The sequence below is a fragment of the Haliea sp. E1-2-M8 genome (genome assembly GCF_030649675.1).
GTDB lineage: Bacteria > Pseudomonadota > Gammaproteobacteria > Pseudomonadales > Halieaceae > Haliea.
Genome location: NZ_JAUTDR010000003.1, coordinates 57,672 through 114,475, shown reverse-complemented (window position 1 = coordinate 114,475; position 56,804 = coordinate 57,672). Strand labels below are relative to the sequence as shown.

Here is a 56,804-nt window from a genome sequence, read left to right as displayed (position 1 = left end):
GCATTGGTAGCCGCTTTTTTGCCACGTTCGTCCGCCTTTGCCCGAGCAGCTTTCAACCGCGCCCGAGCGTCGGCCAATGCTTTTTTCTCGGATTCGACTGTCGCCTGCAACTTGGCAAGTGTTTCGCGCGACTTTTTCTCCGCCGATGACACTACCGGAACCTTCCTGGCTGCGCTGGACGCAGGCTGCTTGCGCGGCGCCTTTTTTGCTGGCGACTTGCGCGCAGCTGTTTTTGTTTTCGCCTTGCTCTTGGCTGTTGCCATAATTTCACTCTCCAAATGTTATTTTCTAAAACCACCGGGAGGAAAATAGCAATATTCTCAAAGGCTTACAACAGCGTTTTCACAACGTTGACGAAAGTCGCGCGCGGCGGAAAAAATTGCGCTGCGGAAAAGTTGGAAATATGCGGGGACAGCGGGCGAGTCCATTCGCCCCGGGGGGATAAAAACCCCTTGATTTACAGTCTATACACCGAGTGCGGCGAATACTTTTCTACGAATGTCTTCAACAGTGCCAACACCCTCAATGCGATGACAGGCAGGCGCACGGGGCCCAGACATGGAGCGATAAAAATTTACCAGAGGGCGTGTTTGCTGTTGATAAACATCAAGACGCTTGCGAACAGTATCTTCCTGGTCATCATCGCGCTGCACCAACGCCTCGCCTGTTTCGTCATCAAGGCCCTCCCGCTGGGGTGGATTGTGCAGCACGTGGTAAACACGTCCGGAGGCAGGGTGAATGCGACGACCACTCAGGCGTTCGACAATTTCTTCATCGTCCACGGCAATTTCCACCACGTGATCAATATCGACGCCAGCGGCAACCATGGATTCAGCCTGCGGAATGGTGCGCGGAAAACCGTCAAACAAAAATCCGCCAGCGCAATCGGGCTGCTTGATGCGCTCCTTGACCAGACCAATGATGATGTCGTCGGAAACGAGGCCACCGGCATCCATGACTTCCTTTGCGGCGAGGCCCATTTCAGTTTTCGCCTTCACCGCCGCACGCAACATATCGCCGGTAGAGATCTGCGGAATACCGAATTTCTCGATGATGAACTGGGCCTGTGTGCCTTTGCCTGCGCCGGGAGCGCCAAGGAGTATCAATCGCATTCAGGTGGATCCTCAATGTCTGTAGAGCGGCTATCGCAAGCGTATTTGCAGGTAGTTTGCGCTGCCGGATTGTCGGGGGGAGCTAACCATACACAGGGGCAGGACATTGCACAAGCCCCGCCCGGAGCTACGACGAGCAGGTATCAGCGCGCCACTTTCGCGGCCCGCCACAGGGCATCAAGTTCCGTATCGGTGAGCGCACGCAGATCCGCTGAGCCCGCGGCGGCGGATTTTTCCATGGCTCGAAACCGTTGCTCGAACTTGGCGGACGCCTGTCTCAGCACGGCTTCCGCATCCAGCCCCAACTGGCGCGCGAGATTGACGCAGGTAAACAGCAGGTCGCCCATCTCATCGGCGATGGCAGCCTCCGAACCGGCTGCCATCGCCTCCTGCAGTTCACGTTGCTCTTCATCCAGCTTGTCGAGCACCGCCGCGGCGTCTGGCCAGTCAAAACCAACCAGAGCCGCGCGCTTTTGCAGTTTCTGTGCTCGCGGCAATGCCGGCAGCGCCACCGGCACGTCATCCAGCACGCCGCCCTGAGCCCGCGCCGCGCGCTCGTCGCGCTTGATCGCCTCCCAGGACCGCTTCACCTCCGCCACATCCAGCGTGGCGGCCACAACGCCCTCGATCTCACCGTCCGCAAACACATGCGGATGGCGCCGCAGCAGCTTGTCCACCAGGGTGTGAACGATGTCCGGAAAAGAAAACAGGCCCTGCTCTTCGCCGAGGCGAGCATAGAACACCACCTGAAAAAGCACGTCGCCCAGTTCCTCGGCAACATGGGGGTAGTCCCCGTGCTCTATCGCCTCCGCCAGTTCATAGCACTCCTCCAGAGTGGAGGGCACGATACTGCGAAAATCCTGCTTCAGATCCCAGGGACAGCCATCCTCGGGGTTGCGCAAGCGCTGCATCACGCGCAACAGATCGTTTACCGTGTATTGCCCGGTAGTCACGTCATGGCTCCTATTTGGACACCCGGGCAACGGAAATCACGTTGCTCAGGCGATCGATTCGTTCCAGCAGTTTTGACAGGGCGCCCAAATCAGGCACCTCGACTGTAAGGCGCATGGTGGCTGTGTGTCTTTTCTTGTTGGTCTGCGTATTGATGGACAGCACATTGATCCGCGCATTGGCGAACAGTCCGGTGATATCGCGCAGCAGGCCCTGGCGGTCATAGGCTTCAATGGCGACATCCACCTCGTAGTTTTCCCGCGGCGATTCACCCCAGGCGACCTCGATTACTCGCTCCGGCGATGTTTCCTGGAGTTTGAGCAGACGCCCGCAGTCGCTGCGGTGGATGCTGACGCCGCGGATCTGGGTGATGAACCCGACAATCTCATCACCTGGCAACGGCTTGCAGCAGCCGGCCATGTGGGTCAGCAGATTACCCACCCCCTGCACCTTGATCTGGCTGCGGGAAAGCGGGCCGCTGCCGGGTTTGGCTACCTGTAGCTGCGGCTCGGGGCGCTTCTCCACCAGGGACTGGGCCGCGTTGAGTACCGTGGCAGAACTCAGGTCACCCGCACCCACCGCCGCGTACATGTCTTCCACCGTGGCCATATTCACCTTGGCAGCCACCCGCCGATAGTCGACGCTGGTCAGGGCGAGACGGCGGAAGTCCCGTTCCAGCAGGTGTCGGCCGGCATCGATATTGTCTTCGCGGGCCTGGGCCTTGAACCAGTGCTGCACTTTGGCCCGGGCGCGCGAAGTCCGCAGGAAGCCGAGCCCGGACTGCAGCCAGTCGCGCTTCGGGCTGCCCTGCTTGCTGGTCAGGATTTCCACTCGCTCACCGGTCTTGAGGCTGTAGGTGAGGGGAACGATCGCGCCGTTCACCTTGGCGCCGCGACAGCGGTGGCCCACTTCCGTATGGACATGGTAGGCAAAGTCGAGCGGCGTGGCACCCTGGGCAAGATTCACCACATCCCCGTTGGGAGTGAACACGTAGACCCGGTCCTGTGCCAGGTGGAAGCTGAACTGTTCGGCCACATCCCCGGTGTCACCCGTCTCTTCGTGCCAGTCCAGCACCTGCCGCAACCAGGCAATCTTTTCCTCATAACTGCTGGCCATGCCACCGCCAGAATCCGACCCTTTATAGCGCCAGTGTGCGCACACCCCGAGTTCGGCTTCCTCATGCATCTGGCTGGTGCGGATCTGCACCTCGAGAATCTTGCCCTCCGGACCTATCACCGCGGTGTGCAGGGAGCGGTAGCCGTTTTCCTTGGGATTGGCGATATAGTCGTCGAACTCGTTGGGAATGTTGCGCCACAAACCGTGCACCAGACCGAGAGTCGCGTAACAGTCCTTCGCCTCCGGCACCAGAATGCGCACGGCCCGGATATCGTAAACCTGGGAGAAGCCGATACCCTTGCGCTGCATTTTGCGCCAGATACTGTAGATATGTTTCGCCCGGCCGCTGATGTTGAACTGCAGCCCCGCCTGCTCCAGCACCCGGGTCAGCTCCTCGGTTACACGCGCGATGAAACGGTCCCGCTCCAGACGCTTGCCGTCCAGCAAGCGCGCAATCTTGCGATACGCGTCGCTATAAATATACCGAAACGAGAGATCCTCCAGCTCCCATTTCAGGTGGCCGATGCCGAGCCGGTGGGCAAGCGGGGCGTAGACATCAAACACCTCGCGCGCAATGGGCCAGCGCCGCTCCTCATCATTTTTGGCCGCGCGAATCGCGCAGGTACGCTCCGCCAGCTTGATCAGCGCTACCCGCACGTCGTCCACCAGAGCGACCAGCATTTTGCGGATGTTGTCCGTCTGGCCGTGCGCCTGCCCCAGCACCGGGGAGTCTATCTGGGTTTTGAGATCGCTGATCGCCGCCATACGCAGCACGCCGCCGACAAGGCTGCGCACGCCCGGCCCGAAGTGGTCTCCCACCGTGTCCAGCGTCAGGCGCTCCTCGCGCACCGCACGATAGAGAATGCCGGCAACCAGACAGTCCGTGCCCACGTGCAGCTCAGACAGGATCTGGGCTATATCCAGCCCGGTAGCAAAACAGTCGGATTCACGGGCCCAGTCCTGCAGATCGCGGCCCGGCATGGAGCGCGCCTCCCGGGCCAGCGTGCAGGCACTGAGCAACACCTCCCGATCGTCCGGCCGCTGCAGGATCGGCAGCTGTTGCAGCCAGCGTTCGAAGTCTATCTCGCCGGAAGCGGTGAGATGCGATTGTTCCCGTACTCGGACCATTATCCGGCTCCGCTCAGGGGTTGGCGAATACGCCCGTGGATAAATAGCGATCGCCACGGTCACAGACTATGGCGACGATCACCGCGTTGCTGACTTCCGCCGACAGCTGCAGCGAGGCTGCAATCGCTCCGCCCGAGGACACCCCGCAGAAGATTCCCTCCTCCCGGGCCATGAGGCGCATGTGGTGCTCTGATTCGGCCTGGGAAATATCGATGACCCGATCCACGCGGGCGGCATCAAAAATCGCCGGCAGATAGGCGGGAGGCCAGCGTCGGATACCCGGGATACTGGAACCCTCCACCGGTTGCAAACCGACAATCTGGATAGCCGGATTTTGCTGCTTGAGGTACGCCGATACCCCCATGATGGTTCCGGTGGTACCCATGGAAGCTACAAAATGCGTGATATTGCCTTTGGTTTGGTCCCAGATTTCAGGACCTGTACCGCGAAAGTGCGCCAATGGATTGTCCGGGTTGCCAAACTGGTCCAGCACCCGGCCCTTGCCCTCGCTTTGCATCTGTAGCGCCAGATCCCGGGCGCCCTCCATCCCCTCGGCCTGAGTCACCGCGACCAGTTCTGCACCATAGGCGGACATCGCCTGCTTGCGCTCGGCACTCATATGCGCGGGCATGATCAGGATCAGGCGGTAGCCGCGAATGGCGGCCACCATGGCCAGGGCGATGCCGGTGTTGCCGCTGGTGGCCTCGATCAGGGTATCGCCCGGGCGGATGTCGCCGCGTAGCTCGGCCTCGGCAATCATGCTCAGCGCTGGCCGGTCCTTCACCGAGCCGGCGGGGTTATTGCCCTCCAGCTTGGCAAGCAGCGTGTTGGAGGTATCGCCTGGCAGACGCTGCAGGCGCACCAGGGGGGTATTGCCAATGCAGGCTTCGATCGTTGGATATTCGGACATAGTTCACCGTTACCCGCCGGGCGGGGCAGTATATCGACTTTCACCGGCGCAGGCATGCACCGGTCACTTCAGGGCCGCAAAAGCGACCACATAGGCTTGCTCGTCAGCCAGGGACAACAGGATCGCGGTGCCGCCGCGACGTTTCACGACCTCTGCCGCACCGCCGGACAGATGCACCACGGGAGCCCCGTCGGCATCGTGGCGAACCTCAATATCCTGCCAGCTGACACCGCGCCCGATTCCCGTGCCCAGAGCCTTGGCGATCGCCTCCTTGGCGGCGAAGCGCTTGGCGAGTAGCCGCACTGGCTGCTGGCTGGCGGCATACTCGCCCTGCTCCGCCTGGGTCAGGATACGCCGCACGAACTTGTCTCCCAACCGGACCACCACGGCTTCGACCCGGGCAACTTCCAGAATATCCGTACCCAGGGCGATCACTGTTGCTGGGGCCGGTCGCGAAATTGGCGAAACAGTTCCCGGCTGGCCAGCGGCCGCTCACCGAGGTGCCCGGCCAGAGCCTGGCGCAACAGACGTTTGGCCGCGCTGGCCTGCTCGCCGTCGTAGTGGCCGGCGGCAATCGCCAGCAGATCGCGCCCGGAAAACAGAACCGCGGGGGACCCCGCATGCCGCGCACAGGCCACCAGCCCGAAGTCGGACTGGTATTGATACCAGCTTTCAGGCACTACCGGTTCACCGCTGTAACCATCCACCGCCGGATCGAAATGGTAGCCCAGCGCTTCCAGCAGGCTGAACTCGAACCGGCGCAAGCAGGCGTCGCCCGCGCCGCCAGCGGCCAGCTGCAGGAGTGTGTCGCCGTACAGGGCAAAGAGCTGCGGCTGGGGATCCTGACGCTGCAGCAGACGCACCAGCAATTCATTGAGGTAAAGACCGGTGAACAGGCGCTCCGCATGTAGCTGGGGGGCGCTGCCCGCCGCTTCCACAGCTGCCAGTTGCTTCATTTCCGCGCGCCCGGCGAAGCTGAGCAACAGGGGCCGGAATGGTTGCAACAGGGCCGCCTGAGTGCCGCCGCGACTGCGCCGGCGGGCGCCCTTGCCCACCAGGCTCAGGCGGCCGTGCTCAGCAGTGAACACTTCCAGCAGCAGGCTGGTATCGCGATAGGGGCGACTGTGCAGCAGGTAGGCGGGCTGGAGATTTACGCGCATGGGCAGCAACTCGCGGGCATTCAGCGATCGTCGTAACCGAGGCTGCGCAGGGCCCGCTCGTCGTCAGACCAGCCCGACTTCACCTTGACCCAGAGTCGCAGCATGACCTTGCTCTCGAACAGCTTTTCCATGTCGCGGCGGGCTTCCGTGCCGATGGAGCGCAGGCGGCTGCCCCCCTCCCCGATCAGGATTCGCTTCTGGCCCTCGCGCTCGACCAGGATCAGGGCGGAAATGTTGAGTATGGCGTCCTCCTGGCTGAACTCCTCGATTTCCACCGTCACCGCATAGGGCAGCTCGTCGCCGAGCTGGCGCATGATCTTTTCGCGCACGATCTCTGCCGCCATAAAGCGCTGGCTGCGGTCGGTGATCTGGTCCTCGGGGAAAAAGTGCCCGGACTCCGGCAGGTGCTGGCGAATTTCCTTTTCCAGTGCGTCCAGGTTCTGGCCGCGCAGGGCCGAGAGCGGAATAATGGTGGCAAAGGGCGCGCGCTCGGCCAGCTGCTGCAGCTGCGGCAGCAGGACGGTCTTGTCTTCCAGCAGGTCGACCTTGTTCACCACCAGCAGAGTGGGCACCCCGGCCTGGGCCACACGCTGCAGGACCATATCGTCTTCATCGGTCCAGGCGGTGCGATCCACCACCATGACAATGACGTCGACGTCGCGTATGGCGCTGCTGGCGGCCCGGTTCATGTAGCGGTTTATCGCCCGCGGCTCGGCGCGATGCAGGCCGGGCGTGTCGACAAAGATAAACTGGCAGTCGGCCTCGGTCTTGATGCCGAGCACCTGATGGCGCGTAGTCTGCGGTTTGCGCGAGGTAATGCTGATCTTCTGGCCCAGCAGATGGTTCAGCAGGGTCGACTTGCCGACGTTGGGTCGGCCGACGATGGCAACATAACCGCAGCGCTGCGCGGGATTGGGCTCATTGGCCATTGGCAAATGCCTCCAGGGCCGCTTCGGCGGAGGCCTGTTCCGCTTTCTGCCGGCTGCCACCGCTACCTTCGAATGTCCGCTCGGGCTGCGCGACACGACACAGGATGCGGAACAGTTGTTGGTGGTCTTCGCCTTCAACGGCGAGCAATTCGTAGGCCGGCAGGGGCCGGCCGCGGCCCTGCAGGTGCTCCTGCAGCCTGGTCTTGGCATCCTTGCCCGCAGCGCCCATCTCAAGCCCCGCGAGCCGGCCGTGAAACCAGCGCAGCAGGCACAGCCGGCAACTGTCGACTCCGCTGTCGAGCAGGATCGCTCCGGCGATTGCCTCCAGGACGTCTGCCAGGATAGAGGCTCGGCGGTGGCCGCCGCTCTTGCGCTCGCCCTGCCCCAGGCGGAGAAACTCGCCAAGGCCCAGTTCGCGCCCGATCTCCGCCAGCGTGTCGCCCTTGACCAGGGTGGCGCGCATGCGGCTGAGGTCGCCCTCACGGGCTTTGGGAAACTGCCGGTACAGGGCCTCGGCTATCACGTGATTGACAATGGAATCGCCGAGAAACTCAAGCCGTTCGTTGTTGTTGCCGGACGCACTGCGGTGCGTCAGGGCCAGCTGCAGCAGGTCGGGATCACTGAACTCATGGCCCAGCAACTGCTGCAGGCGGCGAAGCTTATCCATGCGGCATCAGGGAGCTCGGCGGACGCCAGCTTCCCTCTCCAGGTCGTCAAACCGGATCACCACATCGATTCTGCCGAACAACGGAATTCGCGCCTCGTAGCTGGCATCAATGTAGGTTTTGCCGTCCTTGCGGAACACCTCGACCTCACTGGGCTTGAGCCCGTAGATCTGGTTGGTGTTGAAGAGATTGGCAAGCTTGCGCCGAATATCGGAGATGGTATCAGTGTCGGGATCGTGCTCGGCGGCGACCCGGGTCACGACATCGCGTATGGTGAAGTACTCGAAATAGCTGGGGCCCATCTTGAGGCCACACATTACGAAAAAACCCACCATGATCGCAATGGCGAGCATTCCCGGGAGGGACATGCCAGATTGCTGTTGCCGCAATTTCATACTGCTTACCCCGCGCGCTGTCTGTGGAATCAATTGATGGCGCCCGCGCGACTGAAGCTGGGGATACTGAACAGCGAATCCCAGTGCATCCAGATTGCGAACGCCTTGCCTACTATATCCCTTTCCGGTACCTGGCCCCATACCCTGCTGTCACTGCTGTTATCCCGGTTGTCGCCCATCATGAAATAGTGGCCCGGCTCGACGATCAGGGTAAAGTCCCGGCTCGGGCGCATCAGGTCGTCCTGCACCAGATATGGCTCCTCACCCAGGCTCTCCAGCCTCACCTCCATTTGCGCCTGCCCTTGCGGCACCACGGCCAGCGGCTCGGTGGGCACCGGGTCACCGTTCACGAACAGGCGTTTGTCCCGGAAGCTGACCGAGTCTCCGGGCAATCCAATCACGCGCTTGATGTAATAGGTATCGTTCATATGCGGCGGGAAAAACACCATGACGTCGCCGCGCTTGGGCTCGTTGATGTGCAGGACCTTGGTCCGCACCACCGGCAAGCGAATCCCATAGGTAAACTTGTTAACGAGGATATAGTCGCCGACTTCCAGGGTGGGGACCATGGAGGATGACGGAATCTGAAACGGCTCCACCAGGAAGGAGCGCAACACGAAGACTACGAACAGCACCGGGAAAAACGACCGCGAGTACTCCACCAGTGTGGGCTCGGATGCCGTGGTGCGCGCCCTGGCAGCGTACGCCACCGCATCTTTGCTGCCTTCAAGGGACCACTCGGGGTACTCGTCCTGCAGGGCCTGCCGGGCCCGTTGCCTGCGCGGGGCCATGAACAGGGCATCGAACAGCCAGATACTACCGCTGCCAAACACCAGCACCACCAGAATAAGAGGGAAATCTATCGTCATATCGGGCTATCCATCTACCTTCAGCACCGCGAGGAAGGCCGACTGGGGAATCTCCACATTACCGACCTGTTTCATGCGTCTCTTGCCTGCCTTCTGTTTCTCCAGCAGCTTCTTTTTGCGTGTGGCGTCACCGCCATAGCACTTCGCCGTGACGTTCTTGCGCAATGCCTTCACGGTCTGGCGGGCCACGACCTTGCCTCCTACCGCGGCCTGAATCGCGACATCGAACATCTGCCGCGGGATCAGTTCTTTCATTTTCTCGGTGAGCACCCGACCCCGGTGCATGGTGTGGTCGCGGTGCACGATCACCGCCAGCGCATCCACCCGCTCGCCGTTGATCAACACATCGAGGCGTGCCAGGCTGGCGGGCTCGAAGCGGTCAAAGCTGTAGTCCAGGGATGCGTAACCACGACTGACCGACTTCAGCCGGTCGAAGAAATCCAACACTACTTCCGCCAGAGGGATGTCGTAGACCACGGATACCTGGGTGCCCAGAAACAGCATGTCCTTTTGCAGGCCGCGCTTCTCGACACAGAGCGTAATCACATTGCCCAAGTGCTCCTGGGGCACCAGGATATTGCAGCGTGCGATGGGCTCGCGCATCTCCTCGATTTCGCCTGGATCGGGCAGTTTCGAGGGGCTGTCGACGTGGATAATCTCGCCGTTCTTCTTTACCACCTCGTAGATTACCGTGGGTGCCGTGGTAATCAGGTCCAGATCGTATTCCCGCTCCAGCCGCTCCTGGATAATCTCCATGTGCAGCATGCCGAGGAAGCCGCAACGGAAGCCAAAGCCCAGGGCGTCGGAGGTCTCGGGCTCGTAGAACAGGGAGGCGTCGTTGAGCGTCAGCTTGGACAGGGCGTCGCGGAAATCCTCGTAATCGTCTGTGGAGATGGTAAAAATACCCGCATAAACCTGCGGCTTGACCTGCTTGAACCCGGGCAGGGATGGCACCTCCGGGTGCTGGGCGTTGACCAGGGTATCGCCTACCGGCGCACCGTGAATGTCCTTGATGCCGGCCACCACAAAGCCCACTTCGCCTGCCTTGAGCTCACCCGTCTCAACCCGCTTGGGGGTAAATATGCCGACCGCGTCGATCTGGTGTACCCGGCCGGTGGACTTGGTAATCATTTTCTCACGCTTGCGCAGCACTCCCTGCTTGACCCGCACCAGCGACACCACGCCGAGGTAGTTGTCGAACCAGGAGTCGATAATCAGGGCCTGCAGGGGCGCGTTGATGTCGCCCTCCGGCGGCGGAATATTCTCGACCAGATACTCCAGCGCATCCTCGATGCCCATCCCCGACTTGGCGCTGACCAGGCAGGCTTCGGTGGCATCAATGCCAATGATTTCCTCGATTTCCTGCTTGACCTTGTCCGGGTCTGCCTGCGGCAGATCCATCTTGTTGAGGATGGGCAGGACTTCCAGGCCCTGTTCGATTGCCGTATAGCAGTTGGCGACCGACTGGGCTTCAACACCCTGGCCGGCATCTACCACCAGGAGGGCGCCTTCGCAGGCGGACAGGGACCGGGACACTTCATAGGAAAAGTCGACGTGGCCGGGGGTATCGATAAAGTTGAGCTGGTACACCTTGCCGTCACGGGCAGTGTAGTTGAGGGTGACGCTCTGGGCCTTGATGGTGATGCCACGCTCGCGCTCGATATCCATGGAATCGAGCACCTGCTCGGCCATCTCCCGCTGGCTCAGGCCACCGCAGTGCTGGATAAAGCGGTCCGCGAGGGTCGATTTGCCGTGGTCGATGTGCGCGATAATCGAAAAATTGCGGATGTGGCTTAGATCACTCACTCAACTGGGCTCGGTTGGGGTCACGGGGTGCTGGCGAAAAGACGCGCGATTGTACCCCAATGACCCCGCCGCCGCCATGCCGCTGCGGCAGGGTCAGTCAGTTTGCGAGCGGAGTCAATCCCGCAGTTTGAGGCCGATAAACAGCGGCGCGCCGCGACGAATCAGGCGCAGCGGGATCGAATCGCCGGCAGACAGGCGCGACACCGCGCGTTCGAACGCCGCCACATCCTTGACCGGGCTGGAGCCCAGCATGGTGATGACGTCACCCGGCAGTACGCCGGCCTCGGCGGCCACGGAACCCGGAGCCACCTGCCGCACCAGCACACCGCCGGCGACGCCGAAGCGTTCCAGTGCTTCGGCACCGGCGTCCTCTACCAGTATTCCGAGGCGGCCGCCGCGATCCTGAGCGGTATTTTCGTTGTTCAGGGCATAGCTGTCATCGGCATCGAGGCCGCCGACCTTGACCCGCAGGGTCTTGCGCTTGCGGTCACGCATGATTTCAACCGGCACCGTGGTATCCGGCGCGGTCAAGCCGACCACGTGAGGCAGTTCCGCCGAGGTGGGGATATCCTTGCCGGCGAACCGCAGGATTACGTCCCCTGGCTGCAGGCCCCCTTTGGCAGCTGGGCCGCCCTCGGCCAGTTGCGCTACCAATGCCCCCTGGGGCCGGTCGAGGCCGAAGGATTCCGCCAGGGTCTTGTCGACATCCTGGATCGTCACCCCCAGCCAGCCGCGGGTGACGCGACCGCTATCCTTGAGCTGGGCCACAACGTTGCGTACCACGCTGGCGGGAATCGCAAAAGAGAGGCCAATAGAGCCACCGCTACGGGTAAAGATCTGGGAGTTGACTCCCACCACTTCGCCCTTGAGATTGAACAGCGGGCCGCCTGAATTGCCCGGATTGATGGCGACGTCGGTCTGCACGAAGGGCACATAGTTCTCCCCTTCCTCCGTAGGCAGGCTGCGCCCCATCGCACTGACGATGCCGGCGGTCACCGAATAGTCGAGTCCAAACGGGGAGCCAATGGCCAGCACCCACTCCCCGACCTCCAGCTTGTCACTGCTTTCAATACGCAGGGACGGGAGGCCGCTGGCGTCGACCCGGAGCAGGGCCAGGTCCGAGCGCGGGTCGGTACCCACCACTTCCGCTTCGAACTCGCGGCGGTCGATCATCCTTACCAGTACATTGTCGGCGCCTTCGACGACGTGATTGTTGGTTACGATATAGCCGTCGTCAGAGATGATAAAACCGGAGCCCATGGACATGCGCTGCCGTTGCTGCGGCATCGGCGGCTGTTCGCCGCGAAACTCGAAAAAGCGACGCAGGTACTCGGGAATCTCCTCCATCTCGTGGGGATTGCGGGCGCTGCGACCAGGCGGGTACTGGACGATGATCTTGACCACCGCGGGTGAGCCCGATTTAACAATATCGCGGAATTCCGGCGGCGACTGTGCCGCCAATCCGGGAGCCACCAGAGTCAGGCAAAGGATGAAAAGTGTCGGCAAAGTTCTGCGGGAAATCATGTAATCAATCCATGTCAAAAGTGAAAAATGAAAATGTGGTCAGAGCGGTTGCAGGGTCTGCAATTCCCTCGCCTGCCCACGGGCCACAGCCGCCAGCACCGGCTGCAAACGGGCGTCATCCCGGTGGTGCCAGGCGTGCCAGCGCACCAGCGCGACGCCGCCGGCAAAGCCCGCGACTGCGCCCGCCACCGCGGCCAGATCCGCTGACCAGGGCAGCCAGTGACCGCCGGCAGAAGCCCCGGCGAGCATCGTCACCAGTGGCAGCATATAGACGATCAGGGAACCGCGCAGTATCACCTCGTCGGGCAGGCTGATACTGACTTCGTCATTAACCCGACAGTCCGCCAGGGGAAATGTCCCCGGCAGGACCCGGACCAGGCCGCGCTGGCCGTCGCGGATCCGGTTGAGCAGACCATGGCCGCAACCTTTCTGCGCCGAACAGGTGCCACAGGTACTCTTGCGGATGGTTTCAACCCACAGGCTGTCAGCGTCTATGGCAACGATGCGCCCCGTTTCCGTCGGCATCAGCGCACCAACCTGATCGAATCAGCCACCATGCGGGCGGTGTTCAAGGGCACCTCGCCGACCACCGTGACCAGCATTGGCTGCCCCGCAAGGCTCATGCCACGGGTATACGAGGTGGTGCTGCCCTCACGGACCACGCCCTCGCCGGGACGCAACTCCCGGGACAACTGTTCGAGGAATACGGAGAACACGGCCAGGCCGTCGGTGTAGGTGCGACGGGGACTGACTGCCTCAGCGGAGTCGGTCGGGGTAAAGCCGCGGGGCAGCCAGCTCACCGACCAGGAGGCTGTGAGGGCAGGCCCCTCGTCAGCCACGTCCGGGTGCGGATGGCGAGCGGGATGAACAGTCTCCACAACCCGCTGCGGTGACTCCGGCTCGCCGTAGTGAAGGTCTGCAAACTGGAAGCGCTCAAGCAATTGATCGCCGCGACCGAGAGTGCTGATACCCAACAACAAACCGGTTTCACGGTCCAGTTCCAGCACATAGCCATACCGGTACATATCGCGGGGCTGGATCCCCACCCTCACTGCCTGGCGGCCGGCGATGCGATCGCCCTCACCCACCTGGAACCGGTAGTATTCTGCCATACCACAGCCCGAGGCAGGCAATTGGTCGCCCAGCTGTAACAACTGCTGGCCGGGATGCGTGCAATCGAGAGGATGTGCAGCGCGCACGACCTGGGCTCCCTGTCCGGTCAGCCGGGTGAGAAGCTCTGAGCTCTCGCCTACTTCCACCGAACGCGCGATCTGCATGACCTGGAGGTCACCACCGCGCTGGAACGTGACCACTCCCTGATAGGCCACCTCGCGGTAGCTCCGGGACATTTTGGCGAGCCAGCCCAGCGCCTCTGCATCGGTTTCCGAGCAGGTCGCGGCAGGCGCCGGAGTGGCGATGAAGATGCAGGCAAGCAGGGCGGTATTGACAGCCAGGGCGTGGAACAGCGATCGCGTAGTGATCACCACTGTGGGTTCACTCCTCGATATGGGGTACGCGCGCGAATGGGATCAAGCCCTGAGGGGAATTGAGTGCTGCGTGCTCTGCATGCTCCTGCATATAAAGGTACATGCGCTGCCGCGCGAGTTCGCGGTAGGCGGTACGAGCCGCAGGTTCCAGTTCGGGCATGGCCTGGTTGCCGTAGCTGGCGCGCAGGGGCACGGCACCGAGACTGTTGACGAAGCCGACCGCTGAGACGCCCGTGGCCGCGACCGGGGCCGCGATTCCGGCGTCGGGGTCACCCGCCTGGTACAATTGCTGCCCACCGAGAACGACCACGGCCGTTACCGATGCCGCCACCGCAAGACTCGCTACCGGGCGGGTCAGGCGCTGCCAGACGCCGGCTGAAAGCTTGGCATCAGCGGCAATTGCGGCACTGACCTGCTGGGAGATATCGAGATTGACGCGGCCTACGGGCTGCCCGGAAATAACTGACCGGGCCAGGTTGTAGCGAACCCAGGTCTGGCGCAGCGCCTCGTCTTCACCAAGCTGGCCCAGCAGCCGCTGCACTTCAAGTTCATTGGCCTCATCATCCATGAGGGCAGAGAGTGATTCTCGCAGTTGCTCCGTCATAATGCCGGCCCTCCGCTTTGCTTCACGTATATCGAATGATTGCTGCTGCGAACTATTGCCATGGCCGGTTCCACTCTGCTGATATTGTTGCCGCTGAAGTCGCTGACACTACACACCGTCGATCTGCTCCCGCACTTTCTTGTCGATGGCCTCGCGGGCGCGAAAGATCCGCGACCGGACGGTACCGACAGGACAATCCATGATCTCGGCAATGTCCTCATAAGTGAGACCATCAAACTCGCGCAAAGTTACCGCTGTACGCAAATCATCAGGCAAATCCTTGATCGCCCGCTCTACCACCTGCTTGAGCTCGGCACCAAACAGGGCTGTCTCCGGAGTTTCGATCTCCCGCAGCGCGCCCCCGCCTTCGAAATATTCGGCATCGCCGATCTCCACATCCGAGCCAGGCGGACGCCGGGATCTCGCGACGAGGTGATTCTTGGCGGTGTTGATCGCAATCCGATAAAGCCAGGTATAGAAGGCGCTATCACCTCGAAATCGCGGCAGCGCGCGATAGGCCTTGATAAAGGCCTCCTGGGCGACATCCTGAACCTCGTCGGAATCGTGTACATAGCGGCTGATCAAACCCAGTATCTTGTGCTGGTACTTCAGCACCAGCATGTCGAAAGCACGGGAATCGCCTTTCTGCACCCTGGCGACGAGCTGCTGGTCCGTTGGTGGTGCCGCTGTCATGTCCTGACTCCTTCCCTGATTCATGACAGTTTGGTCCACAGCCCATCCTGGCCGCTAGCTCCGCCGCCGGCCACAGATGCTTCTACACCCATACCGTGCTGCCTGTATGAGGTTCTGACACCACAAAAGTTCCGCAATCCTGCATTTCCTTAATCCGGGGCACCTCGTTTATACTCGCTGTGCCGGTGACCTGCCGTATTTTACGCTACGTAAGTTATTGAGACACATAATATATTTCAGCACCCAGAGGCAGCAAGCACCATTCTCATGTCCAGCAACTCATTCCAGCACGACGTTCTCATCGTTGGCAGCGGTGCCGCAGGCCTCAGTGCCGCCCTGCGCCTGCCCTCCCATCTGCGTATCGCCCTGCTTTCCAAGGGCGATCTCAACCAGGGCTCCACCTACTGGGCCCAGGGCGGAATGGCAGCCGTGCTGGACTCAGAGGACACCGTGGAGTCACACGTCGCCGACACGCTGGTGGCGGGAGCCGGCCTCTGCGACGAGGAGGCGGTGCGCTTTACCGTCAGCAACAGCCGCAGCTGTGTCGAGTGGCTGGTGGACCAGGGGGTGGACTTCGACCACCTGCCGGATGCCGCCAAGGAATTCCACCTCGCCATGGAAGGTGGCCACAGCCACCGCCGCATCATCCACGCTGCGGACCGGACCGGCCGGGCAATTTCCGAGGTGCTCACTGAGCGGGTACTGGCGGCGGACAACATCGAGGTGTTCCCGCACCGGGTCGCGGTGGATCTGGTCCAGCACGAGGGGCGCTGCGAAGGTGCCTATATCTTCGATCGGCGCAGCGACCGGGTGGAACTGTTCCAGGCCAGGGCGGTGGTGCTCGCCACCGGCGGCGCCAGCAAGGCCTATCTTTATACCAGCAACCCCGACGGCGCCAGCGGCGACGGCATCGCCATCGCCTGGCGCGCGGGTTGCCGGGTCGCCAACCTGGAATTCAACCAGTTTCACCCCACCTGCCTGTACCACCCGAAGGCGAAGTCCTTCCTCATCACCGAGGCCATCCGCGGCGAGGGCGGCAAACTGCTGTTGCCCGATGGCAGCCGCTTCATGGACCGGTTTGACTCACGGGGCGAACTGGCGCCGCGGGATATCGTCGCCCGCGCCATCGACCACGAGATGAAGCGCCTGGGTATCGACTGTGTCTACCTGGACATCTCCCACAAGTCGCGAGACTTCCTGGAGGAGCACTTTCCCACCATCAGCGCCCGCTGCCTCGAGCTGGGTATAGACATCGGGCGCGAGCCCATCCCCGTGGTTCCCGCAGCCCACTACACCTGCGGCGGCGTGGTGGTGGATACTGCCGGGCGCAGTGATGTGGAGGGTCTCTATGTCATCGGCGAGGCCTCCAGCACCGGCCTGCACGGGGCCAACCGCATGGCCAGCAACTCTCTGCTGGAGTGCATTGTCTACGCTGAATCCGCCGCCGCCGATATCGCCGCCACCATCGACCGCGCGCCGCAGCCTCATCCCGCTGCAGCCTGGGACGAAAGTCAGGTTACCGACTCCGACGAGGACGTGGTGATCTCGCACAACTGGGACGAGCTGCGCCGCTTCATGTGGGACTACGTCGGGATCGTGCGTACCAACAAGCGCCTGGCCCGGGCAGAGCACCGGATTGCCCTGCTGCAGGCTGAAATAAACGAGTACTACAGTAACTACAAGGTCAGCAACGACCTGCTGGAATTGCGCAACCTGGCCATGGTAGCGGAGCTGATGATCCGCTGCGCCCAGGCCCGCAAGGAGAGCCGTGGCTTGCACTTCACGCTCGACTATCCCGACTTGCTGCCGGAGGCGGCGGATACGGTGCTGGTACCCTAGCACGCCGCTCCTTGTATCCAGCGCGCACCGCGCTATGCTGTTGTGACACCCCTGAACCGGAGCGATAGCCATGAGTGAACAAATCCCAGACTCCCTGCCTGACTGGATCAAAGAGCACATTGAACTCTATCGCCGCGACCCCGAGGCCGGCCATTACTGGGATGCCTCACTGGGCGGTGGCGAAGGCATGCTGACCACCCTGCTGCTCACCACTACCGGGCGCAAATCCGGCAAGGAGCTGACCCTGCCCCTGATCTACCGCCCCACCGGCGACGGTGGCTACTGCGTGATCGCCTCCAAGGGTGGCTCTCCGGCCCATCCCGCCTGGTATTTTAACCTGGAGGCCAATCCAGAGGTGGAGGTCCAGGTCGCCAGCGACAGCTTCAAGGCACGGGCGCGCGACGCGGAGGGTGAGGAGCGCGAGCGGCTGTGGCAGCTGATGGTGGACTACTATGCGCCCTATACCGACTATCAGGCGAAGACCGATCGGCAGATTCCGGTGGTGGTACTGGAGCGAATCTGACCCAGGCACCAATCCCGGGCGGGACAGCCGCCAGCGAGCCTGGTCTGACCCAGCCGGTATCACGGCACCACGGCGGGGGGTTCTCTGATGTCGAAACCGGATCCCGTTCTGTTCAGCCTGCGTAGCGGCGCAGACTTCGCCGGCCGGGTTGCGGACCTACTCGGAATCCCCCTGGGGACGCACGAGGAACGCGATTTCGAAGACGGAGAACACAAGATCCGCCCCCTGGAAAGCGTTCGCCAGCGGGATGTCTATGTGGTGCAGTCCCTCTATGGCGACAAACAGCTCAGCCTCAACGACCGGCTGGTGCGACTGCTGTTCATGCTCGGCTGTTTCCGGGAAAACGGGGCTGCAAGTGTCACTGCGGTGATTCCCTACCTCTGCTATGCGCGCAAGGAGCGGAAAACCAAGCCCCGTGACCCGGTCACCTCCCGCTACCTGGCCCAGCTGCTGGAGGCGATGGGCGTGGATCAGGTGGTGACCATGGACGTGCATAGCCGCGCTGCTTTTGACAATGCCTTTCGCTGCCGCACCGTCCACCTGTCAGCGCACGATGCTTTCATCAAGTACTGCCTTGCCGGGCTGGGTGAAGAGCAGATTACCGTGGCCTCCCCGGATATCGGCGGCGTCAAGCGGGCTGAGCTGTTTCGCCAGGCCCTGGAGCGGCGCCTGGGCAGGCCCGTGGCCAGCGCTTTCATGGAAAAACACCGCAGCAGCGGCAAACTCAGCGGTGCCACAGTAGTGGGCGCAGTGTCCGGGCGCCGGGTACTGATCGTGGACGACCTTGTCGCCAGCGGGAGCACCCTGCAGCGGGCCGCCGAGGCGTTTCGTGCACAGGGGGCGAGTCAGGTCGACGCCATCGCCAGCCACGGTGTATTTGGTCCCGGCGCCGAGAGCGCTCTGGCGACCCCACCCCTGAACCACTTGCTGGTAAGCGACAGCCTGCCAGCCGCACTGCAACCGCAATCACTGCGGCAAAACAAAATAGTCACGGTGACGGTAGCTCCGCTGATAGGCGAAGCCATACGCCGCCTGCACCAGGGGGGCTCGCTGGCGGCTTTGGACCTGGCCGAGGACTAGCCGCGGGTGTACTCCACGGCCAGGCCGAGATACTCCCGCGCCCGCCGCAACCAGTGTTCAGCCTGTACCTCCGGCACATCGCCCAGATGCCCGGCGCAGAGCCTGGCGCGAATACAGGCCCGGTAGCGCCGGTAGAGGTCCAGCAAGGGCGCCTGCGGCCAGTCGCCCGTAATCTCGCCATAGACTCTGAACACTGTCTCCCCCACCTCGGGCGCGCCCAGTTTGTCGCACTCCATGGCCAGGAATACCAGTTCGTCCGCCCGATCCTGCAGGCGCAGGTCGCGACTGAATTCCAGGCAGTCGATGATCACCGGTGGATGACTCAGGCACAGGTGCTCGGGGCGCAGGTCGCCGTGGGCTTCCAGGATCATCCCCTGCCGGGCACGGGCGGCAAAGAGTTCACCGTGGGTCTCCAGCAGGGTGAGCTGACCCTGGCGCAGGGAACGCAGTGCATCCGCCGGCAGGGGAAAGGACTCCAGCTCCGCGAACAGCTGTGTCACATTGTCGACAAGCCGCTGCCGGTACTGCTCGCCAGTCATTGCAACCGGCTCTTCGGCCTGATAAAAGCGCGCCAGTAGCGCCGCCGCCTGCGCCAGGGCCTCACCATCCAGCCGGCCTGCCCGGATCTGGTTGTCCAGCATGGCCTGCTCGGGGAGGCGCCGCATCACCACCAGCCAGTCCACCGGCACACCGCCGCGGCCCAGGTGCAGCCGGCCACCCGGCAACAGGCACAGGGGTTCGATGCCGATATAGGTGTCCCCACCCAGGCGCCGGTTGAGCCGCAGTTCTTCCAGGCAATTACGGTAGCGGGCGTCGATGCCGGTGAAATCAATCAGCGCACGGCGCACGGGCTTTTTCAGCTTGTAAGCCCGTTCCCGGGTCATGAATATCAGGGACAGATGCGTCTCCACCACGGCGACCTCTCCACGGTAACCGGGGTAGCTACTGGCAGCGGCAAGGAAGGCGATCTTGTCCTCGAGCCGGGGCTGGGCCGGGGCCGTCATCGCCAGGGGGGCTGCCCGGGGGTTGCCAGATGACGCAGAAACCAGTCCGCAGCCAGCTGCTGGACCCGATCCAGGGTCCCCGCTTCGGCGAACAGGTGCGTGGCACCGGGAACAATTTCCACTGCGTGTTCGCAGCGCAGGCCGGCAGCGGCCGCCCGGTTGAGTTCTATCACCTCCCTGTCCAGGCCACCCACAATCAGCAGCGTGGGCGCTTGCACCATGGGCAGCAACCCGGCGGCCAGATCGGGCCGCCCGCCCCGGGACACCACCGCCTGCACCTGGCCGGGGTTTTCCGCCGCCGCCACCAGCGCGGCCGCCGCTCCCGTGCTGGCACCGAATAACCCCAGCCGCAAGCTCATTGTCTGCGGCTGCCGCGCAAGCCACTGGACCGCCTCGCTCATGCGCCTGCCGATCAGGGGGATGTCAAAACGGAATTCCCGGGTGACCTCGTCTACCTGGTTTTCCTCCCGGCTCAGCAGGTCGAACAACAGTGTGCCCAGACCGGCCTCGTTCAGATAGCGGGCCACGGCCTGGTTGCGGGAGCTGAACCGGCTGCTGCCGCTGCCATGGGCGAAGGCGACCACCCCCACCGACCCGGCCGGCAGCACCAGCGCCCCCTCCAGAACAGCATCGGACAAGGCCAGACTGACGGTCTCGGAGCTGCCACCATTCTCACTTGTCATGCCAGTACCTCATTGTGTCCAGCAGCGCTGCAGGATGCGGCGCACCTCCGCGTCCGCGACCTGGGTGAAATCGCCGTACCACAGGCCGATCGCGCGGAACGGTTCCGGGGTTTCCAGGCACACGACGGCATCCGCCTGCCCACGCAGTACCCGGATGGTGTCCGGCGGCGCCACCGGTACCGCGACCACGACCTCCCGCGGCTGGAACTCGCGGACTGCGGACACCGCCGCACGCATGCTGGCGCCGGTGGCCAGGCCGTCATCCACAAGAATCACCGTAGCACCGTGCAGTTCTGGCCACGGGCGCTCGCCGCGGAACACCCGCTCGCGCCTGGCGAGCTCCAGTCTTTCCCGCGCGGTTACCGCCTGCAACGCAGCCTCGCTGATCGCCGCCTGTGCAATCAGCTCCTGATTGAGGATGCGAATACCGCCGCTGGCAATGGCGCCCATGGCAAGTTCATCCTGGCCGGGCAAGCCCAGCTTGCGGACTATCATGACATCCAGGCTGCCGCCGATGTGAGCCACAACCTCTGCCGCCACCGGCACCCCGCCACGAGGCAGGGCGAGGACGATGAGAGGGTCTCGCCCGCGATAGGATTCCAGCGCTGCAGCCAGCCTGCGGCCGGCGCTGGCGCGGTCAGGAAACGGCAGGTTCATGGCCCGGATTCTCCCCGTCAGTCGGTACAAACAAACTCGTTTGATGATAGCTCATCCGGGCACTTCTGCGGGACAGCAAGCGAATCGCCCTCCCGCTCCGATGGCGACAGCGTCAACACAAGATTCCTGTCATGTCATCTTCAGATACAAATACCGCAACCGACGCACAAACAGGCTCGGCACATGTTCGGGCGAACGGGCGGCATCCAGCGCGATACGGCGGCTGCGCGCCAGCAGCTCCTCCAGCGCCACGCGCGCTTCGAGGCGAGCCAGCGGCGCGCCGATACAGAAGTGTATGCCGTAGCCGAACCCGAGATGGCGCGCACCCGCGGGCCGTTCCAAAAGCAGTATTTCCGGATCGGGCCACTGCTCCGGGTCCCGGTTGGCAGCGGCCCAGCTCACCACTAACAAATCATCGGGCTTCAGCACAGTTCCACAGAGCCGGGTTTCACGGCGCACCACGCGGTAGTGAAACTTGAAAGGGGTCTCCAACCGAACTACCTCTTCCAGAAATCCGGGGATCAGACCGGGATCGACTCGCAGGCGCTGCTGCAACTCCGCATCTTCGGCGAACAGGCGCACGGCCGAACCCAGGAGACTGGCCGTGGACTCCCCGGCGGCGCCGAACAGAATCACCAGCATGCCCACCGCCTGTTGCTTGGTGATCAGCCCACTCTCGACCGCGCCGGCCAGCACGGCCGTCAGCGAATCATCGTGTGACCCCGCTACCGCATCAAGATGTGCCTCAAGGTAGGCGTGCTGATGCCCGGTCTCGGTCAGCACCGTCGCCAGGCGGTCGGCATCCAGCGTACCTGCAAGAAAGTCTCCGCCCATCATCGCCCAGCGCTGAACCGCCTCCAGCGCATGGTCGCCCAGGCCCAGCAACCTGCTCACAACCCAGGCGGGCAAGGGCTCGGCCAGGGCGGCACAGAAGTCCCCACCGCCCGCCGCCACCAGCGAATCTACGCGCTCCGCGGCGAGTGCACGCATGGCCGGCTCCAGGGCGGCGATAGCAGCGGCCTTCAGGGGCTGCACCAGCATGCGCCGGTGCACCGCGTGTTCGGGTTCATCCGCGGTGGCGAGTACATTGCTGGCATGACCGGCGCCGGCCAGATCGAATACCCGCGGCTTGCCGTCATCGCCACGCACCAGCATCCGCTCCAGGTTGGCAGAAAAGTCCTCGTGTCGCATGACCACTTCTGTCACCGCGGCGTGGGTTCCCACGAAGAAGGCACGGGTGCTGCCAAGTTGGCACACCGGCCCCAGGGAACGCATGGTCGTGTATAGAGGGTAGGGATTTTCCAGCGCTTCCGCGCTGAACAGGGCTCTGGCATTAGTCAGTACGGAAGCCATTAGTTTCGCCTCCCCGCGAATACTATCGCTTAAAGGAGACGCGCGTGCATGCGTCGCCTTGTCTCTTTCTGTTGGATGCGATGTCCTTTTGTCATCAGTCATGAGTCTACACAGCCAGTGCATTCATGGACATCTGGCGCCCTCAGTGAAATCAGCGTCAGCTGCGGCGTCCCTCGACGAGGCATTGAGCTCCCAGCCCCCCAACGCCGGGTTGCCACGCACCTGCACCCCAAGGTCACGCAGCCAGCTCGCGGTGACCTGGTTGGAATTGTGCAGCAAAGTGTAGGCCCGCGGGTGTCTGACGAAGTGCAGGTTGCGAGTGGCATTGAATTGAGGTGGCACTTCTCCGGCGCGATACTGGGCATCCAGCTCCGCAAGTAACCGGTCGACCAGCTCCGCCTCCAGCCGCAAACAGTGGGCGCGATCAATGCCGACGCCGATCACATGCTCAAGCAGTTCTCCATCTTGCCCCGGCGGTAACGACAAGCGCCCCAACGCCGCCCGGCTCGGCCACAGCAGGGCTCGGGCACCACTGTACAAACCTTCCCGTCCCTCGACATACCAGGCCCAGTCGCCGTAGGCGTAGCGCATCCGACTGCTATCGGCGGCGGTCAGCAGCAGCGAGCTGTGGCGGGCATGCTGGAGAAAATAGACGGCGCGTGGCTGTTCCACTGAAGTCGGCGGCAGGATCGTCGCGCCGCAGCCGCTCAGCAGCCCGGCCAGCAGGGGCAGCAGCAAGAGCAACTTCGTCGAGGTAAAGGTGTTCATACACTGCCATCCTCGGGAACAGATGTTTTTATCTGCGGCAGGCTGCGTGGGCTTACCACCACCCCAGGCCGAGGACTGCGGCCGCAAGTGCCAGGTAACGCCCCGCCTTGGCCAGGATTACAAGCAGCAGAAAGCTCCAGAACGGCTCCTTCATCACGCCCGCGACCAGGGTCAGCGGATCGCCGATAATTGGCGCCCAGGACAACAGCAGGGACCAGCGACCGTAACGATGATATCTCACCTGCGCCCGGTCAAGTGTAGACCCGCTGACAGGAAACCAGCGCCTCTCCCGCCAGTGTTCGATATAGCGACCCAGCCACCAGTTGACGATGGCGCCCAGCACATTGCCCGCAGTAGCCACGGCCAGGAGGAGGGAGACCGGATGCTCACCCTGAAGCAGCAAGCCAACGAGAACGGCCTCGGACTGCAGGGGAAGCAGCGTTGCCGCGCCAAAGGCTGTGACAAACAGCGCTGTCAGTGCCGCCAGGCTCAAGAGTCGGCCCTTTTCATCGGCCCTTCTGGCCAAATACCAGCCACCAGCGCCGCAGATCGCGAAAGCTGTCGTCGCCGAGGTCGCGGGCCCACAACCACAGGAAGCGTCGGCCGCGGCCAGCGGCCGGGCGCCAGTGCAGGACCACCACCCACGGCAACAATACTGTACCCGGCAGCAGATCTATCGCCATGGGGCTGGCGTCGGCCGCCTGCCGCAACGCGCAAGCCTGAGGTTCCAGCAGCAAGGATTGGAGGGCCGGCCGGGGTGGCAATCCGAACCATGCGAGCGGGCACCAGAGCACCAGCCCAGCCAATGCCCACAGGCTGTGACCTCGCCAGGCAATCTCGGCAAGCGCGATCAGCAACAGCAGACACGCCGCGCACCAGGCCGGGCGCGGCCGGTGGTCAGTCCAGGTCAGGACGAGTGAAGGTGAGTATGATGCGGACAATGGCGGCCAGCTCCGGGTCCTCGGGGACCTCCCGGCGCAGAAACCAGCCGAACAGTTCCTGATCTTCGGAGAGCATCAGCTGCCGATAGCGGTCCCGGTCCGCCGCGTCCAGCTGCGGGAAGCGCTGATTGACGAAAGGCTCCAGAACCAGGTCCAGCTCCAGCATGCCGCGCCGACTGGCCCAGCGCATGCGATTGTGTTCTTCAGTGCCCAGCATGGCAGCTCCGCCCCCGTACGGGAACATCAAAAGCGGCTATTATAGCGGCTCGGACGGCCATAAAGCGAAATAGCCGCACAGCGCAGAATCAACGGAGGAGTATTCGTCACCGTGTCAGCAAGCAGCGCCCAGAGCCTCAGCCAAACCACTCCCACCCTCTCTCGTTTGCAGGGAGACGCCCTGCTCGAGGTCACTGGCCGCGACGCCATGACCTTTCTGCACAACCAGGCCAGCTGCGATCTGAAACAGTTGCATCCCGGCACTGCCAGCTACGGCACCTTCTGTAATCCCCAGGGCCGGGTACTGGCGGACTTCATCGCCCTGGCGTTGGGTCCCGAACGCATCCTGCTGCGCCTGCGGCGAGACATCATGGACAGCACCCTTGCCGCGCTCGGGCGGTTTGCGATGTTCTCCAAGGTAACCCTGCGAGCCGCAGCTGACGAGTGGGAGCTGCTCGGCTGCCGGGGCGGGGGCACTGCCGAGACGCTGCGGCCGCTGTTCCCGGCGTTGCCCGAGACAGACCTGGCCTGGAGCGGGGAAGCCGGCGCCCTGGTACTGCAACTCGACGGCAAGAGTGAATGCTTCGAGGTTTGGCTAAGCCGCAGCGAGCAGCCCGCGCTGCAGGAACAGCTTGAAGAAGCTCTCCCGGCGGCCAGCGAGGCGGACTGGGAGGCCGCGAACCTGCGCCGCGGTATCGCCCGCATCACCGCGGCGACCACCGGCGAGTTGCTCCCGCAACAGCTCAATTACGACCTCAGCGGCCATATCAACTTTCGCAAGGGCTGTTATCCCGGCCAGGAAGTCATCGCGCGGATGCACTACAAGGGAAAAGCGAAGCGCCGCATGCTGTTGGTGCAGTTGCCCGCGGGTACCGCAGCCAGTGCCGGGGAACCACTGTATCTGCAAGGAAAGGAACGCCCCGCGGCCCAGATCGTGAATGCCGCAATCGCAGACGACGGCACGGCGCTGGCATTGATCACCACCACACGGCTTGCCGCGGAGGAAGGCCTGCGCCTGGCGCCCGCCGGCGAGCAGACCGTGGAGGTGTTGGAACTCCCCTACCCCGTACCGTTCGGCTAAAGGTTCAGGCTGGCGGCAGGGCCCAGTCAACAGGCGCCTGCCCCTGCGCCTGCAAATACGCATTCGCCGCACTGAAATGCCCGCAGCCAATAAACCCGCGGTGGGCACTCAGGGGTGAGGGATGCGGCGCCTGCAACACACAGTGACGCCGGCTGTCGATTACCGCACCCTTGCGCTGGGCATAGCTGCCCCACAGCATGAACACCACATTCTCACGTTCGCGGTTGACCAGCTCCACCACCCGATCGGTAAAGGTTTCCCAGCCCTTGCCCCGATGGGAAGCGGCGCGGTTGGCCGCCACCGTCAGCACGCTGTTCAGCAGCAGCACACCCCGGTCGGCCCAGGCGGTCAGGTTGCCGTGGCCGGGGGGCGTAATACCGAGGTCGCGCTGGATCTCCTTGTAGATATTCTGCAGAGAGGGCGGAATGGCGACACCCGGGCGCACCGAGAAACAGAGGCCGTGAGCCTGGCCTGGGCCGTGATAGGGATCCTGGCCGAGGATAACCACCTTCACCTTGTGCAGAGGCGTATGCGCAAAGGCGTTGAATATCTCGGGGCCGGGGGGAAACACGCTGACCCCGCTGTGCTTTTCCTGCTGCAGGAAGTCCCTGAGCGCGTGCATGTAGGGCTGCTGAAATTCGTCGGCCAGCGGCGCCAGCCAGCTCGCTTCCAGCTGTATCGTGGACATCCTCAGTTACAGGCCGCCATCAGCACCACCTGCTCTGGCGGCACCGGGCGCGGCGCATCCGTAGCCAGTAGCAGGCGTTTGTCGCGGGCGCGTTTGCCGGCGTCGGCGTTGTCCACCGGCAGCAGCTCGGCCGCAGAACCTGCAGCCTCGCGGCGTTCAGCCGGGGCGTCGGCATACAGAGTATTGCGCAGACGCGGCTGGCGACCCAGGCTGCGGATGCGCTGCTCCATTACGGCCGGCGCCCATTCCTGGCCGTGGGCTGCACCGGCGGCGCGGGTAATGCTCTCGTTCATCAGAGTGCCGCCGAGGTCGTTGGCCCCGGCGTTGAGGCACACATCCACCCCGGCACCGCCCATCTTCACCCAGCTGGTCTGGATGTTGTCGATATGGCCGTGCAGGACCAGCCGCGACACCGCGTGCATCAGCACCGCCTCGCGGAAGGTGGGGCCGCGGCGGGCGCGCCCGCGCAGGAACATCGGCGCCTCCATGTGCACGAAGGGCAGCGGCACCAGCTCGGTAAAGCCGCCGGTGCGGGCCTGCAACTCGCGCACCGCCAGCAGGTGCCGGGCCCAGTGCCGGGGCTGCTCGATATGGCCATACATGATGGTGGCGGTAGTGCGGAAGCCCACCCGGTGCGCGGTTTCCATTACCTGCAGCCACTCGGCGCTGTTGAGCTTGTCCGGGCACAGGGTGGCACGAACCTCGTCATCAAGGATTTCCGCCGCCGTACCCGGCAGGGTGTCCAGCCCCGCCGCCTGCAGCTGGCGCAGGAAATCCTCGAGGGACACACCCAGGGTCGCCGCACCCTGCCACACTTCCAGCGGCGAAAAGGCATGGATGTGCATCTCCGGCGTGGCGGCACGCACGGTGGCGAGAATGTCCAGGTAAGTCTGCCCGGTGTAGTCCGGGTGAATGCCGCCCTGCATGCAGACTTCGGTGGCTCCGCGCTGCCAGGCCTCGCGGCAGCGGCGGGCGATCTCGGTGGCGCTGATGTCGTAGGGGCGCCCCCGCAGCTCCTCGCTGTGCTTGCCCTTGGAGAAGGCGCAGAACTGGCACTTGAAATAGCAGACGTTGGTATAGTTGATATTGCGATTGATGGCGTAGCTGACCGTGTCGCCACAGCGCTGGCGGCGCAGCCGGTCCGCGGCGTCCACCACGAAGCGGAATTCGGGGCCGCGGGCGGTAAACAGGCGCTCCAGGTCTGCTTCCGCAAGCGCGGTGCCGCTCTCGCAGCGTTCCACGATCTCGCGCAGATCAGCGCCCACGGCGAAGGCATTGACCGGCTCGCTGAGCAGGCCCGCCTCCACGTTTGGCACCGGCGCCTCCTCACCCGGCATCCAGCTGTCGCGGCGGGCAAAGCCCGCGGCGTCCTGCTGGCGCAGCACCGGGGATTGCACCGCGGGATCCAGCCAGGTCTGCGGTGCGTTGGCATAGGTCGGGTAAATTGTCAGCCGCTGTTCCAGGAATTTACCGGCGGCGGCGGTCTCACGGGCCAGCTGGTCCAGATGCGGCCACGGCGCTTCCGGGTTGACGTGGTCGGGCGTCAGGGGCGACACGCCGCCCCAGTCATTGATCCCCGCAGCCAGAAGCTGCGGCAGTACGCCGGGGCTGAGATTGGGTGGTGCCTGGATGCTCATGGCCGGGCCAAAGATGATGCGCGCCACCGCCAGGGTCCAGAGCAGCTCTTGCAGATCAGGTTCCGGCGCCCGGGCCATCAGGGTGCCTGGCTTGGCGCGGAAGTTCTGCACGATGATTTCCTGCAGGTGGCCGTATTCCTGGTGCACCGCACGCAGGGCCAGCAGGGACTCAATGCGCTCGCGGCGGGTTTCCCCAATGCCGATCAGAATCCCGGAGGTGAACGGCACGTTTGCCGCGCCGGCCAGGGCCAGGGTGCGCAGCCTTTCCGCCGGCACCTTGTCCGGGGAACCGTGGTGGGGCATGCCCTTCTCGCACAGCCGCGCGGACGCGGACTCCAGCATGATGCCCATGGAAGCACTGACCGGGCGCAGTAAAGCGATCTCTTCCGTGGTCATGCAACCCGCATTGATATGGGGCAGCAGGCCCGTCTCTTCGATAATTCGCCCTGCCACGTGTGCCACGTACTCCAGGGTGCTGGCAAAGCCCAGCGCCGCCAGTGCCTCGCGGGCTGCACGGTAACGCAGCTCGGGCTTCTCGCCCAGGGTCAGCAGGGCTTCCTGGCAGCCGAGTTCTGCGCCCTGGCGGCACAGCTCCAGCACCTCGTCGACGCTCATGAAGGGCGCCTCCACCTTCTTCGGCGTGGTGGCGAAGGTGCAGTAATGGCAGACATCGCGGCACAGCCGGGTCAGGGGAATAAACACCTTGCGCGAATACGTCACCACATTGCCGTGGCCCAGATCCCGCAGCTGGCCAGCCAGGGCCACCAGGGCGGAGGTATCATCGCAGTCCGCCAGGGCCAGGGCGCGGGCGCTGTCCGGCGGCTCGGCCAGGGACTGCAACCAGCTCCTGGTGTGCCCGGGGGGCATAGTTGCAGCCTGGTGGTGCAGCTGCAGGAGATCTGTCGGGGTATCTATATCGCGGGCAATACCGGGCCGCTGCAGGTTGCGGCCGGGCAAGCCCTGCGCCCGGGCCCACGCAAGGTGGGCACTGCTGCTGTCCGGGCCAAAGGCGAAACGGGGTAGCGTGCTCGCGGGAAACAGCAACAGGTTGGTGCCGGTACCTGTGGCATCCACCCCCACGACCAGCCCGCTGCGGGCTTCGGCACAGGCCAGGGCGGCGTCGATATCCGCGCTCGTCAACAGGGGAAGGTCCGCATGCAGCACCAGCAGCAGGGACTCAGTGTCGGCGTCCTCACGGCGCAGACGCGCGCAAGCGGCCGTCAGCACCCCGTTCAGTGCCGGTAGCGGGCCCGTCATTGACGGGGATTCACCCTCTGCCAGCAGACCCTGTTCAGACCACAGGCGCACGGCCGTCACAGCCGCCAGATCGCGCGCATCGGTATCGTCCGAAACCAGGGTGATGCTGCTGATGGCCGGGTGGGCGCAAAGCGCCGCCAGTACATCCCGGGCCATCGCCAGTGCCAGGGTCCGGCGCTGCTCGCTGTCGAGCAGGCCCGCCAGACGGGTCTTGGCCCCGTCCAGCTGTTTCAGCGGCAACACCGCATGTACAGCAGGGCGGCAATTCAGCGGCACAACAGCTCCAGACAGACCGTTGCCAGGGCCTGTTTGTCAGCGCGTTCGCGCATAATGGTTGCCGTCACTTCCACCTCCATGCCGAGCTTCTGTATTGCCGGTGCCAGTGTAGCGTCACTGTGGTCTACCACAAACGTTTCGATCAAGCCCGGATAGCGTCGAGCATAGTGTGCCGCGACCCCGGTGGCGGTGACCGGCAGGTTCAGCTCCGCCATCATCTTGGCCGCAGGTCCTTTAAGCGCCTGGCCGGCGACAATAGGCGCCACTGCCAGCACGGGAACCTGCGACTCTCGCAGGGTCTGCCAGAAACTGTCCAGCTGCAGCATGGGATCTATGCTCACAAAGGGGTTGGAAGGACAAATAATTACCCCGCCCAGGGCCCCCGACGCACACAGGGCCGCAAGGGCCGGTTGCAGGGCTGCGCTGCCGACACCGGAAAAGCTGAACCCGTGTACCGGGGGACGGCACTGTTCCCGCACGAAGTAATGCTGGAACGGCAGGTCACCCGCGGCGGTTTGCACTACCGTCCGCACCGGGTCATCGCTCATGGGATAAACCGCTGCTGTTACCCCGAGACGCTTGCCCAGGTCAGCCGTAACCGCGGACAGGGTTGTACCCCGCGCCAATTCGCCCGCGCGCCAGAGGTGGGTGGCGAGATCGCGATCGCCGAGGCGAAACCAGCTATCCGCACCCAGCTGCTCCAGTGCGGCCAGCACCTGCCAGGTTTCCCCGTCCAGGCCCCAGCCCTGCTGCGGGTTGCTGATGCCCCCCAGGGTATAAAGCACGGTGTCGATGTCGGGGCAGATGGTGAGACCCAGGTGCTCGAAGTCGTCACCGGTATTGCAGGCGATGTGCAGCTGTCCGGCAGGCAGCTGATCATCCAGGCCCAGGCACAGTTTGGCGCCACCGACACCCCCGGACAGTGCCAGCACCGGCCCCGTGGGCAGCGTCACCGAAACATGTCCTGCTCGCGGGGCCGCAGCAGCGCCCGGGCGTTGCGGCTGGACGGCCGCAGCCGGGCGCCGCGAGCCAGCACCACCGGCAGGCCCTCGGCGGCCTGGCCCATCACCAGCGACGCGGCACTGGCGAGTTCGTCCGCCACGGCGGGCTCGGTGACTTCCAGGCGGTTGCCGAAACGATCCTGCTCCCCGATCTGGTTGAACAGTGGATCCAGGCCCGCGGTACCCAGCGCCAGGCCCACCGTGCCCATGCGCCAGGCGCGGCCGGCGCTGTCGTTGATGATGATCTGGGGCGCCGTGCCGCAGCGGACTGCGAGCGCCTCGCGCAGCGCCGCAGCAGAGGCGTCGCAATCCTCCGGCAGCAGCAGCACCTGGGGATCAGCGGGATCATTGCGTATGTTGGAGCGATCGATCCCGGCGTTGGCGTGCACATATCCGAGCCGATGTTCGACGATAATCACTCCCGGCCGCACCCGCAGAACCTCCCGCGACTCGCGCAGGATAAGCTCCACCAGGCGCGGATCCTTGTCCGTGTCGCGGGCCAGTTCCAGAGCCCTGGGGCCGGGTTCCACCTCTGCCAGGCGGCGGTAGCGCCCCTCGGCCTTGGACACGATCTTCTGCGCCAGCACCAGGACATCGCCGTCCTGCAGGGTCAGCGCACTGGCCTCCAGACTGGCGGCAATCAGCGCCGCCAGATCATCCCCCGGAACAACCTCGGGAAAATTCTCCAGCGGAATCAGCTCGAGGCGTGCGCTCATTCATGGCTTTCCAGGCCGGAAATGCGGATTCCGGCGTGGCAGTTGTACTGCTTGTTGATGGTAATCAGTACCGAGGTCAGCGCCTCGGCGGCGGCGGCATTGGCAATCATGCCGGCGTGGAAGCCACGCAGACCGGCGGCTTCAACCAGCTTGATCACTTCCGCCCGGGCCTCTTTCTTGTCGCCACAGACCAGCACGTCGCAATCCACGGCTCCGGTGTCCTGCAGATGCGCCGCAGCCACATTCTGGAAGGCGGAAACAACAGCCACGCCTTCGCCCAGCAGGTCCTGGGCAATCTGGCCCGCGCTGCCTTCCGGCGGCAACTGCACCCGCGCAACCCGCGGCGGCACCAGCGGCACCGTTACATCGATAAGGATCTTGCCTTGCAGGGCCGGCGCAACCAGCTCCAGCGTGGCTTTCTGGTGACTGAAAGGCACGGTGATGACCACAATCTCGGCCGCCTCGGCCGCCGCCAGGTTTTCCATGGCCTCGACATTCACCGCGGCCGCACCGCGTTCTGCCATGACCGCGCGCAGATCAGTGGCAGCGGCCTCGGCCTTGTCCGGGGTACGCGAGCCGATGATGACGCGGTAGCCAGCCTTGGCCCAGCGCCGGGCCAGCCCCGTTCCCAGGTCGCCGGTACCGCCGAGGATGGCGAGCACGGGCAGTGATTCAGTTGCCATAGGTATGATTCCTGCTTGCTTGGTGAAGGGCCTGATGGTTCAGCTAAGTCTACCGAGACCGCCTCTCTCCGCCCGGAAAATGGTCGCCGCCCCGTCGGCATTTCCCGATCCCGGGGGAAGGGGGTAGGATGCGCGGAGCCGAGGCATCTTAGGCAATTCATCTGCCGATCACAAGTTGCCACAAGACAGCAGCAAGGAGCAGGGTGACATGCACAGTCCCATGGATTTCAGCGGACGCACGGTATTGGTAACCGGGGGCGGCAAGGGTGTCGGCAGAGGCATCAGCGAACGCTTCCTGGCCGCGGGGGCCGAGGTGGCGATCTGCGGGCGCAACCCGCCCGATTCGCTGCCGGCGGCGGGTGGGCGCGAAGCGTTCTTTGTGGCCTGCGACGTTCGCCGCTACGAGCAACTGGAAGCACTGGTCGATGCCGTTGTCGAACGCTTTGGGCACCTGAATGTGCTGGTCAACAACGCCGGTGGCGCACCTCACGCCGAGGCTGCGACCGTTTCCCCCCGCTTCCACGAATCCATCATTGCCCTCAACCTGACCTCGGCCCTGCACGCCGCCCAGCTGGCGAACCGGGTCATGCAGCAGCAGGAGGACGGTGGCAGCATCATCAATATTGCCAGCGTCAGCACCCTCCGGCCCTCCCCTGGCACCGCCGCCTACGGCGCCGCCAAGGCCGGCCTGGTCAACCTGGGGCACTCGCTGGCGGTGGAGTGGGGCCCGAAGGTCCGCATCAACGCCATCATCGCCGGGCTGGTGGAGACCGAGCAATCGCATCTGCACTACGGTGACGCCGAGGGCGTGGCCGCAGTGGGCCGCACCATCCCGCTGGGGCGCATGGCGGTACCGGAGGATATCGGCGACGCTTGCCTGTTCCTGGCCTCACCCATGGCGTCCTATATCAGCGGCACCAGCATTGCCGTCCACGGTGGCGGCGAGAAACCCGCCTTCCTGCAGGCTGCCAATGCGGGTACCGGCGCATGAGCCGCCAACGCAGCGTGGCTGCGTTCGTCCTGGCGCTGGGTCTGGGTCTGGGCCTGGCCGCTGGCTGTCACGCAGCGCAGGAGCCGGAGCCCGGCGCCAGCGCTCGCGCAGCCGTCACCGCCGGCTGGCCCAACTACGGGGGCGAGGACGCCAGCCAGCACAGCCCGCTGGTGGACATTACCCCGGCCAACGTGGCGCAGCTGGAACTGGCCTGGGAGCACCGCTCCGGTGACTTCAGCGACGGCAGCGGGGACTGGGGCCTGACCTCGTTTCAGGTCACCCCCGTGGTCGACGGCGACACCCTGTATTACTGCACGCCCTTCGGCCGCGTATTCGCGCTGGACGCGGAAACCGGCGCCGAGCGCTGGCAGTTCGACCCCAAAGCGCAGAACCGCCGCAGCGGAATCTACCCGGTGGTCTGTCGCGGGGTGGCGCTGTGGCAGGCCAGCGACCCGGAGGAAGCCGCTGGCAGCTGCGGGCAGCGGGTGCTTTACGGCACCCGCGACGCGGAGCTGATCGCCCTGGATGCGAACACCGGCCTGCCCTGTGCAGACTTCGGCACCGATGGCCGGGTGTCCCTGCGCGAAGACATCAGCGGCGGCGAACCGCTGGTGTACTACCCGACCTCGCCGCCCTGGGTGCAGAACGATGTCGCCGTGATCGGCGCCATGGTCCCGGACAACGAGCGCAAGGATGTGCCCTCCGGCGTGGTGCGCGCATTCGATGTACGCAGCGGCAAACTGGTCTGGGCCTGGGAGCCGGTGACCGAAGAATACCGGGAACGGCACCGCGACAGCCTGGGCAATGCCCGCTATCACACGGGCAGCCCCAACGTGTGGGCGCCCATCGCCGGTGATCCCGCTCAGGGTCTGGTGTACGTACCCACGGGCAACCCGGCACCGGACCTGTTTGCCGGGGAACGCGACGGTATCGACGCCTATGGCTCTTCGGTGGTGGCACTGGATGACCGCAGCGGTGAGCTGCGCTGGCACTTCCAGACCGTGCACCACGATGTCTGGGACTACGATGTGGCGTCCCAGCCCACCCTGTTCCGGATCCCGGGGGTGGGCGCCGGGCGCCCCGGCCTCGCTCAGGCCACCAAGATGGGCCATGTATTCCTGCTCGACCGCAACACCGGGGAGCCGCTTTACCCGGTAGAGGAGCGCCCGGTGCCGGGGGATGGCGTGCCCGGCGAAATCCTTTCACCCACGCAGCCTTTTCCGACCCACCCGGCGCCACTGCACCTGCCGCAGCGGCTGGGCCCCGAGCACATGGACGGCTTTGTCTGGCTGGACAAGCTGGCCTGCCAGCGGGAGTTGGCCAAGTACCGCAATGAGGGCATCTTTACCCCGCCCAGCCTGCAGGGCAGTGTCCTCTACCCCAGCACCACCGGCGGCATCAACTGGGGCGGCATCAGCATCGACCCGGAGCGCGGCCTGCTCATCGTCAACCAGATGCACCTGGCGTCGGTGGTCCAGCTGATTCCGCGAGCTGAGTACGATGCGCTGAACCCGACCCAGGGTTATCCGATAGAGCATTACCCGATGACCGGCAGCCCCTATGGCGTACGCCGGTTTCCCCTGATGTCGCCCCTGGGCGCCCCCTGCAATCCGCGCCCCTGGGGCAGCCTGACTGCGGTGGATTTGCGCACGGGGGAAACCGTATGGAGGCGCAGCCTGGGCAACACCCGGGGCCAGGCCCCATGGCCGTTCTGGTTTGACGCCGGCAGCCCCAACGCCGGCGGCCCCCTGACCACAGCGTCCGGCCTGATATTCATCGCTGCGACGACCGACTCGAGCTTCCGCGCCTTTGCCAGCGCCAGCGGCGAGCTGTTGTGGGAGTACGACCTGCCCTTTACCGGCAACGCGACTCCACTCAGCTACCGTACGCAGCCGCGGGGACGCCAGTTTGTGGTGTTGGCTGCCGGTGGACACGGTTGGTCAGAGGCCGGCGATGCGCTGCTCGCCTTCAGCCTGCCAGCACCCGGGGACAAACCGCCCCCACCCTGAATGCGGTATTCCACTGCGCCGGCGCACGGGCCTGTTTGTGCCCGGCGTCCATGACGGTATACTGATTTTTTTTGTTCACCGGAGGAAGGCGCTTGAGCCTGCTGGACAGTTACCGGGCACTCAGCGAGCGCGAGCTTCACGGCCTGTTCACGGCATTTCTGGAGGAGCTCAGCGATCACCTGTTGAGCATATCCCCAGGGACGCAACCCGGGCAGGTTGGGCGGGGAACAGTTGCGGAAGCAGTCGCCATTCTCCAGCTGCAGCGCCAGGCCATGGTGGCCGCCTATCTGGAACACATCCGGGACTTTCATGCCAAGCTCACCCCGCCGTCCTCGGAATTGCACCAGTGGTGGGATCTGATTGAAGAGGGCGGCACGCTCGACCTGGTTGATCTGAACGACTTCGAGGACTTTCTTGCGGTCGAGCGGATGGTCAACATCGGCGAGGACCTGTACCGGATACCGCTGGAGGCACTGCAGATTCGGGTAGCGGAGCTCGCGAGCGCCGATCCCATGCTGCTGCGACTGCCGGAACACGTGGCGCAGCTTTGTCGGGCCCTGCAGCAGGTGCTGGAGGCATATAAAATCCCGCCGAAGCTGGCGCCCAGGATCTACGATTTTTTCGTGACCCATTTTGTCCGCCGGCTGGACGATTTCTTTGCAACGCTCAACGAGTATCTCGCGGCAGGGGGCATCAGGCCGGAGCTGGAATCCGAGATCCGCACCCGCGGTTCCCTGCTGAAAAAACTGGACAGGCCCGAGCGCCGGCCACCAGCGTCCCCGGGCACCGAACCGCAGGAACAGCCTGTCGCACCGCACCTGCCAGACCCCGGTACGCCCCGGGCGGAGGCCAACGCACCAGAGTCTCGCCCGCAGAAGCTCTACAGCTCTGTGATCAACGCCCTGAATTTCAAGCGCGAGGCCGAGGGCGGCGCGGTGGCAGCCGGCAGCGGGCCGGTGGCGGATGCCCAGGCCGTGGTCGACGCGCTGGCGCGGTTGCAGCAGAACAGCGAGGCACTGCAGCAAATCCAGAGCGCCGGATCCATCGCCGACTTTCTGGTCGCCCACGCGGGAGAGGCACAGGGCCTGGGTAGTGGCAGCGGTATCAGCGTCGAGAATCGCAACCAGCTGGAGATGGTTGACAGCCTGTTCGGGACCATCCAGTCAAAGCTGGATGTCAGCACAGAGCTAAAGCCCGCCCTCGGCAACCTGCAGATTCCGCTGGCGCGCCTGGCCCTGCTGGAGCCCCATTTCTTTCTCGACGCCGAGCACCCTGCCCGCAGCCTGGTGGACAAACTGGCCGTGCTGGCAAGCTCGGCCAACTTCCCCAACCGGATGCTTGAGGCCAGGGTCGAAGCCATCATCGACACCATCGTCAGCAATTACGATCGCGACACTGAAGTGTTCGACCAGGCCCTCGCCGGGGTCGAAAAGCTGGTCCAGCAGCAGGCCCACGCCCACGCACGCAATGTCGAGCGGGTGGTCAAGGCGCAGGAGGGCAAGGAGAAGCTGAGCAGCGCCCGCAACGCCGTGGACGCCGTTGTTCGCGATACCCTGCCCGAGTCGGGCGCGCCCCAGGTTCTGTTGGACCTGATCGACAATGGCTGGCGCGACCTTATGGTGCTTACCCACATCAAGCAGGGCGCCGACAGCCGCGAGTGGCAGGAGCACTTGCGCACCCTGGACCTGCTGGCGGCCTGGCTGGTCCAGCAGCAACAGGGCGACGCCGATGAAGATCTGGTCGTCGAGCGCAGCATGGAGGCCGAGCCCTTCATCGACCTGCTTGAACAGCAGGTCAGTGCTGCGCTGCCCGGCAACGTGTCGATCCAGACGGTACTGGACGAGCTGCGCGCCATCCTCGCCGGGGAAGCGCCGGTTGTGGTCGCAGCGGCAACCCCGTCCGAGGCCGCGAGTGGCGAAGCTGTCATCGATGCCCGACGCAAGCGAATCGACAAAACCCTGCGCTTGCGGCGCTGGGTGCGGCGGGTGGAGGAGCTGGAAACCGGCAACTGGCTGAACTACCGCGACAAGGCGGGGCAGCGGCACCGGATGCAGCTGGCCTGGATCAGCGACGACCGGGAGCGCTTCCTGTTTGTCAACGATCGCGGGCAAAAGGTGGCTGAACTCGACAAGGTACAGCTGGCCCGCCAGCTCAGCCGCGGGGCACAACCGCCAGCACCCGCAGACAAACTGTCGGTGGTCGACCAGAGTATGTACGGCACGCTGGAACATGTGCAGCGCACCCTGAGCTTTGCCCGCAATCATGACTCCCTGACTCGCCTGATCAACCGTGAGACATTCCTCGAGCAACTGGACCGAACCCTGCGTCACGCCCAGCAGCACCGCTCCCAGCATGCCATGCTGTGGCTCAATGTCGACCGCTTCAATCTGGTCAACGAGGTCTACGACCGTATCAGTGGCGACCAGGTTTTGCTGGAGTTCTCGCGCCTGCTGGCGCAGCTCCACGGTAAAAAAACTTCCTCTGCGCGGTTGGGCGAGGATGAGTTTGCGGTGCTGCTGGTCGACCGGGACCTGGAGCAGGCACAGGCGATTGCCGAAAAGATCCGCAGCGAAATCGCCGCTGGCAGCGTAGAGATCGAGGGCGAGAAGGTCAGTTTCACCGTCTCTATCGGGATTGCCCCGATTCTCGACTACAGCCCCGGTGTCGACCAGGTCATGGCCAATGCCCGCGAGGCCATGCAGCAGGCCAAGGAGCAGGGCCGCAACCGGGTCGAGCAATATGGCGACAGCGAGGACACGGTAAAAAGCTATCGGCAGGAGCAGCGCCGCTCGCGACGGGCGCTGGAAGAAGCGCTGGAGAGCGAGCGGTTCGTACTGCGGGCGCAGCCAATCGCGAAGACGGCCGTGGCCGGCCACATGCGCACCACCCGCCACTATGAACTGCTGCTGGCTGTGCGTGACAAGGATGGCAACCTCAGTTCTCCCCAGGCTTTCATCGACTCCGCCGAACGCTATGGTTTCATGACCCTGGTGGATCGCTGGGTAGTGCGCGAGGCCTTTCGCTGGATAAGCTCCCTGATGGACGCCCAGAAAGTGGTGCCCAACCTCGCCATCAACCTGTCCGGCGCCAGCGTCACCGACGATGCGTTCCTCGATTACCTGTTCGAGCAGATCTCCGAATTCGGTGTTGGCACCAACCGCCTCTGTTTCGAAATCACCGAGACCGGCACCATAGCCAACCTGGTCAAGGCGGCGGATTTCGTCCGCGCCTTCCGCAATATTGGCTGCAAGTTCTCTATCGACGACTTCGGCACCGGTTTGGCCAGCCACAATTACCTGCGGGAGCTGCCGGTCGACTACGTCAAGATCGACGGCAGCTTCATCACCAATATTCACCAGAACCGCAACGATTATGCGATGGCGCGTTCCATCAACGACCTGGCCCACTTCCTGGGCCAGGAAACCATCGCCGAGTCGGTTGAAAATGAGGCCATCATCGAAAAGCTGCAGGAGATCGGGGTTGATTACCTGCAGGGCTGGGGCATCGGGCGGCCCAAGCCCCTGGCAGAAGTGGCGCTCGACCTCTTGAGTATCGAGAAGTGAAGGGATCCGGGTCCAGCCTGACACCCGCCATGCTGGCCGCGATTCCCGCCGACTACGATGAGCTGGTCGCGGCACTCTACCGCGGGCCGCTGGAAAGCCCGCCCTGGGCTTCGGCCCTGCCCGCACTGCGTAAACTGATCGATTGCCACGTCGTATCCCTGGTGTTGCGACCACCGGCGGAGGACGACCGCGGGGTTATTCTCAACAGCGTGCGCCCCCCCAGCGAGGATATAAATCCGGAGGGGCTGTCGGATCCCGCCGACTGGGAGGTGACCGCCTACCGCGAACAGTTCTTCTCCCTGGATCCTTTTGTCAATCTGCCGCCGGACCGGGTGGTGGCGCTCGAGGATATTCTCAGCGACGAGGAACTGGTGGCCTCGGACTACTACGAACACTACCTGAAATCCGCCGGCCTGTTCCGCATTCTCGGCCTCGACACTGTCGAGCCCGGCGGCATGCTGGCCCGCCTGCGCTTCTCCCGGCGCCGCAATGAGCCCCATTTCAGCACCGACGAGCGCAATTTGCTCACCCGAATCGCGCCCCACTTGCGCTTGTCCATACAGGTGTATGCCACCCTCAGCCGTACCGTGTCCGAGCGCAATCTGTACGCCGGTGCCGTGGAGCAGCTGGCGGTGGCCACCATTGTACTGGATGAACAGGGCCGCATCCTCAGCACCAATACCATCGCCCGGGCGCTGCTGGACGAGGGCAACGGGCTCAGCGTACGTGGACAACAGCTGGTCATTGAGGGCCGCGACAAGAACCGGGAACTGCAGGCGGCGCTGGAGACCATCATCAAGGCCCAGCAGCGGGGCGAGACTTCGGTCGTCCGGGCCCTGCGCATTCTCCGCAGCGGCGGCCATTCCCAGCTCGGCCTGGTGCTGCGGCCGGTGCCCGTCCCGGAGTGGGGGGAAGGCCAGTCGAGCCCCTGCGTGGCGGTATTCATCTCTGACCCGGAGCTCAACGAAACTGCTTCCCAGGGTACCCTGGGGCAGCTCTTTGACCTCACTCCGGCCGAGGCCAACCTGGCCTTGTTGCTGTCCCGGGGCCTCAGCCTGACCGAGGTGTCCGAGGCCCAGAATATTTCCCCGCATACCGCCCGCGCCCAGCTGAAATCCATTTTTGCCAAGACCGGGGTTTCCCGCCAGGCGGAACTGGTGCGGTTGATACTGAAAAGCGTCGCCTCACTGGGTTGAAAGCCCGCCCCTGATCTGATACCCGCGGGGTGCAGGGGGGCAGGCAAATGCTCTATACTTTGCAGCGTATATATGTCCAAGGGGAAACCATGTCCGGGCACCTGCAGAACCTCAGCGAAACCGCGCCATTCCGATCATGTAACCACGAGTTCAAAGTCAGCTGCGAAACCTGCAGGCTGAGTCGGATCTGTCTGCCGCTGGCGCTCAACAGCACTGACCTGGAACAGTTGGAGAACATCATCCAGCGCAGCAAACCGCTGCAGAAGAACGAGCTCCTGTGTCACGAGGGAGCTCCTTTCCAGTCTATCTACGCCGTGCGCTCGGGTGCCATGAAAGCTTACCGGACCACCAGCGATGGGCGCGAGCAGGTGACCGGCTTCTACTTCCCCGGGGAAATCCTCGGCATGGACGGTATCAGCGAAAGCGCCCATGCCTCATCGGCGCGGGCCCTGGAGACCTCGGCCATCTGCGCGATCCCCTTCGACTCTCTGGAAAAGCTCAGCGCACTCATGCCGGGCCTGCAACGGCACCTGTTCCAGTTGTTGAGCCGGGAGATTACCGAAGACCAGCTGCTTATCACCCTGTTGAGCAAGAACTCGGCCGATGAACGGGTAGCCACCCTGCTGTTGAGCATCTCCAGGCGCAATGCCCGCCGCCAACTGAGCGCGAGCCAGTTCCGGCTGCCCATGTCCCGGGTGGATATCGGCAACTATCTCGGATTAACCGTGGAAACCATTAGCCGAGCATTCAGCCGGATGCAGAAAAGCGGCATTCTGCGTGTCGACAACAAGGAAATCGAAATTCTGAATCACGAGGCCCTGCAGCTGGCGGCAAACATCCCCGCATGAGCGCTGACGGGAGACCTCTGTTGATCTGCATCATGGCGCCGACAGCGCAGGCAGTTAGAATGCGCCCGTACCAGGCACAACGACTTTTCGGGGAGAGTAAAACAACATGATCCAGCACACTCTAGGCCTACTGGTAAAACCCGATGCACAGTGGCGCAGCGTCGCCGCTCTGCCCACGAGCTCGCTCAATATCCTGGTACTTTATCCCTGCGTGCTGGCACTATTGCCAGCAGTGGCCTGGTATTTCGGCACCAGCCGCGTGGGCTGGACGGTCGGCGACGGGCCCGCCATCCGGCTGACCCTGGACAGCGCACTGCAGCTGTGCATCCTGTTTTACTTTGCCATGGTTGGCTGTGTGGTGGCGGTGGGCTATTTCATTCACTGGATGGCGGACACCTACGGTGCTGAAACCAGTTTTGTCAGAGGCATCGTGATCGCTGGACTGTCGGTAACGCCCCTGTTTGTGTTCGGTCTGGCCGGGTTTTATCCCCTGCTTTGGGTGGACATGCTGGTGGGCGTAGTCGCGGTCAGCTGGTCGGTGTACCTGCTGTATCTTGGCATTCCCATTATGGTGAATATTCCCGAGGAGCGCGGCTTCCTGTTCTCAACCGCAGTAGTCGCGGTGGCGCTGGTCATACTCGTGTCCCTGATGGTAACCACCGTTATCCTCTGGGATCTTGGAGCGGGCCCCGCCTTCACCGACGTCTGAACAACCCTGGTCCGGGCACTTGCCCCACCTTCAATGACAGTGGAACCAAACCATGAGTGAACTCAACGCTGCGCTGGAGCATCCGACCTATAACTACAAGGTCGTGCGCCAATTTGCCATCATGACGGTGGTATGGGGAATCGTGGGCATGCTGGTCGGCGTGCTGATCGCCGCCCAGCTGGCCTGGCCGGTCCTGAACTTCGACCTGCCCTGGACCAGCTTCGGCCGGCTGCGGCCGCTGCACACCAATTCGGTGATTTTCGCCTTCGGCGGCAGCGCCCTCTTCGCCACCTCCTACTACGTCGTCCAGCGCACCACCCAGGCCCGCCTGATCTCCGACAAGCTGGCCGCCTTCACCTTCTGGGGCTGGCAGGCGGTGATAGTGGCGGCAGCGGTAACCCTGCCGCTGGGGCTGACTTCCTCCAAGGAGTACGCAGAGCTCGAGTGGCCCATAGACATCCTTATCGCGGTGGTCTGGGTTTCCTACGCCATCGTGTTTTTCGGCACCATCGTCAAGCGCAAGGTCAGCCACATTTACGTGGCGAACTGGTTCTTCGGTGGCTTCATTGTCACGGTGGCCGTACTGCACATCATCAACAGTGCGGCGATGCCGGTAGACATGACCAAGTCCTACTCGGCCTACGCCGGCACCGTCGACGCCATGGTGCAGTGGTGGTACGGGCACAATGCGGTGGGCTTTTTCCTTACCGCGGGCTTCCTTGGCATGATGTACTACTTCGTGCCCAAGCAGGCGGAACGGCCGGTGTACTCCTATCGCCTTAGCATTGTGCACTTCTGGACCCTGATCGCGGTCTATATCTGGGCCGGCCCCCACCACCTGCACTACACTGCCCTGCCCGACTGGGCCCAGAGCCTGGGCATGGTGATGTCCATCATTCTGCTGGCACCCTCCTGGGGCGGCATGATCAACGGCATGATGACCCTGTCCGGCGCCTGGCACAAATTGCGTACCGACCCGATCCTGCGCTTCATGGTGGTGAGCCTGTCCTTCTACGGCATGTCCACCTTTGAAGGCCCGATGATGTCCATCAAGACGGTGAACGCGCTGTCCCACTACACCGACTGGACCATCGGTCACGTCCACTCCGGCGCTCTGGGCTGGGTGGCCATGATCTCCATCGGCTCTCTCTACCATCTGATCCCGGTGGTATTCGGCAAGAACCGCATGTACAGCATCGAGCTCATCAACGTCCACTTCTGGATGTCGACCATCGGCACCGTGATGTACATCGCCTCCATGTGGGTCAACGGCATCCTGCAGGGCCTGATGTGGCGCGCCTACAATGAGGACGGCACCCTCACCTACACCTTTGTCGAATCCCTGGTGGCGAGTCATCCGGGCTATCTGGTGCGGCTGGCCGGTGGCGCCATCTTCTTCTCCGGCATGCTGGTAATGGCCTACAACGTCTACATGACCACACGCAAGGATGTAGCCGAGCAGGCACTGCCCGCGGGCGCGGCACAGGGGAGTCACGCATGAAGCACGAAGTCGTAGAGAAAAACGTTGGCCTGATGATTGTCTTGATGATCGTCGCCATCAGTTTCGGCACCCTGGTGGAACTGGTTCCGCTGATACTCGGCAAGCAGGTCAGCCAGCCCATTGCCGGCCTCAAGCCGCTGCCCGCCCTGGAACTGGAGGGCCGGGACATCTACGTCCGCGAGGGTTGCAACAACTGCCACTCGCAGATGATCCGCCCGCTGCGCGCCGAGACCGAGCGCTACGGCCACTATTCCGTTGCCGGCGAATTCGTCTATGACCACCCCTTCCTGTGGGGCTCCAAGCGCACCGGTCCGGACCTGGCCCGGGTCGGGCAGCGCTACAGCGATGACTGGCACCGGGCGCATATGTACAACCCGCGGGATGTGGTACCGGAATCCAACATGCCCGCCTATCCCTGGTTGTTCGACAACGAGATCAACGGTGAGCGCACGGGCAAAAAAATGGCCGCGCTGCGCCGCGTCGGCGTCCCCTACTCGGATGAGGACATCGCCGGTGCCGCCAGCGCGGTGGAAGGCAAAATGGAGATCGACGCCGTGGTTGCTTATCTGCAGCAGCTCGGCACCCTCCTGCAGACGAGGCGCTGATCAGCATGGATATCAATGATCTCAGAGGAATCAGCACCGCTCTGCTGTTCTTTGCCTTCATCGGCCTGTGCATCTGGGCCTGGAGCAGCAAGCGCAAGAAATCTTTTGACGAGGCCGCCAACCTGCCCTTTGCAGATGAGGAACTGAGTCAACGCACCACGCAGGAGGAAGCAAAGAATGACTAGTTTCTGGAGCTGGTGGGTCATTGTCCTGACCGTCATCACCTTTGTCGGGATCACCTGGATCCTGCTGGGCAACCGCAAACGCGGCGAGGGCGAGACCGACAAGACCACCGGTCACGCCCACGACGGTATTGAGGAGTACGACAATCCCCTGCCGGCCTGGTGGTTCTACATGTTCGTAATCACCATCGTCTGGGCTATCGGCTACCTGATTATCTACCCCGGCATGGGTAACTACCCTGGGCTGATCGGCTGGACCCAGATCGGCCAGCACGAGGCGGAAGTCGAGGCAGCGGAAGCGCGCTACAGCGAAATGCGCAGCCGCTACCTGGCAACGCCGGTCGAGGAAATCGCCCAGGATCCGGCGGTGCGCAGGATGGGCATGCGCCTGTTTGGCAACAACTGCGCCCAGTGCCATGGCGCTGACGGCAAGGGCCGCTACGGCTTCCCCAACCTGACGGACGACGACTGGCTTTACGGCGGTAGCCCGGAGGCGCTCAAGGCAACCCTGGTCAACGGCCGTCGCGCCGCCATGCCGGCCTGGGCGGGGGTGCTGGGCGACCAGGGCATCGCAGAAGCCACAGAGTACGTGCTGTCCCTGAACGGGCGCTCGACCGATGCGGACATGACCGCTGCCGGCGAGGGGCACTACCAGATGTACTGCGCAGCCTGTCACGGCGCGGACGCCAAGGGTAACTACCTGTTCGGCGCGCCCAACCTGACCAACGGCATCTGGCTCTACGGTGGCAGCCGCGAGCAGATCGCACACAGCCTGCGTGCCGGCCGCAACGGCGTCATGCCAGCCTTCGGCGAAAGCCTGACCGAAGACAAGATCCACATCCTCGCGGCCTACATCTACAGTCTCAGCAACTGATCTACCCGCCGGCCCCTTCGAGGGGCCGGTCGCTCCACCCTCCCCGCACTCGACAGTGGTAACGCGGCATGAATGACAAGAACCTGATTGATGTCCACGAGTTCGCTCCGGCGGAGGTCAGTGAAATCGATCTTTATCAGCATCGGGAAAAAATCTACACCCGCAAGATCGAGGGTTTCTACCAGCGTATCCGCCTGTACACCGGCTGGCCGCTGTTGATCGGCTATTTCCTGTTGCCCTGGCTGTCCTGGGATGGTCGCCAGGCGGTCTGGTTCGATCTGCCCGAGCGCAAGTTCCACATTCTGGGACTGGTGTTCTGGCCCCAGGATTTCCCCCTGTTGGCATTCCTGCTGATTATCTCCGCCTTTGCCCTGTTCGCAGTCACGGTATTCGCCGGCCGGGTCTGGTGTGGCTACACCTGTCCCCAGACCGTCTGGACCAGTATTTTCATGTGGATCGAGCAGAAATTTGAAGGCAGCCGCAATCAGCGCATGCGCCTGGACAAGGCCCCCTGGAGCGCCGAGAAGGTGCTGCGCAAGAGCCTGAAACACGGTGGCTGGTTATTCGTTGCCTTTCTCACCGGCATGACCTTCGTCGGCTACTTCTACCCCGTGCGGGAATTGCTGCCCGACCTGCTGACTTTGTCCGCGGGCCAGTGGGGCGTGCTCTGGACCATCTTCTTCACCCTCGCCACCTACATCAATGCTGGCTGGTTGCGGGAACAGGTCTGCATGTACATGTGCCCCTATGCGCGCTTCCAGTCGGTGATGTTCGACCAGGATACCCTTATCGTCTCCTATGACCCGGCGCGGGGCGAGCCGCGCGGATCGCGCAAGCGCGACGCGGACCACAAGGCACTGGGGCTGGGGGACTGCATCGACTGCGAGCTGTGCGTACAGGTGTGTCCGACCGGCATCGACATCCGCAACGGCTTGCAGTACGAATGTATCGGCTGCGCCCTGTGCATTGACGCCTGCAACTCCGTGATGGACAAGATGTCCTACCCACGTGGCCTGATCAGCTACACCAGTGAGCACCAGCTGCAGGGCGGGACGACCCACTGGCTGCGTCCCCGTATCATCGGCTACCTGCTGGTACTGTGCGTGATGGTGGGCCTGTTCAGCTACCGGATCCTCACGCGGGTACCGCTTGAGCTTACCGTGATCCGGGATCGCAACGAGCTGTACATGACCACCATGGACGGCAAGATAGAGAATATCTACACGCTAAGCCTGGTCAACATGGAGCAGTCCATGCACGAGTTCGAGATTCTGGTCAGCGGCATAGACGGAGCCGAGATCATCGGCGATTCCGTCTACACACTGGACGGCGGCGAAGTGCGCAGCATCAGCTTGCGGGTTCGAGCCGCGCCGGAACAACTGCCACGCCCCAGCAGCGAGATCGTGTTTACGGCCAGGGCCACCGACCAGGAGTCCCTGGAAATTCGTTCTGAATCGCGTTTCATGAGGCCACTGTGATGAAGCCTGTATACCCCGATCAGGACACAACACCATGGTATCGGCAGTTCTGGCCCTGGTTTCTCATCGCCCTGCCGGGAACTGTGGTCGTGGTCAGCTTTCACCTCATGTACACCGCCTACAAGCACTCGGATGATCTGGTAGTGGATGAGTATTACAAGGTGGGTCTGGCGATCAACCGCCAGCTGGAGCGCAAGGAGCGTGCCGGGGAACTCGCACTGGCAGCACAGTTCACCATTACCGAGCATCAGGTCACAGCCAGGCTGGAGGGGCCAGTGACGGCAGACACCCTGGAGCTTACTTTCTCGCACCCCATGGAAGCAGACCGCGACTTCAGCGTTGCGCTGCAGCGGGTGGGACCGGGTATCTACAACGGCCAGTTGCAGACCGCCGTTGCCGAACGCTGGCACTGGATCCTCAGTGACGCCGCGGGCAACGAATGGCGCCTGGACGGCGTCGTTCGCGCCGAAGACCTGCTCGCAGACGACTCCTGAGGGGGCGAGGCACGGCGATGAGCGGCCCCCAGCCCTGTTTCCACTGCGGCGAAGCCGTACCCTCCGGCACCCGCCTCAGCGTTGACATCGACGGCATTGCCCAGCCCATGTGCTGCCCCGGCTGTCGCGCCGTTGCCAGCCTCATTGCGGGCAGCGGGATGGCGAGCTTCTACCGACAGCGCACGGCTTTCAGCGAAACACCAGCCAGCGACGCCGCGCCGACGCTGGACGAATACCGGCTCTACGATGACACGGCCCTGCGCCGCCAGTTCTGCAATCCCAGCGAAGATGGCACGGAGAGTGCGCGCCTGCTGCTTGGCGGCGTCACCTGTGCAGCCTGTACCTGGCTGATTGAGCAGACTCTGCTGCGTGAGACCGGAATTCTGGATGCGCAGGTCAATCTGCAACAACAGCGCCTGATGGTGCGCTTCGACAATACGCGGGTCCAGCCCAGCCGCATCTTCGCGCTGGTCGAAGCGCTGGGCTATAGCGCCAGACCATTCCACAACAGCAGCCAGCGCGAGCAGATCGAGCTGGAATACCGCACCGACCTGCGCCGGGTGGCAGTGGCCGGTGTCGGCATGATGCAGGTTGGCATGTTCGGCATCGCCCTGCATGCCGGCGATCTGCAGGGTATCGCGCTTGAGCACCAGACCCTGCTGCGCAGTGTCAGCCTGCTGGTCGCAAGCTTTGTCATGCTCTACTCCGCACGCCCCTTTTTCACCACTGCCTGGCGCCATCTTCGCCACGGCTCGCTGGTGATGGATCTGCCGGTGGCTCTGGCCATCGGCCTGGCCTTCAGTGCCAGCGTCTGGGCGACCGCCACAGGCGGCGGTGAGGTCTATTTTGATTCGGTCGTCATGTTTACTTTCTTCCTGCTCCTGGGCCGGTTCTTCGAGAAGCGCGTGCGGCGCAGGCACATGCTCGCCTGCCATGATGCCGAAGACAGTCTGCCACTGGCGGTAACCGTGCGTCGTGGCGAAGCGTGGGAACGGGTGTCGCGCCGCGTGCTGCAGCCCGGCGACACAGTGCGGGTGGTGGCCGGCGAAACCATTGCCCTGGATGGCACAGTGCACAGCGGTACCAGCGCCGTGCGCGAGGACACCTTCAACGGTGAGTATGTGCCGCGCACGGTGGCACCGGGTGATGCCGTCTTTGCCGGCACCATCAACCTGGAAGGCAGCCTGGAACTGGAGGTGCAGCAGCTTTACGAGAGCAGCCGCCTGGCGGCGCTGCAGCAGAGCGTGGAACGGGCCCAGCGCGCCAAACCGAATCTGGCGCGGATGGCTGACCGTTTGTCGGCCTGGTTCGTGGCTGGCATCCTCCTGATTACCGCTGTGACCGGACTGGTCTGGAGCCAGATCGCGCCGGACCAGGTGCTGTGGATCTGCCTGTCGGTACTGGTGATCAGCTGCCCCTGCGCCCTCGCCCTGGCCACGCCAGCCGCTCTCACCACGGCTGCCAGCGCCCTGCGCGATAAAGGGGTGGTGGTACACGGGGAAAACGCCATTGAAGCCCTGTCCCGGGCACGGCTTCTGGTGTTCGACAAGACCGGTACCCTGACCGAGGGCAAGCTGCAGCTTGAGTACGTCGCACCTTGCGGCCCGCTGCGGGCAGAGGCGCTGACCGCACTCGGCAGCGCCCTGCAGCAACACTCCAACCACCCGGTTGCACATGCCTTCCGCGACATCGCGCCGGTGACCTCGCTCAGCGATCCGACCTACGTGGCCGGCGCCGGCGTTGAGGCAAGCTGGGAGGGCCAACGCTACCGCATGGGCAGCGAGCGCTTCTGTCGCGAGATGGCGCCCAGCTTGACGACGCCGCCGGATGCCAGCCTGTACTGGGTCGCTCTGTGCACGCAGGACCAGCCGCTGGCCTGGTTCGGGTTCTCTGACCGGTTGCGCCCTGAAACCTCAGAGGTGGTGACAGCCGCCCGCAGAGCGGGCATGACGCTGGCTCTGCTGACTGGAGACAGCTCCTCCGCCGGCAACCGGCTGGCGGAGGAGCTCGGCTTTGAGCATGTCGGCACCGGTCTGTCGCCGGAGGACAAGATGCAGCAGGTGCGCCGCTGGCAGGAGCAGGGACAGGTGGTCATGGCGGTCGGCGACGGGCTCAATGATGCGCCTCTGCTGAGCCTGGCCAACGCCTCCTTCGCCGTCGCCAGCGCGACCGACCTGGCCCGGGCACAGGCCGATTTCGTGGTCGACAGCGACAACCTTGGGGCTCTCATTACCAGCTTGCACAAGGCCCGCCAGTGCACCCGCGTCATCAAACAGAATTTCGCCTGGGCCCTGGGCTACAACTGCTGCGGGATACCGCTGGCCGCCATGGGCTTTATTCCACCCTGGGCGGCCGCTCTGGGAATGTCGCTCAGCTCGCTGATCGTAGTGATGAATTCACTGCGCCTCAATAAATCCCGCGGCTGAGGCGGCGCCTGCCATGGAAAGTCTGTACCTGTTGATTCCAATCGCCCTGGTCTTCTGCGTTATTGCTATTCGCCTGCTGATCTGGGCCATAGACAACGGCCAGTACGAGGATCTGGACAAGGAGGCCTCCCGCATCCTCATGGAAGAGGAAGCTGGCAAGCAGAAACCCCCGCCGCAAGAAGGGAACGATAATGTTGACTGAACTCGGCAGCGCTTTCGCTCTCGGGCTGGCAGGTGCAGGCCACTGCCTGGGCATGTGCGGGGGTATTGCCGCCGCGCTGCAACTGGGCGGCGCCAAGGGTACCGGCATGACCCTTGCGTATCACGGCGGTCGCATCACCAGCTATACCCTGCTCGGCGCTGCCCTGGGCTTTGCCGCCGGCAGCATCGACATCGCGGCCTGGACCATGACGCTGCGCTATCTCGCCGGCATTCTGTTGGTCGCAATGGGGCTGTACATAGCCGACTGGTGGCGGGCGCTGCAGTGGCTGGAGCGGGGCGGCGCCCTGCTCTGGCGTCCGGTACAGCGCTGGTCCGGCAAGCTGCTACCGCTGCGCCACTGGTATCAAGGTGCGGCACTCGGGCTGTGCTGGGGGCTGATGCCCTGTGGGCTGATCTACAGCAGCCTCGCCTGGGCGGCTACGGCCCAGGACGCCAGATTGTCGGCATTGATGATGCTGTTTTTTGGTCTGGGCACGCTGCCGGCCATGCTGGCGACCAGCTTCGGTGCCGGCGCAGTGCAGTCACTGCTGCGGCGCAGGGGGCTGAAAATCGTTCTGGGTATCCTGCTGATACTGTCGGGACTGTGGACACTGTACCTGACGATCAGTCACAGCGGTCACGGCCAGCCCAACAACGGGCAGCAGGAACAGATGGCGCCCCAGCATCATCATTGATGGCTGGAGAGCCCGGAGCAGGCAAGGGGAGCTGGCGGGAGAATCCTAGCGAGCCGCACAGCGCAGCTCTCCCGGGCACTGCGGTCAGAAGCGGTAGGCAATACCGACGTTGTAAACCCAGGGGTCAATCTCAACGTCAAATTCAACGGTGCCAACATCGGTGCGGATTTTCGCCGTGGAGTCGATGTCGATGTACCAGACCGCCAGGTTAACGGCCCAGTTATCGGACAGGGGGATATCCACACCAGCCTGGGCCGCAAGGCCGAAAGAATCATCCAGAGACAGTTCTGCCTCGCTGGCACCCAGCAGGGCCTCCAGCGCGCCCGCCAACTGCGGATCCACGTCTTCATCGTAAATGAAGGTATAGTTCACCCCGAGCCCCACATAGGGCTGCCAACCGCGCTGCCCACCGTAGGGATACCACTGCATGCTCAGGGTCGGCGGCAGGTGGGTGACGGAACCGGCGTTGATGCCCACTCCCTCTACCTTGACGTCATGCTCAAACGGAGTCGCCGCCAGCAGTTCCACACCCCAGTTATCCGTCAGCATATACATCGGGATGATACCGAGCTGGGTATCATTATCTATCGAGACCCCGGGAAGAACCGTCGCCGGCGCCGTAGGCAGCACAACCCTGTCGCTGTCTTCATCCGGTGCCACCGTCGTTGCACCGAGGCGCAGCACCCAATCCCCTGCCTGATAGGCGTTGGCGTTGACAGCGATACCGGCCAGCAAGGCCGCCAGGGCCAGGCTTGTTACCTGTTTCATGTTTTACTCCTCACTATGGACCCGGGTGAACAGCTCACCCTGAATACATGGTAAGGAAGCGGCCGGTTGCCAGCATTGATGTCAGTCAAGCCGACGGCAATACCGCCTCGTCTCTCTCCGGCTCAGGATGCCAGACAGATGGCCCTGCCGTGATCGAGGGGCTCGACCAGGGTTTCGTGCAGGCTTCTGATAGCCAGTTCGTAGTCCTCATCATGGACAATAAACTGGATATCAACCTGGCGCATGGACTGGTGGATCGCCAGCACACTGACATCGCGTTTTGACAGGGCCGCCACGGTGCGGGCCAGCAGGCCGGGGACCTGCATGTCGCTGCCGATGGCAGAGACAATTGCGACCTTCTGCTCACGGATCTCTGCTTCCGGAAACATTTCCTGCAACACGGTCTTGATCCGCTTGACCGTTTTCATATTCGTATCGAGATAGTGGGTCACCGTATTGGCATTGATATCCTTGCCCACAATATGCGCCTTGAAACGCTGCACATTGCGCAGGATCTCCGTGTCGTAGTAACCCACAATGCCAGCCATGTCCTGATCAAACAGCTCCAGTGCGTAGACACCGCGACAACCCGCGATGATCTCGACACAGGCGGTGTCGCTGACGTAGTCGCGGGTAATCAAGGTGCCGGCATGCTCCGGCTCAAAGGTATTCTTCACTCGCAGCGGAATGTCGTTCTGGCGCAGGCCCTTGGCGGCCTTGGGATGAATTGCCTCCATGCCCAGATTGGCCAATTGGTCGGCCACATCGTAATTGGTCCGGCCGATGGGGACGGCGTTGTCCTCGCCCACCAGGCGCGGATCGGCGCTGCTCAGGTGAAACTCCTTGTGGATGATGGCTTCACGCGCACCGGTAAGCACCGCAATACGACTAAAAGTCATCTCACTGTAGCCACGGTCGAACTGGTTGATCAGACCCTCGCTGCAATAGGCGTAGCCGGTCACGATGGGAAGTTCATTCTCCAGGTCGATATTGGCGAAAGCCTGCTGTATGCAAGCGTCCAGCGGCATACTACCTGTAGCCTGCCAGCCAGACAGGTCGACGAAGGTGGCGTTGAGACCGTCACGCTGCAGCAGCTTTGCCATGTTCCAGGCGCTGTGCGCCTCGCCGACGCTGGACAGCATTTCCCGCACCGTGACCAGGTGGTCCTGTACCGAAAAATGACCGTGGCCACAGAGGCTGTGCAGGTCTTCCAGACACTTGCGCGCATTTTCAAGGCGCTCGCCGATAAAGGCATTGGCTTCCGCCAGGGACTCCGCATCGGCGAACAGCTCCGCGTTGATCGCGAACATGTCCCCGCGCACGGTATCCAGCGCCTCTTCCCAGCTGCGATCCTTGAAGCTGCTCGCAAACAGCCCATACACCCCGGGCTTCCCGTCCTTCTTGTGTTCCAGCAGCTTGTCGGTAATGCCGCCGTAGGCGGACACCACAAACACCCGCTGGTAGGGCGTGTCACCGTTGCGCTGGCCAAGCACGATGCTGTCACGCACAGCGGCGTAATTACTCATCGATGTGCCACCGATTTTTTCCACGGTATGCCTGTTCACAAATCCCCCTGTGCCATCACGGTCGGCTTGCTCCGACCTGGGTCCAGTTCCAATATCCATCACCTTCGCCCCGGCCACTACGATTTCACTGGATCAGCATCCAGTTCGTAGGCGCCCTCCGCGTTATGTACCTCGGTACCGTGCAGCGGCGGGTTGAAGACGCAAGCCATTTTCATTTCCTTGCTGGCGCGCAGGATGTGCTCGTCGTGCTTGTCAAGGATGTAGATCGTGCCCGGCTTGATCGGATACTTCTTGCCGTCGGCCAGGGTTTCCACTTCGCCTTCGCCGGACATGCAGTACACCGACTCGAGGTGGTTCTGGTAATGCATGCGGAAGTCAGCGCCTTCATAGATCGTGGTGATGTGGAAGGAAAACCCCATGTTGTCGTCTTTCAGCAACAGGCGAGTGCTGTCCCAGTTGCCGCCGGGGTCCTTGATCATCCGTCCTTCGTTAGCTGCGGTTTTCATGTCTCGTACAATCATTGTGTATACCTTTGTTGGTGTTAAAAAGTGTCAAATAGAGGGTTTCGCCAGCTCACGCCGGCGACAACTCAGCCCGCCTTGCGGAACCGGTCCTCGGCAGACACGCTGTAGTCGTCCTCGAAGAAATCCACGGTTTCGGGGATCTCACCCTGGGCCGCACACACTTCGGCGATGGCCTGCTCGACGATGTCGATACCGCGCTTCAGGTTTTCCTCGGAGATCGTCAGCGGACAGAGAAACTTGACCACCTGATCATCGGCACCGCTGGTTTCGATCATCAGTCCCTTCGCAAATGCCTTGCGGGTAATGCGACCGGCGATATCGCCGTTCACACAGTTGATGCCCTGGAACATGCCGCGGCCGCGAGTCGTGAAATTGCCCTCGCCATAGCGGTCGACGATAGTCTGCAAACGCTCTGACACGTAGCGACCCTTGGCCTGCACCTCCTGCGAGAACTTGTCATCTGACCAGTAGTGGTCGATGGCTGCCTTGGCAGTTACGAAGGCCAGGTTGTTGCCGCGGAAGGTACCGTTGTGCTCACCGGGCTTCCACTGGTCCAGTTCCGGGCGAATCAGCACTACCGCAAAGGGCAGGCCGTAGCCGCTGAGAGACTTGGACATGGTGACGATATCCGGTGAAATGCCGGCTTCCTCGAAGCTGAACCAGGTGCCGGTACGTCCGCAGCCAGCCTGGATGTCGTCCACGATCAGCAGCACGCCATGCTTGCGACAGACCGCTTCGAGGTTGCGCAGCCACTCAAACCGCGCGGCATTGATACCACCTTCGCCCTGCACGGTCTCAACCAGAACTGCGGCGGGCTTGTCGATACCACTGCTGGAATCCGACAAGACCTTGTCGAGATAGGCGGTAGTATCAACATCGTCGCCCAGGTAGCCGTCAAAGGGCATGCGACTGCTGCCGTTCAGGCTGACGCCCGCGGCACCCCGGTGATGCGAGTTACCGGTCGTGGCGAGCGAACCCAGGCTTACCCCGTGAAAGCCGTTGGTAAAGGAAATCACGTTTTCACGCCCGGTCACGTTGCGGGCCAACTTCAACGCCGCCTCTACGGCATTGGTGCCGGTGGGGCCGGTAAACTGCACCACAAACTCCAGCTTCCGCGGCTTGAGGATCTTCTCATTGAAGGCTTCGAGGAACTCCGCTTTCGCCCGGGTATGCAGATCGAGACCGTGGCTGATGCCGTCTGCCTCGATGTATTCCAGCAACTTTTCCTTGAACACCGGGTTGTTGTGCCCGTAGTTGAGGGTCCCGGCGCCGGCGAGGAAATCGAGATATTCCTTGCCTTCGTCGTCATAAAGGAACTCGCCTTTGGCGCGGTTGAACACGCGCGGGAAGGAGCGGGCGTAACTTTGCACTTCTGATTCAATCTCTTCAAAAATTTTCATGTACTAATCCTTGTTTCGTGAGCTATTAACGTCGCGATTGGGTAAATTTTCAGTGCGCTACCGAGCGCAGGGTCCGCTGCTCGAATGGGCCTATCCTCGCGAGCATCTCGGTGTCGTGGGTCCCTGCGAAGTGCTGCTCGCGATCAAACATCACGCTACGCTCCAGGCCTGTATCCCGCTTGCGGGCAAAACTTTCGAACAGCGCCCAGGACGCCTCGTTATCTGCAGTCACTGTGGTCTCCAGGTAGCGAATGTCCTCGCTGCCCGGGCGGTCGAGAATGTCCGCGAGCATGCGCCCCGCCAGCCCCTGGCCGCGGCCTTGGGCGCTGACCGCTACCTGCCAGACAAAAAGAGTGTCCGGGCGCGCGGGGATCCGGTGACCGGAAATAAACCCCACGGCCTCACCCGCTGCTTCTGCAATAACGGAAGTGTCTGCGAAATGCGCGCACTGGATGAGGTTACAATAGGCAGAGTTGGTATCCAGCGGCGGGCACTCAGCGATGAGCTTGTGCACCGCCATGCCATCGCTGTCGGATGGTGGGCGCAGCGTCAGGTTCAGACTCATGTTTTTGCCTCTCGATTCTTTAGGACGCTAAACATTATACCAGCCTGGGTGTCAGATATTAACCCGCTATTTACTGTTTATTCGCTGCATATTGGCTCTTTTGTCCAACAATCAAGGGAATTTTTGTTTTTTAATCGCTGAGAATTTACACTGTGCCGGATTGAGCGGGCATATGATGTGCCGAGCGCGACGCAAGTCCGCCCTCGCTACTAACGCCGAGAGATGGCCCGGAGGTACACTATGCTGGTTTCCGCCACCAAGGGAGAAATACTGTTGGGCAGGATAGATGAAGTGCTCGTCGCCTTGCGGCGGGTCATACGGGCTACAGACCTGCACTCCCGCCACCTGGCCAAGACCACCGGCCTGACTGCGCCACAGATCCTGCTACTGCAGACCATCCGCGACCGGGGCCAGGTCACTATCGGGGAACTGGCAACGGATATCAGCCTGAGCCAGGCAACCGTTACCACCATTCTCGACCGACTGGAAAAGCGCTGTCTGGTTTACCGCAAGCGCTCCAGTACGGACAAGCGGAAAGTGCATGCCCACCTCACGCCGGATGCGCAGGAAGTCCTGAAAAGCGCACCCATCCCGCTGCAGGAACAATTCACCAGGCAATTCGGGGAGCTTCAGGAATGGGAGCAGACCATGATTATCTCATCCCTGCAGCGCATCGCAAAGATGATGGACGCGGAGCACATCGACGCCTCGCCGGTACTGGATCTGGGACTGCTTGACCGGTTCGGAACCGGTACTGATGGGTAGAACGGGCACCTGGTCGGCCGCACCTGGCCGGCCGCACCTAGCCGGCCGCACCTAGCCGGCCGCACCTAGCCGGCCGCACCTAGCCGGCCGCAGCGTCCCGCTCCCGCGCCATATCCAGAGCGAGGTCCTCGATCATGTCTTCCTGGCCGCCCACCGTGCGCCGGCGGCCCAGTTCCACCAGGATATCCCGCGACGACAGGCCGTACTTGGCCGCGCTACGCTTGGCAAATAGCAGGAAGCTGGAGTAGACACCCGCCCAGCCCAGGGTCAGTGAGTCCCGGTCCACCCGCACCAGGTGATCCATCAACGGCACAATCAGGTCCTCGGCGATGTCCATGGCCTTGAACAGGTCGACCCCGGTTTCCACGTCCATGCGATCGCAGACCGCCAGGAACACTTCCAAAGGCGTGTTACCGGCGCCGGCACCCAGTCCCGCCAGCGAACCGTCGATACGATTGGCGCCCGCCTCCACCGCCGCCAGCGAGTTGGCAATACCCATGCCCAGGTTGTGGTGGCCGTGGAAACCCAGCTCCGTCTCCGGCTTCAGTTCCTGGCGAGCCAGCTTGACGCGCGCTGCCACGTCGTCCGGCAGCATGTAGCCGGCGGAGTCGGTGATGTACACGCAATTGGCGCCGTAGGATTCCATCAGCTTGAGCTGCACCAGCAGTTCTTCCGGCTCGATCATGTGCGCCATCATCAGGAAGCCCACGGTGTCCAGATTCTTGATCTGCGCCGCCATGCTGATGTGCTGCTCGGAGACATCCGCTTCGGTACAGTGGGTCGCCACCCGGATGGTGCCGATGCCGCAGTCCACCGCCATCTTCAGGTGGTCCACCGTGCCGATGCCGGGCAACAACAGCGCCGACACCTTGGTTTTCTTCACCACCTTGCACACTGCGGTCAGGTACTCTTCGTCACTGGCTGCCGGGAAGCCGTAGTTCACCGAGGCGCCGCCCAGGCCGTCGCCGTGGGTCACCTCGATCAGGGGAATACCGGCCTCGTCCATGGCCACGGCGATGTCCACCATCTCGCTGACGGTGATCTTGTGCTGCTTGGGGTGCATGCCGTCGCGCAGGCACATGTCGTGGACGGTGATCTTCTTGCCTTGCAGGTTCATCATCTTTTCTCCCGAAATAGTATCTGGCGCTGGTGTTCTGGGCCGCTATGGATTGAACGGTGCTTCGGTTCGGCTCCGGGCGCGCCGACCGGTGTGGGGCTTGCTGGACACGCCGTGAACCCACACCCGATAAAGCGGGGTGGGCTCTCCATGGGGGCTTGTGCTCGACATCCATGTCTCACACAGTCCAGCAAGCCCCACACCGCCCGGCACACCCTCTGTGCGTGTATCAAGTGTCGTGGCTCGAACTGCCTGTGACTCCGGGCAGAAACTCGAGAGCTCCGCACAATTCAATGCTCGTTAATCCAATACTTCTGTTTCATAACTCGGATAGAAAACGTTGGTCGATACCCGCTCTGTAAGAGGCGGCGGCGCTGGGGTGAGCCTGGCGGGACTGTATGAAACATGGATGTTTCATACAAGCCTACATGGACGTATTCACGGCGTGTCCCGGCAGGCTCACCCCAGTGCTGGCGCCGCATTCAAAGCTCCGTCATTACGCAACTTAACCTGTGCGCGACACTGGTTCATGCCGCCTGCGGCACAAACTTGCCGGCGAGGATCTGCTCGGCGTACATCTCCGCCGTGCGCAGTCCCGCCGCGGTCATGATGTCC

The 56,804-nt window shown here is 63.2% G+C and carries 57 protein-coding genes (2 of these 57 cut by a window edge); 20 read left to right on the top strand and 37 right to left on the bottom strand.

Translation table 11 applies throughout. The annotated features are described in order from the left end of the window. The 17 genes from Q6D67_RS03600 to rpoE all read right to left on the bottom strand — a co-directional run. Window positions 1-263, bottom strand: the beginning of a protein-coding gene (locus Q6D67_RS03600) for a hypothetical protein (protein ID WP_304704205.1). It extends 595 nt beyond the left edge of the window; the window shows 263 of its 858 coding nt (coding positions 1-263); the start codon lies at window positions 261-263; its stop codon lies beyond the left edge, outside the window. Between the two features lie 201 nt (window positions 264-464). After that, window positions 465-1,112, bottom strand: a complete 648-nt coding sequence (gene adk, locus Q6D67_RS03595) for an adenylate kinase (protein WP_304704204.1) — start codon at window positions 1,110-1,112, stop codon at window positions 465-467. 143 nt (window positions 1,113-1,255) lie between these two features. After that, window positions 1,256-2,065, bottom strand: coding sequence for a nucleoside triphosphate pyrophosphohydrolase (gene mazG / locus Q6D67_RS03590; RefSeq protein WP_304704203.1), 810 nt, complete (start codon window positions 2,063-2,065; stop codon window positions 1,256-1,258). Window positions 2,066-2,075: 10 nt separating this feature from the next. Beyond that, a complete protein-coding gene (relA, locus tag Q6D67_RS03585; RefSeq protein WP_304704202.1) occupies window positions 2,076-4,307 on the bottom strand; it encodes a GTP diphosphokinase in 2,232 nt (743 codons plus the stop codon). 13 nt (window positions 4,308-4,320) lie between these two features. After that, a complete protein-coding gene (cysM, locus tag Q6D67_RS03580; protein WP_304704201.1) occupies window positions 4,321-5,217 on the bottom strand; it encodes a cysteine synthase CysM in 897 nt (298 codons plus the stop codon). A 63-nt stretch (window positions 5,218-5,280) separates the two neighbouring features. Further along, on the bottom strand, window positions 5,281-5,652 hold the full coding sequence (gene acpS / locus Q6D67_RS03575; protein ID WP_304704200.1) for a holo-ACP synthase: 372 nt from the start codon (window positions 5,650-5,652) through the stop codon (window positions 5,281-5,283). Then, a complete protein-coding gene (gene recO / locus Q6D67_RS03570; protein WP_304704199.1) occupies window positions 5,649-6,377 on the bottom strand; it encodes a DNA repair protein RecO in 729 nt (242 codons plus the stop codon). Before recO ends, acpS begins: the two co-directional genes overlap by 4 nt. A gap of 20 nt (window positions 6,378-6,397) precedes the next feature. Then, complete coding sequence (gene era, locus Q6D67_RS03565) at window positions 6,398-7,306, bottom strand: GTPase Era (protein WP_304704198.1); 909 nt, start codon at window positions 7,304-7,306, stop codon at window positions 6,398-6,400. Then, complete coding sequence (rnc, locus tag Q6D67_RS03560) at window positions 7,296-7,973, bottom strand: ribonuclease III (RefSeq protein ID WP_304704197.1); 678 nt, start codon at window positions 7,971-7,973, stop codon at window positions 7,296-7,298. The genes era and rnc overlap by 11 nt, the downstream gene beginning before the upstream one ends. A gap of 6 nt (window positions 7,974-7,979) precedes the next feature. Beyond that, window positions 7,980-8,339: a DUF4845 domain-containing protein gene (locus Q6D67_RS03555; protein ID WP_304704196.1), complete on the bottom strand. Its 360-nt coding sequence runs from the start codon at window positions 8,337-8,339 to the stop codon at window positions 7,980-7,982. Window positions 8,340-8,395: 56 nt separating this feature from the next. After that, window positions 8,396-9,235 (bottom strand): signal peptidase I, encoded by an 840-nt coding sequence (gene lepB, locus Q6D67_RS03550; RefSeq protein ID WP_304704195.1) that lies wholly within the window; start codon window positions 9,233-9,235, stop codon window positions 8,396-8,398. Window positions 9,236-9,241: 6 nt separating this feature from the next. Further along, window positions 9,242-11,041 (bottom strand): translation elongation factor 4, encoded by a 1,800-nt coding sequence (gene lepA / locus Q6D67_RS03545; RefSeq protein ID WP_304704194.1) that lies wholly within the window; start codon window positions 11,039-11,041, stop codon window positions 9,242-9,244. A 114-nt stretch (window positions 11,042-11,155) separates the two neighbouring features. Next, window positions 11,156-12,565, bottom strand: coding sequence for a DegQ family serine endoprotease (locus Q6D67_RS03540; protein WP_304704193.1), 1,410 nt, complete (start codon window positions 12,563-12,565; stop codon window positions 11,156-11,158). A 39-nt stretch (window positions 12,566-12,604) separates the two neighbouring features. After that, window positions 12,605-13,090, bottom strand: coding sequence for a SoxR reducing system RseC family protein (locus Q6D67_RS03535; RefSeq protein ID WP_304704192.1), 486 nt, complete (start codon window positions 13,088-13,090; stop codon window positions 12,605-12,607). Further along, the gene (locus Q6D67_RS03530; RefSeq protein ID WP_304704191.1) at window positions 13,090-14,049 is read right to left on the bottom strand and encodes a MucB/RseB C-terminal domain-containing protein; all 960 of its coding nucleotides are present in this window, start codon (window positions 14,047-14,049) and stop codon (window positions 13,090-13,092) included. Before Q6D67_RS03530 ends, Q6D67_RS03535 begins: the two co-directional genes overlap by 1 nt. A 10-nt stretch (window positions 14,050-14,059) precedes the next feature. Continuing rightward, window positions 14,060-14,656, bottom strand: a complete 597-nt coding sequence (locus Q6D67_RS03525) for a sigma-E factor negative regulatory protein (RefSeq protein ID WP_304704190.1) — start codon at window positions 14,654-14,656, stop codon at window positions 14,060-14,062. A 108-nt stretch (window positions 14,657-14,764) separates the two neighbouring features. Then, window positions 14,765-15,349 (bottom strand): RNA polymerase sigma factor RpoE, encoded by a 585-nt coding sequence (gene rpoE / locus Q6D67_RS03520; RefSeq protein WP_304704189.1) that lies wholly within the window; start codon window positions 15,347-15,349, stop codon window positions 14,765-14,767. A 267-nt stretch (window positions 15,350-15,616) separates the two neighbouring features. On the opposite strand from rpoE, the gene nadB reads away from it, so the two are divergent. From nadB to Q6D67_RS03505, 3 genes are all read left to right on the top strand, one after another. After that, window positions 15,617-17,188: an L-aspartate oxidase gene (nadB, locus tag Q6D67_RS03515; protein WP_304704188.1), complete on the top strand. Its 1,572-nt coding sequence runs from the start codon at window positions 15,617-15,619 to the stop codon at window positions 17,186-17,188. Between the two features lie 70 nt (window positions 17,189-17,258). Then, on the top strand, window positions 17,259-17,711 hold the full coding sequence (locus Q6D67_RS03510) for a nitroreductase family deazaflavin-dependent oxidoreductase (protein WP_304704187.1): 453 nt from the start codon (window positions 17,259-17,261) through the stop codon (window positions 17,709-17,711). 87 nt (window positions 17,712-17,798) lie between these two features. Then, window positions 17,799-18,791 (top strand): ribose-phosphate pyrophosphokinase, encoded by a 993-nt coding sequence (locus tag Q6D67_RS03505; protein WP_304704186.1) that lies wholly within the window; start codon window positions 17,799-17,801, stop codon window positions 18,789-18,791. On the opposite strand, the gene Q6D67_RS03500 is transcribed toward Q6D67_RS03505, so the two are convergent. From Q6D67_RS03500 to Q6D67_RS03465, 8 genes are all read right to left on the bottom strand, one after another. Next, a complete protein-coding gene (locus Q6D67_RS03500) occupies window positions 18,788-19,795 on the bottom strand; it encodes a hypothetical protein (protein WP_304704185.1) in 1,008 nt (335 codons plus the stop codon). The two genes, Q6D67_RS03505 and Q6D67_RS03500, sit on opposite strands and share 4 nt — an antisense overlap. Further along, entirely contained in the window at window positions 19,792-20,478 is a 687-nt protein-coding gene (locus Q6D67_RS03495) for a dienelactone hydrolase family protein (RefSeq protein WP_304704184.1), read from the bottom strand. Before Q6D67_RS03495 ends, Q6D67_RS03500 begins: the two co-directional genes overlap by 4 nt. A gap of 9 nt (window positions 20,479-20,487) precedes the next feature. Next, window positions 20,488-21,135, bottom strand: a complete 648-nt coding sequence (locus Q6D67_RS03490) for a phosphoribosyltransferase (RefSeq protein ID WP_304704183.1) — start codon at window positions 21,133-21,135, stop codon at window positions 20,488-20,490. Between the two features lie 129 nt (window positions 21,136-21,264). Continuing rightward, complete coding sequence (locus Q6D67_RS03485) at window positions 21,265-22,488, bottom strand: cytochrome P450 (RefSeq protein WP_304704182.1); 1,224 nt, start codon at window positions 22,486-22,488, stop codon at window positions 21,265-21,267. A gap of 123 nt (window positions 22,489-22,611) precedes the next feature. Beyond that, a complete protein-coding gene (locus tag Q6D67_RS03480; protein WP_304704181.1) occupies window positions 22,612-23,256 on the bottom strand; it encodes a DUF2459 domain-containing protein in 645 nt (214 codons plus the stop codon). A 52-nt stretch (window positions 23,257-23,308) separates the two neighbouring features. Beyond that, window positions 23,309-23,743 (bottom strand): YqaA family protein, encoded by a 435-nt coding sequence (locus tag Q6D67_RS03475; RefSeq protein WP_304704324.1) that lies wholly within the window; start codon window positions 23,741-23,743, stop codon window positions 23,309-23,311. A gap of 19 nt (window positions 23,744-23,762) precedes the next feature. Beyond that, complete coding sequence (locus Q6D67_RS03470; RefSeq protein WP_304704180.1) at window positions 23,763-24,113, bottom strand: hypothetical protein; 351 nt, start codon at window positions 24,111-24,113, stop codon at window positions 23,763-23,765. A 40-nt stretch (window positions 24,114-24,153) separates the two neighbouring features. Next, on the bottom strand, window positions 24,154-24,414 hold the full coding sequence (locus Q6D67_RS03465; protein ID WP_304704179.1) for a succinate dehydrogenase assembly factor 2: 261 nt from the start codon (window positions 24,412-24,414) through the stop codon (window positions 24,154-24,156). Window positions 24,415-24,525: 111 nt separating this feature from the next. Here Q6D67_RS03465 and Q6D67_RS03460 point away from each other — a divergent pair, with 111 nt between their 5' ends. Further along, entirely contained in the window at window positions 24,526-25,494 is a 969-nt protein-coding gene (locus Q6D67_RS03460; protein WP_304704178.1) for a folate-binding protein YgfZ, read from the top strand. Between the two features lie 4 nt (window positions 25,495-25,498). Here Q6D67_RS03460 and ung read toward each other — a convergent pair whose 3' ends face one another. From ung to npdG, 5 genes are read right to left on the bottom strand one after another with little or no spacing between them, the layout of a single operon-like run. Next, entirely contained in the window at window positions 25,499-26,182 is a 684-nt protein-coding gene (gene ung / locus Q6D67_RS03455; protein ID WP_304704177.1) for a uracil-DNA glycosylase, read from the bottom strand. Window positions 26,183-26,184: 2 nt separating this feature from the next. Further along, entirely contained in the window at window positions 26,185-29,352 is a 3,168-nt protein-coding gene (gene cofH, locus Q6D67_RS03450) for a 5-amino-6-(D-ribitylamino)uracil--L-tyrosine 4-hydroxyphenyl transferase CofH (protein ID WP_304704176.1), read from the bottom strand. Further along, window positions 29,343-30,305 (bottom strand): 2-phospho-L-lactate transferase, encoded by a 963-nt coding sequence (gene cofD / locus Q6D67_RS03445; RefSeq protein WP_304704175.1) that lies wholly within the window; start codon window positions 30,303-30,305, stop codon window positions 29,343-29,345. Before cofD ends, cofH begins: the two co-directional genes overlap by 10 nt. Then, window positions 30,302-31,069, bottom strand: a complete 768-nt coding sequence (cofE, locus tag Q6D67_RS03440; protein WP_304704174.1) for a coenzyme F420-0:L-glutamate ligase — start codon at window positions 31,067-31,069, stop codon at window positions 30,302-30,304. The genes cofD and cofE overlap by 4 nt, the downstream gene beginning before the upstream one ends. Beyond that, window positions 31,066-31,752, bottom strand: a complete 687-nt coding sequence (npdG, locus tag Q6D67_RS03435; protein WP_304704173.1) for an NADPH-dependent F420 reductase — start codon at window positions 31,750-31,752, stop codon at window positions 31,066-31,068. Before npdG ends, cofE begins: the two co-directional genes overlap by 4 nt. A gap of 208 nt (window positions 31,753-31,960) precedes the next feature. Between npdG and Q6D67_RS03430 the strand changes: the two genes are divergently transcribed. The 15 genes from Q6D67_RS03430 (at window position 31,961) to Q6D67_RS03360 (ending at window position 49,524) form a co-directional block, all read left to right on the top strand. Then, window positions 31,961-32,743, top strand: a complete 783-nt coding sequence (locus Q6D67_RS03430; RefSeq protein ID WP_304704172.1) for an SDR family oxidoreductase — start codon at window positions 31,961-31,963, stop codon at window positions 32,741-32,743. Next, a complete protein-coding gene (locus Q6D67_RS03425) occupies window positions 32,740-34,752 on the top strand; it encodes a pyrroloquinoline quinone-dependent dehydrogenase (protein ID WP_304704171.1) in 2,013 nt (670 codons plus the stop codon). Before Q6D67_RS03430 ends, Q6D67_RS03425 begins: the two co-directional genes overlap by 4 nt. 92 nt (window positions 34,753-34,844) lie before the next feature. Continuing rightward, window positions 34,845-38,315, top strand: coding sequence for a DUF1631 family protein (locus Q6D67_RS03420; RefSeq protein WP_304704170.1), 3,471 nt, complete (start codon window positions 34,845-34,847; stop codon window positions 38,313-38,315). Continuing rightward, window positions 38,312-39,511 carry a helix-turn-helix transcriptional regulator gene (locus Q6D67_RS03415; RefSeq protein WP_304704169.1) on the top strand — a complete coding sequence of 400 codons (1,200 nt, stop codon included), beginning with the start codon at window positions 38,312-38,314 and terminating at the stop codon, window positions 39,509-39,511. The genes Q6D67_RS03420 and Q6D67_RS03415 overlap by 4 nt, the downstream gene beginning before the upstream one ends. A gap of 89 nt (window positions 39,512-39,600) precedes the next feature. Then, window positions 39,601-40,359, top strand: a complete 759-nt coding sequence (fnr, locus tag Q6D67_RS03410; protein WP_304704168.1) for a fumarate/nitrate reduction transcriptional regulator Fnr — start codon at window positions 39,601-39,603, stop codon at window positions 40,357-40,359. A gap of 106 nt (window positions 40,360-40,465) precedes the next feature. Beyond that, a complete protein-coding gene (locus Q6D67_RS03405) occupies window positions 40,466-41,068 on the top strand; it encodes a Yip1 family protein (protein ID WP_304704167.1) in 603 nt (200 codons plus the stop codon). Between the two features lie 52 nt (window positions 41,069-41,120). Next, window positions 41,121-42,569, top strand: a complete 1,449-nt coding sequence (gene ccoN / locus Q6D67_RS03400; RefSeq protein WP_304704166.1) for a cytochrome-c oxidase, cbb3-type subunit I — start codon at window positions 41,121-41,123, stop codon at window positions 42,567-42,569. Then, on the top strand, window positions 42,566-43,174 hold the full coding sequence (ccoO, locus tag Q6D67_RS03395) for a cytochrome-c oxidase, cbb3-type subunit II (protein WP_304704165.1): 609 nt from the start codon (window positions 42,566-42,568) through the stop codon (window positions 43,172-43,174). Before ccoN ends, ccoO begins: the two co-directional genes overlap by 4 nt. 5 nt (window positions 43,175-43,179) lie before the next feature. Then, complete coding sequence (locus Q6D67_RS03390) at window positions 43,180-43,359, top strand: cbb3-type cytochrome c oxidase subunit 3 (RefSeq protein WP_304704164.1); 180 nt, start codon at window positions 43,180-43,182, stop codon at window positions 43,357-43,359. After that, entirely contained in the window at window positions 43,352-44,230 is an 879-nt protein-coding gene (gene ccoP / locus Q6D67_RS03385) for a cytochrome-c oxidase, cbb3-type subunit III (RefSeq protein WP_304704163.1), read from the top strand. Before Q6D67_RS03390 ends, ccoP begins: the two co-directional genes overlap by 8 nt. 68 nt (window positions 44,231-44,298) lie before the next feature. Further along, window positions 44,299-45,708 (top strand): cytochrome c oxidase accessory protein CcoG, encoded by a 1,410-nt coding sequence (gene ccoG / locus Q6D67_RS03380; protein WP_304704162.1) that lies wholly within the window; start codon window positions 44,299-44,301, stop codon window positions 45,706-45,708. Then, entirely contained in the window at window positions 45,708-46,202 is a 495-nt protein-coding gene (locus Q6D67_RS03375) for a FixH family protein (RefSeq protein WP_304704323.1), read from the top strand. Before ccoG ends, Q6D67_RS03375 begins: the two co-directional genes overlap by 1 nt. A 17-nt stretch (window positions 46,203-46,219) precedes the next feature. Beyond that, entirely contained in the window at window positions 46,220-48,628 is a 2,409-nt protein-coding gene (locus tag Q6D67_RS03370; RefSeq protein WP_304704161.1) for a heavy metal translocating P-type ATPase, read from the top strand. Between the two features lie 13 nt (window positions 48,629-48,641). Next, window positions 48,642-48,830, top strand: a complete 189-nt coding sequence (gene ccoS / locus Q6D67_RS03365) for a cbb3-type cytochrome oxidase assembly protein CcoS (protein ID WP_304704160.1) — start codon at window positions 48,642-48,644, stop codon at window positions 48,828-48,830. Then, window positions 48,820-49,524 carry a sulfite exporter TauE/SafE family protein gene (locus Q6D67_RS03360; RefSeq protein ID WP_304704159.1) on the top strand — a complete coding sequence of 235 codons (705 nt, stop codon included), beginning with the start codon at window positions 48,820-48,822 and terminating at the stop codon, window positions 49,522-49,524. The genes ccoS and Q6D67_RS03360 overlap by 11 nt, the downstream gene beginning before the upstream one ends. Before the next feature lie 84 nt (window positions 49,525-49,608). Here Q6D67_RS03360 and Q6D67_RS03355 read toward each other — a convergent pair whose 3' ends face one another. From Q6D67_RS03355 to ectA, 5 genes are all read right to left on the bottom strand, one after another. After that, entirely contained in the window at window positions 49,609-50,292 is a 684-nt protein-coding gene (locus Q6D67_RS03355) for an OmpW family protein (RefSeq protein ID WP_304704158.1), read from the bottom strand. 122 nt (window positions 50,293-50,414) lie between these two features. Further along, the gene (locus Q6D67_RS03350) at window positions 50,415-51,857 is read right to left on the bottom strand and encodes an aspartate kinase (RefSeq protein ID WP_304704157.1); all 1,443 of its coding nucleotides are present in this window, start codon (window positions 51,855-51,857) and stop codon (window positions 50,415-50,417) included. 77 nt (window positions 51,858-51,934) lie between these two features. Then, the gene (locus tag Q6D67_RS03345; RefSeq protein ID WP_304704156.1) at window positions 51,935-52,339 is read right to left on the bottom strand and encodes an ectoine synthase; all 405 of its coding nucleotides are present in this window, start codon (window positions 52,337-52,339) and stop codon (window positions 51,935-51,937) included. Between the two features lie 68 nt (window positions 52,340-52,407). Beyond that, the gene (gene ectB, locus Q6D67_RS03340; protein WP_304704155.1) at window positions 52,408-53,742 is read right to left on the bottom strand and encodes a diaminobutyrate--2-oxoglutarate transaminase; all 1,335 of its coding nucleotides are present in this window, start codon (window positions 53,740-53,742) and stop codon (window positions 52,408-52,410) included. A 49-nt stretch (window positions 53,743-53,791) separates the two neighbouring features. Then, on the bottom strand, window positions 53,792-54,307 hold the full coding sequence (gene ectA / locus Q6D67_RS03335) for a diaminobutyrate acetyltransferase (protein ID WP_304704154.1): 516 nt from the start codon (window positions 54,305-54,307) through the stop codon (window positions 53,792-53,794). A gap of 240 nt (window positions 54,308-54,547) precedes the next feature. On the opposite strand from ectA, the gene Q6D67_RS03330 reads away from it, so the two are divergent. Next, a complete protein-coding gene (locus Q6D67_RS03330) occupies window positions 54,548-55,072 on the top strand; it encodes a MarR family winged helix-turn-helix transcriptional regulator (protein ID WP_304704153.1) in 525 nt (174 codons plus the stop codon). A gap of 79 nt (window positions 55,073-55,151) precedes the next feature. Here Q6D67_RS03330 and dmpG read toward each other — a convergent pair whose 3' ends face one another. Further along, complete coding sequence (gene dmpG, locus Q6D67_RS03325; protein ID WP_304704322.1) at window positions 55,152-56,189, bottom strand: 4-hydroxy-2-oxovalerate aldolase; 1,038 nt, start codon at window positions 56,187-56,189, stop codon at window positions 55,152-55,154. A 527-nt stretch (window positions 56,190-56,716) separates the two neighbouring features. Further along, window positions 56,717-56,804, bottom strand: partial view of an acetaldehyde dehydrogenase (acetylating) gene (locus Q6D67_RS03320; protein ID WP_304704152.1) — the final stretch only. 821 nt of this gene lie beyond the right edge of the window; only the last 88 of its 909 coding nucleotides appear in the window; the start codon falls outside the window, past its right edge; it ends in the stop codon at window positions 56,717-56,719.

Coding starts and splice junctions, on each gene's coding strand:
- rnc (WP_304704197.1), bottom strand. CDS start 7,973: ATGGATAAGCTTCGCCGCCTGCAGCAGTTGCTGGGCCATGAGTTCAGT.
- Q6D67_RS03535 (WP_304704192.1), bottom strand. CDS start 13,090: ATGCCGACGGAAACGGGGCGCATCGTTGCCATAGACGCTGACAGCCTG.
- cysM (WP_304704201.1), bottom strand. CDS start 5,217: ATGTCCGAATATCCAACGATCGAAGCCTGCATTGGCAATACCCCCCTG.
- Q6D67_RS03485 (WP_304704182.1), bottom strand. CDS start 22,488: ATGGCTTCCGTACTGACTAATGCCAGAGCCCTGTTCAGCGCGGAAGCG.
- relA (WP_304704202.1), bottom strand. CDS start 4,307: ATGGTCCGAGTACGGGAACAATCGCATCTCACCGCTTCCGGCGAGATA.
- ccoO (WP_304704165.1), top strand. CDS start 42,566: ATGAAGCACGAAGTCGTAGAGAAAAACGTTGGCCTGATGATTGTCTTG.
- Q6D67_RS03355 (WP_304704158.1), bottom strand. CDS start 50,292: ATGAAACAGGTAACAAGCCTGGCCCTGGCGGCCTTGCTGGCCGGTATC.
- ccoN (WP_304704166.1), top strand. CDS start 41,121: ATGAGTGAACTCAACGCTGCGCTGGAGCATCCGACCTATAACTACAAG.
- rpoE (WP_304704189.1), bottom strand. CDS start 15,349: ATGACAGCGGCACCACCAACGGACCAGCAGCTCGTCGCCAGGGTGCAG.
- Q6D67_RS03360 (WP_304704159.1), top strand. CDS start 48,820: ATGTTGACTGAACTCGGCAGCGCTTTCGCTCTCGGGCTGGCAGGTGCA.
- Q6D67_RS03345 (WP_304704156.1), bottom strand. CDS start 52,339: ATGATTGTACGAGACATGAAAACCGCAGCTAACGAAGGACGGATGATC.
- fnr (WP_304704168.1), top strand. CDS start 39,601: ATGTCCGGGCACCTGCAGAACCTCAGCGAAACCGCGCCATTCCGATCA.
- Q6D67_RS03540 (WP_304704193.1), bottom strand. CDS start 12,565: ATGATTTCCCGCAGAACTTTGCCGACACTTTTCATCCTTTGCCTGACT.
- adk (WP_304704204.1), bottom strand. CDS start 1,112: ATGCGATTGATACTCCTTGGCGCTCCCGGCGCAGGCAAAGGCACACAG.
- Q6D67_RS03330 (WP_304704153.1), top strand. CDS start 54,548: ATGCTGGTTTCCGCCACCAAGGGAGAAATACTGTTGGGCAGGATAGAT.
- Q6D67_RS03405 (WP_304704167.1), top strand. CDS start 40,466: ATGATCCAGCACACTCTAGGCCTACTGGTAAAACCCGATGCACAGTGG.
- Q6D67_RS03490 (WP_304704183.1), bottom strand. CDS start 21,135: ATGAACCTGCCGTTTCCTGACCGCGCCAGCGCCGGCCGCAGGCTGGCT.
- ccoP (WP_304704163.1), top strand. CDS start 43,352: ATGACTAGTTTCTGGAGCTGGTGGGTCATTGTCCTGACCGTCATCACC.
- recO (WP_304704199.1), bottom strand. CDS start 6,377: ATGCGCGTAAATCTCCAGCCCGCCTACCTGCTGCACAGTCGCCCCTAT.
- dmpG (WP_304704322.1), bottom strand. CDS start 56,189: ATGAACCTGCAAGGCAAGAAGATCACCGTCCACGACATGTGCCTGCGC.
- ectA (WP_304704154.1), bottom strand. CDS start 54,307: ATGAGTCTGAACCTGACGCTGCGCCCACCATCCGACAGCGATGGCATG.
- Q6D67_RS03370 (WP_304704161.1), top strand. CDS start 46,220: ATGAGCGGCCCCCAGCCCTGTTTCCACTGCGGCGAAGCCGTACCCTCC.
- ectB (WP_304704155.1), bottom strand. CDS start 53,742: ATGAAAATTTTTGAAGAGATTGAATCAGAAGTGCAAAGTTACGCCCGC.
- Q6D67_RS03430 (WP_304704172.1), top strand. CDS start 31,961: ATGCACAGTCCCATGGATTTCAGCGGACGCACGGTATTGGTAACCGGG.
- ccoG (WP_304704162.1), top strand. CDS start 44,299: ATGAATGACAAGAACCTGATTGATGTCCACGAGTTCGCTCCGGCGGAG.
- ung (WP_304704177.1), bottom strand. CDS start 26,182: ATGTCCACGATACAGCTGGAAGCGAGCTGGCTGGCGCCGCTGGCCGAC.
- lepB (WP_304704195.1), bottom strand. CDS start 9,235: ATGACGATAGATTTCCCTCTTATTCTGGTGGTGCTGGTGTTTGGCAGC.
- Q6D67_RS03510 (WP_304704187.1), top strand. CDS start 17,259: ATGAGTGAACAAATCCCAGACTCCCTGCCTGACTGGATCAAAGAGCAC.
- Q6D67_RS03375 (WP_304704323.1), top strand. CDS start 45,708: ATGAAGCCTGTATACCCCGATCAGGACACAACACCATGGTATCGGCAG.
- Q6D67_RS03500 (WP_304704185.1), bottom strand. CDS start 19,795: ATGACGGCCCCGGCCCAGCCCCGGCTCGAGGACAAGATCGCCTTCCTT.
- Q6D67_RS03465 (WP_304704179.1), bottom strand. CDS start 24,414: ATGCTGGGCACTGAAGAACACAATCGCATGCGCTGGGCCAGTCGGCGC.
- Q6D67_RS03555 (WP_304704196.1), bottom strand. CDS start 8,339: ATGTCCCTCCCGGGAATGCTCGCCATTGCGATCATGGTGGGTTTTTTC.
- Q6D67_RS03390 (WP_304704164.1), top strand. CDS start 43,180: ATGGATATCAATGATCTCAGAGGAATCAGCACCGCTCTGCTGTTCTTT.
- Q6D67_RS03525 (WP_304704190.1), bottom strand. CDS start 14,656: ATGACGGAGCAACTGCGAGAATCACTCTCTGCCCTCATGGATGATGAG.
- Q6D67_RS03505 (WP_304704186.1), top strand. CDS start 17,799: ATGTCGAAACCGGATCCCGTTCTGTTCAGCCTGCGTAGCGGCGCAGAC.
- nadB (WP_304704188.1), top strand. CDS start 15,617: ATGTCCAGCAACTCATTCCAGCACGACGTTCTCATCGTTGGCAGCGGT.
- Q6D67_RS03495 (WP_304704184.1), bottom strand. CDS start 20,478: ATGACAAGTGAGAATGGTGGCAGCTCCGAGACCGTCAGTCTGGCCTTG.
- cofE (WP_304704174.1), bottom strand. CDS start 31,069: ATGAGCGCACGCCTCGAGCTGATTCCGCTGGAGAATTTTCCCGAGGTT.
- npdG (WP_304704173.1), bottom strand. CDS start 31,752: ATGGCAACTGAATCACTGCCCGTGCTCGCCATCCTCGGCGGTACCGGC.
- Q6D67_RS03480 (WP_304704181.1), bottom strand. CDS start 23,256: ATGAACACCTTTACCTCGACGAAGTTGCTCTTGCTGCTGCCCCTGCTG.
- Q6D67_RS03425 (WP_304704171.1), top strand. CDS start 32,740: ATGAGCCGCCAACGCAGCGTGGCTGCGTTCGTCCTGGCGCTGGGTCTG.
- ccoS (WP_304704160.1), top strand. CDS start 48,642: ATGGAAAGTCTGTACCTGTTGATTCCAATCGCCCTGGTCTTCTGCGTT.
- era (WP_304704198.1), bottom strand. CDS start 7,306: ATGGCCAATGAGCCCAATCCCGCGCAGCGCTGCGGTTATGTTGCCATC.